This window comes from Cryobacterium sp. PH31-AA6 (assembly GCF_030063195.1).
Lineage (GTDB): Bacteria > Actinomycetota > Actinomycetes > Actinomycetales > Microbacteriaceae > Cryobacterium.
This window is the reverse complement of the sequence record NZ_JASISS010000007.1, coordinates 94,289-147,960: the sequence shown is the minus strand read 5'-3', so window position 1 is coordinate 147,960 and position 53,672 is coordinate 94,289. Positions and strand designations below refer to the sequence as shown.

General features: G+C 66.7%; 49 protein-coding genes and 2 tRNA genes. 14 read left to right on the top strand and 37 right to left on the bottom strand.

Features of this window, described 5'->3' with window-relative positions:
• Positions 1 to 91: 91 nt before the first annotated feature.
• The gene (locus QMG61_RS07835; protein WP_283493780.1) at positions 92 to 688 is read right to left on the bottom strand and encodes a TetR/AcrR family transcriptional regulator; all 597 of its coding nucleotides are present in this window, start codon (positions 686 to 688) and stop codon (positions 92 to 94) included.
• A gap of 125 nt (positions 689 to 813) precedes the next feature.
• Between QMG61_RS07835 and QMG61_RS07830 the strand changes: the two genes are divergently transcribed.
• The 5 genes from QMG61_RS07830 (at position 814) to QMG61_RS07810 (ending at position 5,772) form a co-directional block, all read left to right on the top strand.
• Positions 814 to 1,836, top strand: coding sequence for an alpha/beta fold hydrolase (locus QMG61_RS07830; protein WP_283493779.1), 1,023 nt, complete (start codon positions 814 to 816; stop codon positions 1,834 to 1,836).
• A 29-nt stretch (positions 1,837 to 1,865) separates the two neighbouring features.
• Complete coding sequence (locus QMG61_RS07825) at positions 1,866 to 2,582, top strand: DUF4386 domain-containing protein (RefSeq protein ID WP_283493778.1); 717 nt, start codon at positions 1,866 to 1,868, stop codon at positions 2,580 to 2,582.
• On the top strand, positions 2,572 to 4,020 hold the full coding sequence (locus QMG61_RS07820; protein ID WP_349358126.1) for an MFS transporter: 1,449 nt from the start codon (positions 2,572 to 2,574) through the stop codon (positions 4,018 to 4,020). The genes QMG61_RS07825 and QMG61_RS07820 overlap by 11 nt, the downstream gene beginning before the upstream one ends.
• 31 nt (positions 4,021 to 4,051) lie before the next feature.
• On the top strand, positions 4,052 to 4,723 hold the full coding sequence (locus QMG61_RS07815) for a cyclase family protein (protein ID WP_283493776.1): 672 nt from the start codon (positions 4,052 to 4,054) through the stop codon (positions 4,721 to 4,723).
• A gap of 653 nt (positions 4,724 to 5,376) precedes the next feature.
• A complete protein-coding gene (locus tag QMG61_RS07810; RefSeq protein WP_283493775.1) occupies positions 5,377 to 5,772 on the top strand; it encodes a VOC family protein in 396 nt (131 codons plus the stop codon).
• Between the two features lie 423 nt (positions 5,773 to 6,195).
• Here QMG61_RS07810 and QMG61_RS07805 read toward each other — a convergent pair whose 3' ends face one another.
• From QMG61_RS07805 to QMG61_RS07790, 4 genes are all read right to left on the bottom strand, one after another.
• On the bottom strand, positions 6,196 to 6,699 hold the full coding sequence (locus QMG61_RS07805; protein ID WP_283493774.1) for a helix-turn-helix domain-containing protein: 504 nt from the start codon (positions 6,697 to 6,699) through the stop codon (positions 6,196 to 6,198).
• A 290-nt stretch (positions 6,700 to 6,989) separates the two neighbouring features.
• A tRNA-Ile gene (locus QMG61_RS07800) sits at positions 6,990 to 7,063 on the bottom strand.
• A gap of 10 nt (positions 7,064 to 7,073) precedes the next feature.
• Entirely contained in the window at positions 7,074 to 8,330 is a 1,257-nt protein-coding gene (locus tag QMG61_RS07795) for a glycosyltransferase (RefSeq protein WP_283493773.1), read from the bottom strand.
• Positions 8,331 to 8,506: 176 nt separating this feature from the next.
• Complete coding sequence (locus tag QMG61_RS07790) at positions 8,507 to 9,421, bottom strand: DMT family transporter (protein WP_283493772.1); 915 nt, start codon at positions 9,419 to 9,421, stop codon at positions 8,507 to 8,509.
• A 40-nt stretch (positions 9,422 to 9,461) separates the two neighbouring features.
• Between QMG61_RS07790 and def the strand changes: the two genes are divergently transcribed.
• Positions 9,462 to 10,028: a peptide deformylase gene (def, locus tag QMG61_RS07785; protein ID WP_283493771.1), complete on the top strand. Its 567-nt coding sequence runs from the start codon at positions 9,462 to 9,464 to the stop codon at positions 10,026 to 10,028.
• Between the two features lie 31 nt (positions 10,029 to 10,059).
• On the opposite strand, the gene QMG61_RS07780 is transcribed toward def, so the two are convergent.
• From QMG61_RS07780 to recO, 16 genes are all read right to left on the bottom strand, one after another.
• Complete coding sequence (locus QMG61_RS07780; protein ID WP_283493770.1) at positions 10,060 to 10,923, bottom strand: sensor histidine kinase; 864 nt, start codon at positions 10,921 to 10,923, stop codon at positions 10,060 to 10,062.
• Between the two features lie 79 nt (positions 10,924 to 11,002).
• Positions 11,003 to 11,075: transfer RNA gene (locus tag QMG61_RS07775), tRNA-Asn, on the bottom strand.
• An 82-nt stretch (positions 11,076 to 11,157) separates the two neighbouring features.
• The gene (locus QMG61_RS07770) at positions 11,158 to 12,195 is read right to left on the bottom strand and encodes a D-isomer specific 2-hydroxyacid dehydrogenase family protein (RefSeq protein WP_283493769.1); all 1,038 of its coding nucleotides are present in this window, start codon (positions 12,193 to 12,195) and stop codon (positions 11,158 to 11,160) included.
• Positions 12,179 to 13,105 (bottom strand): ATP-binding cassette domain-containing protein, encoded by a 927-nt coding sequence (locus QMG61_RS07765; protein WP_283493768.1) that lies wholly within the window; start codon positions 13,103 to 13,105, stop codon positions 12,179 to 12,181. Before QMG61_RS07765 ends, QMG61_RS07770 begins: the two co-directional genes overlap by 17 nt.
• 5 nt (positions 13,106 to 13,110) lie before the next feature.
• Entirely contained in the window at positions 13,111 to 14,799 is a 1,689-nt protein-coding gene (locus QMG61_RS07760; protein WP_283493767.1) for an ABC transporter ATP-binding protein, read from the bottom strand.
• Positions 14,796 to 15,821 (bottom strand): ABC transporter permease, encoded by a 1,026-nt coding sequence (locus tag QMG61_RS07755; RefSeq protein ID WP_283493766.1) that lies wholly within the window; start codon positions 15,819 to 15,821, stop codon positions 14,796 to 14,798. The genes QMG61_RS07760 and QMG61_RS07755 overlap by 4 nt, the downstream gene beginning before the upstream one ends.
• Before the next feature lies 1 nt (position 15,822).
• Entirely contained in the window at positions 15,823 to 16,908 is a 1,086-nt protein-coding gene (locus QMG61_RS07750; RefSeq protein ID WP_283493765.1) for an ABC transporter permease, read from the bottom strand.
• A 97-nt stretch (positions 16,909 to 17,005) separates the two neighbouring features.
• Complete coding sequence (locus QMG61_RS07745) at positions 17,006 to 18,649, bottom strand: ABC transporter substrate-binding protein (protein ID WP_283493764.1); 1,644 nt, start codon at positions 18,647 to 18,649, stop codon at positions 17,006 to 17,008.
• Between the two features lie 168 nt (positions 18,650 to 18,817).
• On the bottom strand, positions 18,818 to 20,701 hold the full coding sequence (dnaG, locus tag QMG61_RS07740; protein ID WP_283493763.1) for a DNA primase: 1,884 nt from the start codon (positions 20,699 to 20,701) through the stop codon (positions 18,818 to 18,820).
• 25 nt (positions 20,702 to 20,726) lie between these two features.
• Positions 20,727 to 21,974 carry a deoxyguanosinetriphosphate triphosphohydrolase gene (locus QMG61_RS07735; protein ID WP_283493762.1) on the bottom strand — a complete coding sequence of 416 codons (1,248 nt, stop codon included), beginning with the start codon at positions 21,972 to 21,974 and terminating at the stop codon, positions 20,727 to 20,729.
• Complete coding sequence (gene dusB, locus QMG61_RS07730) at positions 21,967 to 23,154, bottom strand: tRNA dihydrouridine synthase DusB (protein ID WP_283493761.1); 1,188 nt, start codon at positions 23,152 to 23,154, stop codon at positions 21,967 to 21,969. Before dusB ends, QMG61_RS07735 begins: the two co-directional genes overlap by 8 nt.
• 91 nt (positions 23,155 to 23,245) lie before the next feature.
• Positions 23,246 to 23,377, bottom strand: coding sequence for a hypothetical protein (locus QMG61_RS07725; RefSeq protein WP_283493760.1), 132 nt, complete (start codon positions 23,375 to 23,377; stop codon positions 23,246 to 23,248).
• A gap of 17 nt (positions 23,378 to 23,394) precedes the next feature.
• Positions 23,395 to 24,057 carry a DsbA family oxidoreductase gene (locus tag QMG61_RS07720; RefSeq protein ID WP_283493759.1) on the bottom strand — a complete coding sequence of 221 codons (663 nt, stop codon included), beginning with the start codon at positions 24,055 to 24,057 and terminating at the stop codon, positions 23,395 to 23,397.
• 199 nt (positions 24,058 to 24,256) lie between these two features.
• A complete protein-coding gene (gene heR, locus QMG61_RS07715) occupies positions 24,257 to 25,060 on the bottom strand; it encodes a heliorhodopsin HeR (RefSeq protein WP_283493758.1) in 804 nt (267 codons plus the stop codon).
• Positions 25,061 to 25,372: 312 nt separating this feature from the next.
• Positions 25,373 to 26,191 carry an isoprenyl transferase gene (locus QMG61_RS07710; protein ID WP_283493757.1) on the bottom strand — a complete coding sequence of 273 codons (819 nt, stop codon included), beginning with the start codon at positions 26,189 to 26,191 and terminating at the stop codon, positions 25,373 to 25,375.
• On the bottom strand, positions 26,188 to 26,910 hold the full coding sequence (recO, locus tag QMG61_RS07705; protein ID WP_283493756.1) for a DNA repair protein RecO: 723 nt from the start codon (positions 26,908 to 26,910) through the stop codon (positions 26,188 to 26,190). Before recO ends, QMG61_RS07710 begins: the two co-directional genes overlap by 4 nt.
• Before the next feature lie 60 nt (positions 26,911 to 26,970).
• Here recO and QMG61_RS07700 point away from each other — a divergent pair, with 60 nt between their 5' ends.
• Together QMG61_RS07700 and QMG61_RS07695 are read left to right on the top strand one after the other, a co-directional pair.
• Positions 26,971 to 27,687: a trimeric intracellular cation channel family protein gene (locus QMG61_RS07700; protein ID WP_283493755.1), complete on the top strand. Its 717-nt coding sequence runs from the start codon at positions 26,971 to 26,973 to the stop codon at positions 27,685 to 27,687.
• 211 nt (positions 27,688 to 27,898) lie between these two features.
• Positions 27,899 to 28,531 (top strand): hypothetical protein, encoded by a 633-nt coding sequence (locus QMG61_RS07695; RefSeq protein WP_283493754.1) that lies wholly within the window; start codon positions 27,899 to 27,901, stop codon positions 28,529 to 28,531.
• A 101-nt stretch (positions 28,532 to 28,632) separates the two neighbouring features.
• Here the strand turns inward: QMG61_RS07695 and leuA are convergent, their stop codons facing one another.
• The 11 genes from leuA to hrcA form a co-directional block, all read right to left on the bottom strand.
• The gene (gene leuA, locus QMG61_RS07690) at positions 28,633 to 30,405 is read right to left on the bottom strand and encodes a 2-isopropylmalate synthase (RefSeq protein WP_283493753.1); all 1,773 of its coding nucleotides are present in this window, start codon (positions 30,403 to 30,405) and stop codon (positions 28,633 to 28,635) included.
• Between the two features lie 177 nt (positions 30,406 to 30,582).
• The gene (locus QMG61_RS07685) at positions 30,583 to 33,153 is read right to left on the bottom strand and encodes a phosphatidylglycerol lysyltransferase domain-containing protein (protein WP_283493752.1); all 2,571 of its coding nucleotides are present in this window, start codon (positions 33,151 to 33,153) and stop codon (positions 30,583 to 30,585) included.
• A complete protein-coding gene (locus QMG61_RS07680; protein WP_283493751.1) occupies positions 33,150 to 34,412 on the bottom strand; it encodes an alpha/beta hydrolase in 1,263 nt (420 codons plus the stop codon). The genes QMG61_RS07685 and QMG61_RS07680 overlap by 4 nt, the downstream gene beginning before the upstream one ends.
• 186 nt (positions 34,413 to 34,598) lie before the next feature.
• Positions 34,599 to 35,501, bottom strand: coding sequence for a GTPase Era (gene era, locus QMG61_RS07675; protein ID WP_283493750.1), 903 nt, complete (start codon positions 35,499 to 35,501; stop codon positions 34,599 to 34,601).
• Complete coding sequence (locus tag QMG61_RS07670) at positions 35,485 to 36,813, bottom strand: hemolysin family protein (RefSeq protein WP_283493749.1); 1,329 nt, start codon at positions 36,811 to 36,813, stop codon at positions 35,485 to 35,487. Before QMG61_RS07670 ends, era begins: the two co-directional genes overlap by 17 nt.
• Positions 36,810 to 37,277 carry an rRNA maturation RNase YbeY gene (gene ybeY / locus QMG61_RS07665; RefSeq protein WP_283493748.1) on the bottom strand — a complete coding sequence of 156 codons (468 nt, stop codon included), beginning with the start codon at positions 37,275 to 37,277 and terminating at the stop codon, positions 36,810 to 36,812. Before ybeY ends, QMG61_RS07670 begins: the two co-directional genes overlap by 4 nt.
• Positions 37,274 to 38,287: a PhoH family protein gene (locus QMG61_RS07660; RefSeq protein ID WP_283493784.1), complete on the bottom strand. Its 1,014-nt coding sequence runs from the start codon at positions 38,285 to 38,287 to the stop codon at positions 37,274 to 37,276. Before QMG61_RS07660 ends, ybeY begins: the two co-directional genes overlap by 4 nt.
• A gap of 67 nt (positions 38,288 to 38,354) precedes the next feature.
• On the bottom strand, positions 38,355 to 38,747 hold the full coding sequence (locus tag QMG61_RS07655) for an HIT domain-containing protein (RefSeq protein ID WP_283493747.1): 393 nt from the start codon (positions 38,745 to 38,747) through the stop codon (positions 38,355 to 38,357).
• Positions 38,748 to 38,766: 19 nt separating this feature from the next.
• Positions 38,767 to 39,507, bottom strand: coding sequence for a 16S rRNA (uracil(1498)-N(3))-methyltransferase (locus QMG61_RS07650; protein ID WP_283493746.1), 741 nt, complete (start codon positions 39,505 to 39,507; stop codon positions 38,767 to 38,769).
• 6 nt (positions 39,508 to 39,513) lie between these two features.
• A complete protein-coding gene (gene dnaJ / locus QMG61_RS07645) occupies positions 39,514 to 40,626 on the bottom strand; it encodes a molecular chaperone DnaJ (RefSeq protein ID WP_283493745.1) in 1,113 nt (370 codons plus the stop codon).
• Between the two features lie 106 nt (positions 40,627 to 40,732).
• Entirely contained in the window at positions 40,733 to 41,764 is a 1,032-nt protein-coding gene (hrcA, locus tag QMG61_RS07640) for a heat-inducible transcriptional repressor HrcA (RefSeq protein ID WP_283493744.1), read from the bottom strand.
• A gap of 170 nt (positions 41,765 to 41,934) precedes the next feature.
• On the opposite strand from hrcA, the gene QMG61_RS07635 reads away from it, so the two are divergent.
• Both QMG61_RS07635 and QMG61_RS07630 read left to right on the top strand, forming a co-directional pair.
• Entirely contained in the window at positions 41,935 to 42,387 is a 453-nt protein-coding gene (locus QMG61_RS07635; protein WP_283493743.1) for a DUF4870 domain-containing protein, read from the top strand.
• A gap of 52 nt (positions 42,388 to 42,439) precedes the next feature.
• Complete coding sequence (locus tag QMG61_RS07630; RefSeq protein WP_349358113.1) at positions 42,440 to 42,802, top strand: DUF4870 domain-containing protein; 363 nt, start codon at positions 42,440 to 42,442, stop codon at positions 42,800 to 42,802.
• A gap of 22 nt (positions 42,803 to 42,824) precedes the next feature.
• Here QMG61_RS07630 and hemW read toward each other — a convergent pair whose 3' ends face one another.
• The 3 genes from hemW to lepA are packed head-to-tail and all read right to left on the bottom strand — an operon-like array spanning position 42,825 to position 46,561.
• On the bottom strand, positions 42,825 to 44,051 hold the full coding sequence (hemW, locus tag QMG61_RS07625) for a radical SAM family heme chaperone HemW (RefSeq protein ID WP_283493741.1): 1,227 nt from the start codon (positions 44,049 to 44,051) through the stop codon (positions 42,825 to 42,827).
• Between the two features lie 4 nt (positions 44,052 to 44,055).
• Entirely contained in the window at positions 44,056 to 44,703 is a 648-nt protein-coding gene (locus QMG61_RS07620) for a DUF1990 domain-containing protein (RefSeq protein WP_283493740.1), read from the bottom strand.
• Positions 44,704 to 44,707: 4 nt separating this feature from the next.
• The gene (lepA, locus tag QMG61_RS07615) at positions 44,708 to 46,561 is read right to left on the bottom strand and encodes a translation elongation factor 4 (RefSeq protein ID WP_283493739.1); all 1,854 of its coding nucleotides are present in this window, start codon (positions 46,559 to 46,561) and stop codon (positions 44,708 to 44,710) included.
• Between the two features lie 72 nt (positions 46,562 to 46,633).
• Here lepA and QMG61_RS07610 point away from each other — a divergent pair, with 72 nt between their 5' ends.
• The 4 genes from QMG61_RS07610 to rpsT all read left to right on the top strand — a co-directional run bounded on the left by QMG61_RS07610 (position 46,634) and on the right by rpsT (position 50,372).
• Positions 46,634 to 47,647 (top strand): NAD-dependent epimerase/dehydratase family protein, encoded by a 1,014-nt coding sequence (locus tag QMG61_RS07610; protein ID WP_283493738.1) that lies wholly within the window; start codon positions 46,634 to 46,636, stop codon positions 47,645 to 47,647.
• Between the two features lie 199 nt (positions 47,648 to 47,846).
• Positions 47,847 to 49,127, top strand: coding sequence for an HNH endonuclease (locus tag QMG61_RS07605; RefSeq protein ID WP_283493737.1), 1,281 nt, complete (start codon positions 47,847 to 47,849; stop codon positions 49,125 to 49,127).
• A 116-nt stretch (positions 49,128 to 49,243) separates the two neighbouring features.
• On the top strand, positions 49,244 to 49,990 hold the full coding sequence (locus QMG61_RS07600; RefSeq protein WP_283493736.1) for an alpha/beta fold hydrolase: 747 nt from the start codon (positions 49,244 to 49,246) through the stop codon (positions 49,988 to 49,990).
• A gap of 118 nt (positions 49,991 to 50,108) precedes the next feature.
• Entirely contained in the window at positions 50,109 to 50,372 is a 264-nt protein-coding gene (rpsT, locus tag QMG61_RS07595) for a 30S ribosomal protein S20 (RefSeq protein ID WP_283493735.1), read from the top strand.
• Positions 50,373 to 50,496: 124 nt separating this feature from the next.
• On the opposite strand, the gene holA is transcribed toward rpsT, so the two are convergent.
• Together holA and QMG61_RS07585 are read right to left on the bottom strand one after the other, a co-directional pair.
• Positions 50,497 to 51,576, bottom strand: coding sequence for a DNA polymerase III subunit delta (holA, locus tag QMG61_RS07590; RefSeq protein WP_502847018.1), 1,080 nt, complete (start codon positions 51,574 to 51,576; stop codon positions 50,497 to 50,499).
• 47 nt (positions 51,577 to 51,623) lie between these two features.
• The coding region (locus QMG61_RS07585; protein WP_283493734.1) for a ComEC/Rec2 family competence protein at positions 51,624 to 53,672 on the bottom strand (2,049 nt) is incomplete at its 5' end.

Genomic DNA, 53,672 nt, shown 5'->3' with positions numbered 1-53,672 from the left:
GGGCGCAACCAGGAACCCCAGTGGAACACTCACGGCATCGAGGCCCAGCCCTCAACCGCGCCCGAAACCCAGAAACCCAATCAAACCGAAATCACGATTCCACCAGCGGTCGACCGGTGGATTCAGGCTGAATCGTCGTAGTCATTTCGGCCTGCCCATGCAAAGGCGGTAGCTGTTCGTCTCGTACCTGCGATGCACCGGCGTGGAGGATCGCGTAGACGCATTCCGTTTGCCAGGCGAGGCTTTGGTCGATTCGGAACGCTCCTTCTGCGCGCCCTCGCGTGAGGAGCGCCTGTAGCGGTTGCGCCAGTGACTCTTCGCGCATCTTCCGAAGGTCATCAGCTGCGATCGCGGTCTTCGCCGCGGCCTCGAGCCCGCTGACATGACCCAGTACCCACCAGGAACTGACGATCAAGATATCTAGTGATTCTTTGGCGGGCCGTGTGGGGTCTAGGGCGGCAAGCGGGCTGGCGACGTCGGCCATAAGCCACCGGCACGCCTCAGCGACGAGCGCATCGCGACTCGTGAAGTGGCCGTAGAGGGTTCCACGACTCACGCCGGCCGCCTCGGCAATGTCACGCATAGTGGCGTGGGAGTTCACGTTGATGGTCCTGATGGCAGCCGTGATGATTGCGCCACGATTTCGCTGGGCGTCAGATCGCATCTGGCGATCGAGGCCAGATTTCATCGCGCACTCTTGACTAAATCAAACATTGATGTATATCTTAGTCTTACGAAGTTGAACACCCGTGTATGAGTAAACAACAAGTCACTACCACCGGATCTCCGGGGTAACTAGAGAAACGAGCACCGATGTCCCTCATTGACCACATCCCTGAAACGGATTCGCCCAAAGCACCACTCAGTCCAGACAAAAAGCACCGGCAGCCCAAGTGGCGTAGGGCCCTGCGAAAGGCCGGAATCGTTGTCGCGAGCCTCTTAGTCCTTTTGGTCATCTCGTCGCTGGCCAACGTCGCCATCACGAACGCGGAGAAGGCCGACCTCGTCCCCTACGGCCAGAAGGTTTCGATCGAGGCGGGCGACATCAACGTCTACCGCAACGGCGGATCCGGCCCCACCATGGTGCTGCTCAGCGGCTTCGGCACGCCAGCGCCCGCCGTCGACTTCGCGCCGCTCATCCGCACGCTCGACAACTTCGACGTCATCGTCATCGAGGGCTTCGGCTACGGCTACAGCGACCTGACTGTGACGAACCGAACCGTCGAGAACATCACCGGTGAAATTCACGAGGTGCTCGACCGGCTGCAGGTCAACTCCCCCGTAATCCTGGCCGGACACTCCGTGGGCGGGCTCTACACGCATTACTACGCGAATGCCTACCCCGGTGAAGTGTCAGCGATCATCGGCATTGACCCGATGACGGCGCAGGCGTCGTCGCTAGAAGTCGGCCAACCCTCGAAAATCGAACGCACTCTGGGCTCCCTCGGTCTGATGCGCATCGCTACCACTATCGCTCCAAGCATCATTCAGCCCCCCGGGACGGCGTACACCACGAACGAACGCGCGCAAACCGCTGCGTTGACGAACTGGAATTACGGAAACGATTCGATCTCCGATGAGTGGGCCCAGATCGGAGCCAATTCAACGAAGGCCAGCGCGCAGCCGATCCCCGCCGACATCCCTGTTCTAGAGTTTCTGGCCACGGAGACCGTCGAATCGGATCCGAGCTGGCTGCGAAATCACCAAGCGGAACTTGCCGGCGTCGCTACTCACGAGCTCGAAGTGCTCGACGGGGCCCACTACCTGCACTGGACACAGTCCCCCGCGATGGCGAAATCCATCTCAGCATTCATCGCCGCGCACGTCACCCGCTGATTCTTCAAACTCACACGAGGAGGCCAACCATGACCGGTCAATCGCACACACTCCCGTTTCCCCGAACGGCCAGCTTGATCGGGGGCATCGCGCTTCTCCTGGTTGCGGTACTCGCGGGAGTCGGCTACGTCGGGATATTGTCGCCGCTGATCGAGAGTGGCGACGCGGTGAAGACCGCGCACGACATCGCGGACTCGGAACCACTGTTTCGCCTCGGGGTTCTGCTCATGATCACCGCCGCCGTTCTTGACATCATGGTGGCTGCAGCGCTCCTCGCCCTGTTGGGGCCGGTCAACCGGGCGGTGGCCATGACCGCGGCCTCGTTCCGGGTCGCGTACAGCGTCGTCTTCGTCGTCGCCCTCACCCAGCTCGCTATCGTGCCGGGCCTGCTCGATCAACCGGACAGTGTCCAGACCAGCCTCGCGTCCTACCACATGATCTGGCAGGTGGGCTTGATCCTGTTTGCCGCGCACCTGCTTCTCGTCGGCTACCTGGTGATTCGATCCGGCTTCATGCCAGGAACACTGGGCATCCTGATCACGATCGCGGGAGTTGGATACCTTGCCGACGCAATCGGGACCGTCTTGATCGCGGACTACACGGCCCGGATCTCTACCGTCACGTTCATCGGAGAAGTCGCCCTCATCGTCTGGCTGCTGTGGACGACCATACGGTGGTCGCGGGTACCCCAGGAGACGAAGGTGGACGGGCTTCAGGTCTCTCGCTTGGCTACCAATGATGAGTGACCGGGGCTCTGCGACGGGGACGGTCGGCACGGTTTGGGGCGCCGGGAGGTCACTGGCTCAGACCCCTAGGGCACCGCTTGGATCCCTTCCAGTTCTCGTTGTGGCGCAGTTTCTCGTAATGCTCGACACGTCGGTGGTCAACGTCGCTCTTCCGACCATCCAATGTGAACTGGGATTGGCGCCCACAGGACTGGCCTGGGTCGTCAACGCGTATTTTCTGGCCTTCGGCGGGCTTCTCCTGGTCGCTGGCCGCGCGGCAGAAATCTTCGGAGGTCGCCGTATGTTCCTCATCGGTGCGACCGTTGTCGCAGTTGCAACCGTGGCCGCCGGTTTCGCGCCCAACGGCGGAGTGCTCGTCGGCGCCCGAGCGTTGCAGGGCGTTGGAGCTGCCGCGCTGAGCACTGCTGCCCTGTCCTTGATACTGCACGACTATTCGGGACCGCACCGAGCGAAAGCGATGGGCGCATGGGGAGCGGCGTCTGCGGCTGGCGGGGCCTTCGGTGTTGCGCTGGGTGGTCTGGTGACCTCGGTCGGGGGCTGGCAGTGGGTATTTTTTCTGACCACCCCGATCGCAATTGGCGCAATCATCGCCGCCCCATCAAGACTCCAGGCGCCTCGGCCTGAACGAACCCGAGTCCCGCTTGATTTCTTGGGAGCCCTGACCATCACTGGAGCGTCACTAGCCCTGATCAGTGCCATCCTTTCCGGCGCTGACAACGGGTGGGATTCACCCCCGACGCTGCTCCTGATCGCAACGACGACCGCACTCGGCGCCGCGTTCATCGCGGTCGAGTGGACCGCCGCCGATCCGATCATCCCGCTCTCCGTACTGCGTAATCCGGCGACCTCGGTGGGTATCGGAATTGGATTGTTGGGCGGCGCAGCGCGGGTATCGACCTTTTTCCTGACCGCGCTCTTCCTGCAACAAGTTCTCCTCCTCACACCGGGGATTTCCGGCCTGGCTATGGTTCCCACCTCTGTTGCGGGATTCGTCGTGTCCCTCCTTATCCTCCCCCGGGTGATTAGGCATCTTGGCGCGAATCGAACACTCCTGCTCGGGCTCCTGCTCCTTGCCGTCGGTCATTTCTGGCTAGCGCGACAATCCATGAGCAGCAGCTATGGGTTCGATGTCCTTCCCGGTCTGTTCATCGCGGCCGCAGGCGTCGCCCTGAGCTTCACACCGTCAACGATGGTGATTGCTGAAAGCGTCCCGACCGAACGAACCGGACTCGCGTCCGGACTCGCCAACGCTAGCTCCCAGATCGGTGGCGCAATCGGCGTGAGCGCTTTCAGCTCCATAGCTGCGATTGCCAGTGGCCAGCAGGACAGCACTGCCGCAGGCTTCCATGCAGCATTCATCGCCGCGGGCGTAGCGGCTCTTCTCGGGGCGGCGCTAGCTGCTTGCCTCCTCGTTCGGCTCCACAACCAGAGATCCTGACCCCCTCCCACACCAATAGAAAGCAGCCCCAATGCCTCGAATCATTGACCTGAGCCACACGATCACCGTCGACCTCGTCACCTACCCCGGACTTCCCGCACCCACGATCACGCCGTTCCTCTCCCGCGAAGACTCGCCAGCCCGATACGCACCCGGAACCGAGTTCACGATGGACATCATCACAATGATCGGCAATACCGGCACTTACCTTGACAGTCCCTTCCACTGTTTCGCCGGAGGAATCGACCTCGCCGGGCTTGACCTCGACTCGCTGGTCGGCCTTCGCGCCGAAGTAGTCCACCTGCCTAACGCCCACGAGAGGGGTGTGACTGCCAGCGCCTTCCGCGGACGGGATCTTGCCGGATCCGCCGTGCTCCTCCACACCGGCTGGGATCGGCACTTCGGAACGCCTCGCTACGGAGACGACGCCCCTTACCTCACCCAAGAGGGGGCGCAATTCCTCGTTGATGCCGGTGTCAGCCTTGTCGGGATCGACTCATTGAACGTCGACGACAAGGACTCTAGTGGAGAGCGGCCCGTGCACGCGCTGTTATTGGGAGCCGGTATCCACATTGTTGAACACCTCACAAACCTCGGCAAGCTGCCGGCGCGGGGCGCGAGGTTCACTGCTGTTGCGCCGAAAATTGCGAACTTTGGCACCTTCCCGGTTCGAGCGTTCGCTGAACTTGATCAACCCCGTTGAAATCCCTCGGGGCGGCTCCTTTACATAGGGTGCCCGCCGAGTCCCGGCGGAGCCGCGCCAACCGATGGCACCGAGCGGCGGGCCGCGACGTCGGATGGCAGAGTGCTGACGGCCGCCTCGTTTCCGGTGAGTGTCGCTGGTGTCGCCAGGTCGTCCCGGCGACGCGCCTGGTCAGCGAATCCCGCCGCGCGTCGGGCAAAGGAGTGGGTGTGCCGCCCCAAGAATAATCGCTTCCGTGGGCACCACGTGTGGTGCGCTCGAGTACCAATGCACGGTAGCGCGATTGGTGTGACTGAGCCACACGGTCAGCGTGGTTGAGCACCACCTCGATGGGCTATCACCACCAATCGGCGGCCAAACAGTTTGGATTGAGAAGCGCCGCAACTGCTGGCGGGTCAGCCTTGTTGGTGACGCTTGTCCTCGCCATCCGCACAAAGTTTTGCGGAGGCGGTAGGGGCCCGGGACATTGAAGTTTGACCACGTGTCACCCAGTTGGCCAAACTGATCTGATAGTCGCCGGCCCTGACCAGCGCTAGCGCCGACGTTCCGGCCAGACGCGGCTCTGGTGGCTCCTGGCGGGCTGACGGAGCGACCGAGGCTCAGAGTCCGTTCGAGACCGCCGAAACGTAATCTTTCCGCGTAGTGTGCACAATATGGATCGGTTCGAGGCGGAAGCACTGACGCACATGCTGGTCGTTGCCGATGCTGCAGCCAGTCGTGACTGGTATGTCGATGTCCTGGGCGCCTCAGTGTTCGGAGAGTATGGCGGCACATCGGTAGTGCTGGATCTCATTGGGAACTGGCTGCTGCTCGTCACCGGTGGTGAGCCAACCCCGGACAAGCCGACCGTAACCCTGACGGTGCCCGACGATCCCGATCGGGTCAGCGCTGAGATTATCTTCCGGGTTGGCGACTGTCAGCGCGCCTTCGATTTCCTCAGCAAGCGAGGAGCCGAGTTCCTGACCACGCCACTCGATCGCGGTGGGGAGATCCGGGCTTTCTTTCGCGACCTGGACGGTCATCTCTTCGAGATCTCCGAGCTGACCTGAACCGCGAGCCGCTACTGCGCCTCCGTTGATGCCCGCTGCCAACCCGAGACGCGCCGGGGGGCGAACCCGGCGCTGGCCGCTCACAGGTGTGCGGTCTCGCGCGGCCTGGCGAGACCCTTGGGTGAAAGCAGCCCGGACGTCAGGGGTGACCTTAGGCTTCGAGGGGATGTAGAACTTTCGGGTGACGTCGGGGGACGCGTGGCCGAGGAAGACCGCTGGCTTCTTCGACGAACAGGCCGCAGCGAGCAGAGGGAACGGCGAGCCCGCATGGAGCGAGTCGCCGATGTGCCCGGCATGCAAGCGGGCTACCAGATCCGCTTTGAGGGCTGCCTGCGCGGCATTCCTGGCTGCCAATGACGAGTACCTCGCGTTGCTCAGTGACCCTGGTGGCGTGCCGGATCGCCTCCTCGAGCTCCCTGCGTTTCATTCTTGGTTAGCCCGCTCGATTGCTGCGACCCGCTCGCCCTGAGTGAGAGCGCCGGCGAACGGCGAGTTCTGTCGGAGTTCCCGACCCTCGGGAGTGTCCGCGAGCATGCCCAGGATGAGTAGGTCAACGGGACCATCTACAAGCTCGGCCCAACGATCCACCCACTTCTGCCCGATCGGGGAACGAAGCCGAGCCCGAAGGCGAACGAGGTTGTCCGGCACCACATCAAGCACAGCCTTCGGATCGGTCCTGAGCCTGTTCGCGAGAGCGCGATGCAGTTCCATCGTCACCCTCTCTTCACGACGAGTGTTGACGACCTCCACGCGGGCACGTCGCCCCATCACAGCCAGGGCACGCTTGAGAGTTCCGAGCTGAATCCGGTCGTCCCGCTCGGACTGTTCCATTCGCGTGACCGTACTGGGTGCAACACCCAGATTCTCAGCGAGATCACGAACCGTCCACCCGACTGACCGGCGCGTGTCTGCAATCGTTGTCGACATCTCATTCCTCCTGTGTTGCATTGTACTGCAACAAGGTCGAAGGCGCTCGAGGTCATCCCAGACCATCCCAACCGGGACGTGAACCTCGTCAACAAGAGACAAGACCAGGCAGGTGCGGCCGAATAAACGGTGACCGCATCAAATATTGCACGGGAATCGAAACAAGAAATGCTGATCAACCGTTACTTCGAATGAGCCCGAATGACTTGAACCCAGGTCCGCATGACAATGGGTTCAAGTCTCGCCACTTCAGCGACAACTAAACAACCTGATCAAAGCAAGTTTTACAGTAGGGCGGCCGGGACTTGAACCCGGGACCGACGGATTATGAGTCCGCTGCTCTAACCAGCTGAGCTACCGCCCCAGAACCGCGGTTACTCCGGGGAGTGTGCGGCAGCCTGAGAGGTGATCGTGTCGACTACGGGTTCCCCACGATACAGGCTCTCGAAAGTGTTCAGAGTGCGGTTGATGTCGTGCGCCCCGATCAACTTGAGAGACTCGCGCTTGAGCGCGGTGAGATCGTCTGGGTTTGCGGTGAGCACCTTCGTGAGCTTGTCTGCCATGTCCCGCGCGCTGCCCGGTTCGAACAGGTAGCCGTTCTGTCCATCGTGCACGAGGTGCGGCAGGGCCATCGCGTTAGCGGCGACGACGGGAAGCCCGGAGGCCATGGCCTCCATCGTGGCGATGCTCTGCAACTCCGCGATGGAGGGCATCGCGAAGACCGTGGATCGGGTGTACGCGGCGCGTAGCTCCTCATCGGTCACATACCCGGTGAATGTGACCTTGTTGCGGATGCCCAGGGTCTGGGCGAGGTGCTCGAGGTTACGTTTCTGGTCACCGCCGCCGACGATCTCCACCTTCACGTTCAGGTCGGGCGAGAGCAACGTGACGGCGTTGAGCAGCACATCAATCTGCTTCTCTCCCGTGACCCGTCCGACGAAGAGGATTCTGTTCTCGGTGCGCGGCTCAAAGCTGGGCACGTAGTTGTGCGCGTCGATGCCGCAGGAGATCGCGAGGACACCCTCGAGTCCGGTGTAGCGCTCGAGGAATTCGGCGGCACGCACGGTCGGGGTGGTCACCGCTTCCGCCCGACCGAAGGTGCGGCGCGCGGCCTTCCAGGCTCCCTTGATCATGCGTTCGTGCAGCCACTTGGGCAGGAGCGTGAACTCGAGCATGTTCTCCGGCATGAAGTGGTTCGTGCCGATGATGCGGATGCCACGCTTCGCGGCCTCGATGGTGACCCCGCGGCCCACGTTGATGTGCGACTGGAAATGCACGACATCGGGCTTGAAAGTGTCGAGGATGCGGCGGCTTTCCGCGTGGATCAGCCAGGGCAGGGCGAAGCGCAACCAGTCGTGCGGGTACCAACGCCAGCTCTTCAGGCGGTGAACGACCATGGACTGGCCTTCGTGGATCTCGGTCCAGGTGCCGTGCTTGCGGGAGGGGGCCGGAGCCATGATCTGCACCTCGTGACCGCGGGCTACCATCCCGGCGGCGAGGCGCTCGGCGAATCGAGCGGCACCGTTGACGTCAGGGGCGAAGGTGTCCGCGGCGATGAGAACCCGAATTGGCTTCTTCGATGTCGACGCGACGCGGGCGGCGTAGGTCGGCAAATCGGTCGAATCTGACAAGTGGAATTGTCCCAACGTAAGTGGGCCGGAGGTCATCATCCGGCGCGAAATTCAGGTTTTTGTCGGCGCGGATGCCGACGAGGTCTTCTAGCAGCCTATTCTAAGCCGCCGTGTACACCGGCATCCGTGCTCTCCGCGCGTCATCGGAACTACGCCGGGACAGCCCGCACACGAGTCTAGACGGCGGACTGCGGGTGGTGCCTGGCCAGCAGGAACACCCCGTAGATCGCGATGGCGCCGGCCACGATGAACGCCACAGCAGCCCAGGCGGGCGCCTGCGCGATCTCGCCGAGCACGACGATTCCGATCCCGACGGCGATCAACGGGTCGACCACGGTCAGGCCGGCGATCACCAGGTCTGGCGGGCCGGACGCGTAGGCGTTCTGCACGAAGTACGCGCCGAGGGTCGCGCCCAGCAGAAGGCCGGCGACGCAGGTCAGTGTCAACCACTCGAAGTTGCCGTTCTGGGTGCGGCTGATGATCACCTTCGCGAGGGTGGCGACGAAGCCATAGAGCACGCCGGCACCAATGATGTAGAGAATCGCCGGGAACCGGGTTCGTAGGAACACGAACAAGCCTCCGAAGACCACCAGAACGCCGGCCAGCATGGCCAGGATAGTGAGGAGGTTCGAGTCCGTGACCGGCTTGTCAATGGCGGTGAACGCGGCGACGGTCACGAACAGGCCCACCCCGCCGACGCACATGCCGATGGCGAGCTTGGACGCCCGGTTGACCTGCACCCCGGACACCCGCGCGTTGAGGATCGACGTGATCACCAGGGCGACCGCGCCCAGGGGCTGTACAACGATGATCGGCGCGAAGTTGAGGCTCGAGAGTTGGAAGACGATGGCCAGGCCGAGCATCACGGTGCCGAGCACCCAGGAGGGCCGGCCGAGGAGCAGCGCCAGCTGACGGAGGTTGAGTCCGCCGGTGACCTCGACGGTACTCGCCTCGACCTTGGTCACCCCGCGGTGCTGGAATTGCGCCCCGAGCGAGAGGAAGACTGCGCCGACCAGGGCGAGCGGGATTCCGATGGCCTGGCGCGGATCGATCGTGAGTTCGACAGCCAAGTCGGTCAGGTCGGGGGTCACTCAATGACCCTATCGAGAACCAGCCCGATATCCTTGCTGAATGGCCGTGCGTTCGATTGTAATTTCCGGAGATCCCGTTCTCCACTCCCCCGCTTCCCCCGTCGATGATTTCGGCGACGAATTACGCGTCCTCGTGCAGGACATGTTCGAGACGATGGATGCCGCACCGGGCGTCGGGCTCGCCGCACCCCAGGTCGGGGTGCCGCTCCGGCTCTTCACCTACAGCTACGTCGATGACGACGACCATTCGTGGCGTGGAGTGGCCATCAACCCGGAACTGTGGATCACACCCGTGCCGGCCGGCGAGGCCGATGAGGACGAGGACGTCGAAGGATGCCTGTCCTACCCGGGCGAGCGGTTTCCGCTCCTTCGGTCAACCTCAGCCATCCTGCGCGCCGTTGACCTGGACCAGAAGCCATTCGAGATCCACGCGGAGGGCTGGCTGGCCCGCATCTTCCAGCACGAGTTCGACCACCTCGACGGCACACTTTATGTGGACCGACTGGAGCACTTCTACGCGAAGATCGCCGCCAAGGTCACGCGCAAGCGTGGCTGGGGCATTCCCGGCCTCGACTGGGTGCCCGGGGTCGACAACCTCGAAGACTGAACCCGGGAAGAACGCACCGGGGCAGGTTCGCTCATCGGGACAGGTTGACTCCGTGGATGCCGTTGTGAAAACGCAGCGAGGGAAAGATTGCCGATACGGAGAACCCAACGCCGGGCACCGTACCCGCGTTGAAGACTCCACCGAAGAGTTCGGCACGCTCCCGCATCTGGGTTATTCCAGCCCCACTGATGCTCTCACTGAGCGCGTTGAGGTCGTCGTCGATCGTGTATCTGGTGCGGGCGGCCAGCTCGTTCTCGTCGGAGGTAATGCGCCGTGCCGCGGCGCGAATACCGTCGTCGTCGACCTGCAGCTGCAGGCCATCCTGCGTCCAGGTGAAGGAGATCTTCGCCTCCGTGCCCGAGCCACCGTGTTTGAGGGAATTGGCCAGCGCACTCTGGAGTATGCGGAAGATGGCCAGCTCCGCGCCGGGCTTGAGCGGAAAGCGGTCACCCGACTCATCGAATCCGACGACGAGGCCGGCGTCGCGCATCACCCGGAAGAGGTCCTGCGCCGATTGAAGACCGGGCCGCGGGGCCGCCACGGATTCGCCTTCCCGCACGATGGTGAGTACTCGGCGCATATCCGCGAGGGCGACGCGACCGTCCTCCGCCAGGGCCGTCGCGGCCCGGACAGCGCCGGACGGGTCGCTCACGGCCGTGTACCTGACCGCCTCGGCCCCGGTGATCAGGCGGGCGATCGAGAGCACGGCACCGTCCTGAAGCTCACGGATGATGCCGAGCCTGCCCTGCTGCTCCGCGAGACTCAACTCGAGCTCGATTCGCACCCGTTCCGCCGCAGACTGGTTGGTCGCGCGTCGGCGCGCCCGCAGCCAAAGGACTAACAGCAACACCGAGAGAGCGGCCAGCACGATGCTCGCGATCAACCAAACATCCATGGACTTCGCCTTTCCTGACCATCGCTGCGCCCCGGGGACAAAAAAGGCCACCCGGGGTGGAGCCCTAGGTGGCCTTTCGCTCCCCGACTTGGACTCGAACCAAGAACCTGTCGGTTAACAGCCGACTGCTCTGCCAATTGAGCTATCGAGGAATGCTTGAACAGCGTTGCTACTTTACAAAAGAGTTGGCCGTGAACCAAATCGAGACGGGGATCCCGTGGCCGGCGGGGGGTTTCAGTAGCCGGTGCGAGGATCCACGACCCCGACAAATCGGCCATCGGCAAGGAAAGCCCGCACATTCAAACGGATCCGCTCGGCAAGGAGCGGTGCGGTCATCTCGGGCGTGTCGGCCGAATGGGGTGTGATCAGGCACCGGGGTTCGCCCCACAACGGATGTCCGTCCGGCAACGGTTCCGGATCGGTCACGTCCAGGGCAGCGCCGGCGATCACGCCGCCGGCCAGGGCCGCCGTGAGAGCATCCGTGTCGACCAGCGGCCCCCGGGCGATGTTGACCAGGTACGCGTCCGGGCGCATCAGGGCGAGTTCGGCTGCCCCGATCAGGTGGCGGGTGTCCTTGGTCAGGGCGGCCGCGACGATGACGAGGTCCGCGCCGGGCAGAACCTCGGCCAGGGCGCCGGTGGCAACGGTACGGTCGGCGCCGGGCACGGGCTTGTCGCTGCGGCGCACCACGGTGATTCTGGTCCCGAACGGCTCCAGCAGCCGGATGAGCTCGAGGGCGATCCCTCCGGCGCCGATGATCACGACCGAACGCCCATAGAGCGAGCGGCCCTCCGGCACGGTGCTCCAGCTCGAGGCCCTGACCCGCGCCGGCAATACCCGTAAGAGCGCAAGGGACAGGGCGAGCGCGTGCTCCGCCACCGGCTGGGCGTAGGCGCCCTTGGCGCTGGTCCAGAGCAGGTCGGGCCGGTCCTGCTCGGCCAGGATCCCGCTGAACGCGTCGACGCCTGCCCACGGCAGCTGCACCCACTGGATCTGGGGATGTGCGGCCAGCGTGGACCCGAGCAGGTCTGCCTGGCGGTAGGACAGCCAGATCAGCCCTCTGGTGGCCGGCGACAGCTCCGCGACCTCGCCGCCGGCCGCCCGCACGGCCGTGGTGAAGACCTCCGCGGGACGCGGCATCACGGCGATCGGCCCGATCGTCGGCCGACTGCCCTCCGGAAGCGGTGCGGCACCCTCGGCGAGCACGGCCCGGTGCTGAGCAGCCGGCCCCGGCCCCGTCCCCGCTTCGTCCGGCTCAGGAGTGCTCTGCATGATTACCGCTTTCGTCGTGATCGTCGTCGTCGAACATGTCGTCCTCGTAATCGTCAGTTTCATCGTCGGACTCGGACTCGGACTCGGACTCGAGGCCGGTGAGGGCCGCGGCGAGTCCCGCCACGTACGGATGCCACGGGTCGTCGAATACCTCATCGATGGTGCCGAGGCCGACGAGCACCCCCTGGTAGAGCACACCGACCCGATTCGCCACCCGTCGCAGCACCGTGAGGTCCGAACTGATCACGAGCGCCGAGAACGACCGTTCCCGCTGCAATTCGAGGATCAGGTCGATCACGGCATCGCGCACGGTCACGTCGACGCCCGCGGTGGGCTCGTCCGCGATCAGCAGGGACGGGCCGAAGACGAGCGCCCTGGCGAGGGCGACACGTTGGCGTTGCCCGTTGCTCAGCTCATAGGGGTACCGCGGCAGCACCGCCAACGGCAGCCGGACGGCGTCGACCATGGTCGCGACCAGCGTGTCGAGGGCCCGGCGGTTGTACCGCCGGTCACGCTCCAGCACCGGCTCCGCCACGATCTCGGCGACCGTCATGGTTGCCGGGAGGGTGGCAGCGGCGTTCTGTTCGAGCAGACCGACCCCGAAGGTGAGTCGGGCCAGCTTGCGACGGCCGATCCGGCGCATCCGGAATCCCAGCACGGTGGCCTCTCCCCCAGTGATGATCGGGCGGGCGCTCCCGAGACCGGGGGCGTACGCCGCGCCGGAGAGGACGCTCGCGAGGGTGCTCTTGCCCGAACCGCTCTCCCCGAGCAGCCCGAGCACCTCGCCGCGTTCGATCTGCAGGGTGAGCCCGTGCACCGCGACATGGGCCGGGCTCACTCCGTGCGGCGGATACTCGATCGTCAGATCGCTGGTCGAGACGGGGAAAATCGGTGCCGTGCCGCGAGTCATACCTCCTATCCTGCCGCACGCAGCCGGCGGAGCTTCTCCCGTCGGTCGGCCTGCTCGGCCGGATCGGGCACGGGCAGGGAGGCGAGCAGCCGCTGCGTGTACGGATCCTTCGGAGCGCCGAGCACCTCGGCGCCGGTGCCCTCCTCGACCAGTCTCCCCTTGTACAGCACGGCGATCCGGTCTGCGAGGATGTCGACGACGGCGAGGTCGTGGCTGATGAACAGCGCGGCGAATCCGAATTCGTTCTGCAGTTCCGCGAACAGTTCGAGCACCCTGGCCTGCACGGACACGTCCAGAGCCGAGGTGGGCTCGTCGGCGATCAGCAGGCTCGGCTCGAGTGCCAGAGCCCGGGCCAGGCTCGCGCGCTGCCGCTGGCCCCCGCTCAGCTCGTGCGGGTAACGGTCGCCGTACGCCCGGGGCAGTTGCACGGCCTCGAGCAATTCGTTGACGCGGCTGCGGGCCCCGATGGGGTTCTTGGCCCGGCCGTGCACGATCAGCGGCTCAGCGACGCATTCCGCGATCGTGAGCAGCGGATTGAAGCTCGACGCCGGGTCCTGGAAGACGAAGCCGATATCGCTGCGGAACTTCTTGAACTCGCGCTCCCTGAACCCGAGCATTTCGTGCCCGTGGACGGTGAGCGAGCCCCCGGTCACCCGGGTCAGGCCGGCGATGGCGCGTCCCGTGGTCGTCTTTCCGGATCCGCTCTCGCCGACCAGCCCGAGCACCTCGCCGGGACGGATGACGAAGCTCACCCCGTCCACCGCCCGGAAGCCGGCCCGGCCGAAGCGGCCGGGGTATTCGATGGTCAGGTTGTCGGCCACGACGACCGGCGGAAGTTCCAGCCAGGCCGGTTCCCTGGCCTCCGCACGCACCACGGCGTGTGCGATGCCCTGGCCGACGTGCGGAACGGAGGCGAGGAGGCGCTTGGTGTAGTCGTTCTGCGGCGAGGAGAAGAGGGTCTGCGCATCGGCCTCCTCGACCACCTTGCCCTGGTACATCACGGCCACCCGGTCGGCGAGGTCGGCAACAACACCCATGTTGTGGGTGATCAGCACGATGGCGGTGCCGAACTCGTCCCGGCACTGGCGGAGCAGGTCGAGGATCTCCGCCTGAACCGTCACGTCCAGGGCCGTGGTGGGCTCGTCGGCGACGATCAGGCCGGGGTCGAGCACGAGTGCCATGGCGATCACGACGCGCTGTTTCTGGCCGCCGGAGAACTGGTGCGGGAAGTAGTTCACGCGTGTCTCCGGGTCGGGGATGCCGACCCGGCCGAGGATCTCGATGGCCTTCGCCTTCGCCTCCTTCCGGCTGAACTTGCCGTGTGCGCGGATGCCCTCCGCGATCTGCCAGCCCACCGTGTAGACCGGGTTCAGCGCGGTCGATGGTTCCTGGAAGACCATGGACACGTCGGTGCCGCGCACCTGGCGCAGTGTCGACTTGCCGATCGAGAGGATGTCGTGCTCGCTGGAGCCGTCTTTCCGGGTGAGGAGGACGACACCTGAGGCGGTGGCCGTCTCCGGGAGCAGGCCGAGAATGGTTTTTGCGGTCACGGTCTTGCCGCTGCCGCTCTCGCCGACGATCGCGAGCACCTCGCCGGGAGCCACCCGCAGGCTCACACCATCGACGGCGCGCACCGCTCCGGCATCGGTGGAGAAGGAGATTCCCAGGTCGGTGATGGTCAGTACGTCGCTCACTGGGGGACCTCGGATTCGTCAGTCAGGGTGCCGCCTGGTGCGACCGAGGTTTCGGCCACCACCCCGGAGGACTTCGCCACCGATCGACGGCCGCGCAATCGGGGGTCGGCAAGGTCGTTGAGGCTCTCACCGACAAGGGTCATGCCGAGCACGGCCAGCACGATGGCCACGCCGGGGAAGAGCGCGGTCCACCAGATGCCGCTCGAGACATCCGACACGGCCTTGTTGAGGTCGTAGCCCCATTCGGCGGCGGCGGACGGCTCGATGCCGAAGCCGAGGAAGCCGAGTCCGGCGAGGGTGAGAATCGCCTCCGACGCGTTGAGCGTGAAGATCAGCGGCAAAGTACGGGTGGCGTTGCGCAGCACATGGCGGAACATGATCCGGGAGTTGCTCGCCCCGAGGACTCGCGCCGATTCGACGTAGGCCTCAGCCTTGATCCGCACGGTCTCCGCCCGGATCACCCGGAAATATTGCGGGATGAACACGGTGGTGATCGAGATGGCCGCGGCGAGGACACCGCCGATCAGGTTGGAACGGCCTCCCGAGATCACAATCGACATCACGATGGCGAGCAGCAGCGACGGGAACGCGTACACGGCGTCGAAGACGACGACGAACAGGCGGTCGAGCCAGCCACCGAAGTACCCGGAGACCAGGCCGAGCAGGACGCCGGCGAAGATGGACAGGATGACGGCGATAATGATCACCATCAGTGCCGTCTGCGCTCCCCAGATCACCCGAGACAGTACGTCGTAGCCGCCGACGGTGGTGCCCAGAAGGTGCGAGGCGCTCGGGGGGTTCTGGGCGCCGAAGGCGCCGTTCGCGTCACGCAGCTGGCTGAAGCCGAAGGGCGAGATCAGGGGCGCCAGAATGGCCGTGAGGACGAAGCTGGCCGTGAGCACGAGACCGGTGACGAGCATCCCCCGTTGTAGTCCCACACTTTGGTTCAACTGCGCCACGACGGGCAGGCGACTCCAGAGGCTGCGCTTGCGAACGCCGGGCACCATGGTCGTGGTACTCATATCAGTACCTCACTCTCGGGTCGATGACTGCGGCGATGATATCGACGACGAAGTTGGACAGTGCCACGATCACGGCGAGCAGGGCGACGATGCCCTGCACGGCGACGAAGTCTCGGGCGGTGAGGAACTGGGCCAGTTGGAAGCCCAGGCCCTTCCACTCGAAGACCGTTTCGGTGAGGACCGCTCCGCTGAGCAGCAGCGCGATCTGGAGGCCGATCACGGTGATGATCGGGATGAGCGCCGGTCGGTAGGCGTGTTTGGTCACCAGCCGGTACTCGCTGACTCCGCGGGAGCGCCCGGAATCGACGTAGTCGGCGCCGAGGGTGCCGATGACGTTCGTGCGGACGAGGCGGAGGAAGACACCGGCGGTGAGCAGTCCCAGGGCGAGTGCGGGAAGCACGGCGTGCGACACCACGTCGAGGAGGATCGCGGGGTTGCCGGTCTGCAGGGCATCGATGGTGTAGATGCCCGTCTTGCCGGGAAGGAGTTGCATCTGCAGCTCAGAACCGGTCGACGCGCGCCCGGCGACAGGGAGCACCTTGAGCCAGACGGAGAAAACGAGCTTGAGCAGGAGCGCGGAGAAGAAAACGGGCGTGGCGTAGGCGAGGATCGCGAAGATACGCAGGAACGCATCGGGTGTCTTGTCACGCCAGTATGCGGCGACGAGCCCGAGCGGGATACCGATGATGAACGCAACGACCAGCGAGTAGAGGACCAGCTCCGCCGTGGCAACTCCGGATGTGAGGAGCACATCGGTTACCGGCTTGTTGGTGCTGATCGTGGTGCCGAAGTTGCCGGTGAAGATCTGCCCCAGGTACTCGAAGTACTGCACGAGGATGGGCCGGTCGTAGCCGGCCGCCTGGATACGTTCCGCGAGCTGATCTGGCCCGAGGCGCCCACCGAGGGCCGCCGTGATGGGGTCACCGGTGGCCCGCATCAGCCAGAACACCATCGAGACGAGGATGAAGATGGTGGGAAAAATGAGGGCGAACCGGATCAGGATGTACCGCCCGATCCCGCCACCCGAAGAGGTCCGTTTGCGCCGAGGGGCCTTTTGGGCCGGTGGGCGCGCTGCCACAGTGGTCATGCCTGCCTATCGCTTGGAAAGGGTCGGGGGCACTCAGCAATCGTGCGCGCTGGGTGCCCCCGGATTTCAAATTAGAGAAACTCTAGCCTCTTATTGACTAGCCTTTCGCCAGTGCCGCGTAGCGGAACTTGAACGAGGCGTCGAGCGTGTCCGACGTGCCGGTCACGTTCGTGCCGGTCACAGCGACCTGCGCGCCCTGGAGGAGAGGCACGGTCGACAGCTGGGCCGCGACCTTGTCCTGGATCTCCCCGATCAGCTTGGTGCGCTCGGCGACATCCGCAGTGACGGCCTGCTTGAGGATCAGGTCGTCGACGGCCGCATCCGTGTAGTGGTTCTTCAGGAAGTTGCCTTCCAGGAAGAACGGCGTCAGGTAGTTGTCAGCGTCCGAGTAGTCGGGGTACCAGCCGAGCTGGTATGCCGGGTACACGTCGGCCGTGCGGTCCTTGGCGTACTGAACCCACTCGGTCGACTGCAGCTTGACCGTGAACAGCTTGGATGACTGCAGCTGGTCCTTGACGAGTGCGTACTCGTCGGCGGAGCCGGGGCCGTAGTGGTCCGCGTTGTACTGCAGGTTCAGCTCTACCGGGGTCGTGACTCCGGCCGCTTCGAGAGTGGCCTGCGCCTTGGCCGCATCCGGGCCACCGTTTCCGTCGCCGTAGAGGCCCTTGAGGGCTTCGTTGGCACCGGTCAGACCGGCGGGAACGTAGGAGTACAGCGGGGTGTAGGTCTCCTTGTAGACCTGCTTGGCGAGCTCCTCGCGGTTGACGAGGTCGGCGACGGCCTGGCGAACGGCGAGAGCCTTGGCCGGGTCGGCCTCCGGCGTCTTCGCCCCGTACGGCTGGGTGTCGAAGTTGAAGACGATGTAGCGGATTTCGCCGCCGGGTCCGTCAACGACCTTGACCTTGCTGTTTCCGCGGAGGTCATCGATGTCGGTAGCGGAGAGGCTGCGGAACGCGACGTCAATGTTACCTTCCTGCACATCGAGCTTCAGGTTGGACGCATCGGAGTAGTACTTGACGTTGACGACGTCGGTCTTCGCCGGTCCGAGGAGGCCCTGGTAGTCCTTGTTCGCCTTGTAGGAGAGCAGGTTGTTGAAGTCGTAGCTGGCCAGGACATACTGGCCGGCGAAGGCGTTGGCCTTGACGATGTCGTTGTCAGGCGTGAGCTCGGTGGCCGAAAAGGATTCCTCGTCGACGATCGGACCGGCTGGGCTGGTCAGGATCTGCGGGAAGATCTGGTCGTCGGCGGCCTTGAGCTTGAAGACGACCGTGGTGTCATCCGGCGCTTCCGTGCTGTCGAGGTTGTACAGCAGCGAGGACGGACCGTTGTCTGCGGCGATCTTGAGCTGGCGATCGAAGCTGAACTTGACGTCGGAGCTGGTCAGGTCGTTGCCGTTGGCGAATTTGAGCCCCTTCTTCAGGGTGACCGTGTATTCGTTCGGGGCGGTGAACTCGGCCTTGGTCGCAATGTCCGGCTCCACATCCGGGCTGCCGTACGGCGTGTTCATCAGGAACGGAAAGACCTGGTTCGCCACGGCGAACGAGCCGTTGTCGTACGAACCGGCCGGGTCGAGAGTGGTGACCTTGTCGGTCGTGCCGATCGTGATCGCGCCGCCGGTGGTTCCGCCTGCGGTTCCGTCGGTGGTTCCACCGGCGGAGCAGCCCGTCAGGGCCAGCGCGGCGACGGCGAGTACCGCCGCTGCGCTCAGCCCTCGAGCGCGGGGAGTGGATGAGAATGCCATATCCGTGAGCCTCTTCCTCTGAAAAATCCAGGCACGGGCACCGATAAGCGCGGCACCCGGCATAGCTGTAAGGAAAGAAATAGCACAGAATGCGCGATTCGTCCGTCAAGGAAGGAGCATCTTTATCGAGCTGCAACGTTGCGCCGGAGGCGAAACGGACCGACGGGACTAGTCCTCGCGGAGGTTGCGCCGTTCGGCTTCGACCCGCACCAGTTCACGTTGAAGGGCAACGTAGACGTCTCGATCGGCGGCATCCGCCCGTTGTAGCCGCCCGAGCAGCTCCGCCTTCTGCCGGAGCAGGTCCTTGTCGACGAGGGCGACCGTGATGTCGCGCACGTAACGGCTGATTTCCCGCTCACTGCGCTCGGGCAGCGGCGCCATGGCGAGTTCCTTGACCAGGTTCTCGAGTGGCGGCGGCACATCGGCGACGATCCGGTCCAGCCAGTCGGCGGCGCCGTGATGCTCGAGGTTGGCCGCGACGGCGTCGCGCACGACGGCCAGGGAGGGCTGCGCGAAGGTGGTCAGCACGGCACGCTGGATCAGGTCCGCGCCGACCAGGACCGGGCGCTGGAGCATCGCCATCAGCCCGTCCCGCTCCAGCCGGGTGACCGGGTCGGTCGACAGGTTGGTCATCGAGAACGGTTGTTCGCGCGGTGTCTCGTCCGTGCCGTCGTGGCGCCCGCCGTCCTGGCCCTGCGCCGCGGAATTCGCGCCGCCGGCCGACCGAGTGCGCGACAGTGCCGTTGAGACTGCCTTGGCGACCTCGCCGAGTTCCATCCCGAGCATGCGCGCCAGCTCGTGGGTGTACCCGGGGCGCAGGGCAGGGTCGCGGATATCGCTCACCAGCGGAGCGGCCTGGCGCAACGCTCCGACCCGACCCTCGACGGTCTCGAGATTGAACTGGCCGAGCAACTGACGGATCATGAACTCGAACATCGGCTTCTTCGAATCCACGAGGCGGCGCACCGCATCGTCCCCGCGGTGGAGGCGCAGGTCGCAGGGGTCGAGCCCCTCGGGGGCCACGGCGACGAACGTCTGGGCGGAGAAGCGTTGTTCCTCGCTGAAGGCGCGCATCGCGGCCTTCTGACCGGCGGCATCCGGGTCGAAGGTGAACACGACCTCGCCGACCCCGCTGTCGTCACCGAGGACCCGGCGCAGCACCTTGATATGGTCGACACCGAACGAGGTACCGCAGGTGGCGACGGCGGTGGTCACCCCGGCGAGATGGCAGGCCATGACGTCGGTGTAGCCCTCCACGACGACGACCTGGTGATTGCGGGAGATGTCGCGTTTGGCCAGGTCCAGCCCGTAGAGCACCTGGGCCTTGTGGTAGATCGGGGTTTCGGGGGTGTTGAGGTACTTGGGGCCCTTGTCGTCGTCGAGCAGCTTGCGCGCACCGAAGCCGATGGTCTGGCCGGTGATGTCCCGGATCGGCCAGACGAGCCGCCCGCGGAATCGGTCGTACACGCCGCTCGATCCCTCGCGGCTGGAGACCAGGCCGGCGAGGGTCAGTTCCTCGGTCGAGTAGCCCTTCCCGCGCAGGTGGTTGGTCAGTTCGTCCCAGCTCTTGGGCGCGAATCCGACGCCGAACAGGGCGGCGGCCTGAGAATCGAAGCCGCGTTCGCCGAGGAAGTTTCGTCCGACCTGTGCTCCCGCGCTGCCGAGGCGTTCGACGAAGAACTCGGCGGCAGCCTGGTTGGCCGCGTAGAGGCGGGAGCGGTTGGTGTGGTCCGGTGCGTCCCCGCCGCCCTCATAGTGCAGTTCCATCCCCACCCGACCGGCGAGGCGTTCCACGGCCTCGCTGAAGCTGACGTGGTCCATCTTCTGCAGGAAGGAGTAGACGTCGCCGCTCTCCCCGCAGCCGAAGCAGTGGTAGAACCCGACCTGGGGACGCACATGGAAGCTCGGGCTCCGCTCGTCGTGAAAGGGACACAGCCCTTTCATCGAACCGACGCCGGCAGACTTCAGGGTGACATAGTCCCCGACGATATCCGCGATGTTGGTGCGGGCCTTGACCTCTTCGATGTCACTTTGTCGAATCAGGCCAGCCATAGCTGAATGCTAGTCCTGCCCATGGTCAGTTCTGCACGAGACGTTCGTACCAGGCCAGAGCGGACTGGTCGGTGAGGCTGGCAACCTGGTCGACGACCACTCGCTTGCGTGCCGCGTCATCCGCGGCGGCGTGCCAGTCTTCGCGGAAGCCGGCATCGAGGTGCTCGTCGCCGGTGGCGTTCAGGCGCTCGGCGAGCAGCGTGAGTACCTGCCGCTGCTGCTGGTAGATCGGCTGGCGGGTGTTCCTGGACATGACGAAGGCGGCCACGATTCCCTTGAGCACGGCGATCTCGGCCTGCACCTCCTGCGGCACGACCACGTGTGCCCCGAACCGGATGAGCTGCTCCTCCGAGTGCGCCTGGCGGGTGGCGCGTACCGCTGCGCCGGAGAATCGGCCGATCAGCTGGCTGGTGAGGTTCTTCAGCCTGCCCTGGTCACGGCGACCGGCGGTCCAGCCGTGCAGCCAGTAGTCGAGGGCGCCGAGCCGGTCGTAGGCCAGCGCCAGTTCGGCGTGGGAGACGGCCCCGCCGATCCAGGAATGCATCGAGGAGACGAGCTCGGTGCTGGCCCGTTCGCCGAGTTCGCCGATGTCCAGGTAGCCGTTGACCACGGCGTCTTCGAAGTCGTGCACCGAGTAGGCGATGTCGTCGGAGAGGTCCATCACCTGGGCTTCGATGCAGAGTCGACGTTCCGGTGCGCCGGCGCGCATCCACTCGAAGGCGGCGATGTCGTCCTGGTAGAAACCGAACTTGGCGCGCCCGCTGGGGTCGGCGACCGAGGAGTCTTCCGGCCACGGATATTTGCAACTGGCGTCGAGGCTGGCCCGGGTCAGGTTCAGGCCGTAGCTGCGGCCATCGTCGCCGAAGACCTTCGGCTCGAGCCGGGTGAGCAGGCGCAGCGTCTGCGCGTTTCCTTCGAAGCCGCCGATGTCCAGGGACCACGCGTTGAGCGCCTTCTCCCCGTTGTGGCCGAACGGCGGATGTCCGATGTCGTGTGCGAGGCAGGCGGTGTCAACGATGTCGGGGTCGAGGCCGAGCCGGAGCGCGAGCTCGCGCCCGATCTGGGCGACCTCGAGCGAGTGGGTGAGCCGGTTGCGGGCGAAGTCCAGGCCCGCGGTCGGGCTGAGCACCTGGGTCTTCGCCGCGAGGCGGCGCAGGGCGCTGGAGTGCAGGAGGCGGGCGCGGTCGCGCGCGAAGTCACTGCGGCGCGAACCGTGCACCTCCGGAAGCCAGCGTTCCTCGTCATTGCTGCCGTACCCGGTCTCGTTAGCCACCGCTGGTGTCCCCTTCGCCCTCGGTCAGATTTGCCCGTTCCGCGCCGATGATCTCTCGGGAGTCGAGCCAGCGTTCGGGCAGTGACGTCTTCTTCGGACTCCCGGCGCGGCCGCGCGGTCCCTCGGCGCCGGCGCCGGGGTACTCCTGCTGCCAGTCCAGCGTGCCGAGCAGGTCGTCAAGCTGTGCCAGCGACACGACCGAGGCGAGACTCGCCCGCAGGTCGCCGCCGACCGGGTAGCCCTTGAAATACCAGGCGACATGCTTGCGAATGTCCCGACAGGCTCGTTCTTCACTGTCGAAGAACTCGGTGAGCAACTCCGCGTGCCGTCGGAAGGTCTCCGCAACGCGGCCGAGATTCGGCTGGATCAGCGCGGTCTGGGTTTCGGTTTCTGTTCCTGCCTGCTGGCCGCGGAAGGCGGCCGCGAGGTCGCCGAACAGCCACGGGCGGCCGAGGCAGCCTCGCCCGACGACGACTCCGTCGCATCCGGTCTCCGCGACCATGCGCAGGGCGTCATCGGCGGACCAGATGTCGCCGTTTCCGAGCACGGGGACGCTCGTGATGGTGTTCTTCAGGGTCGTGATCGCCGACCAGTCGGCCTCGCCGGAGTAGTACTCGGACGCCGTGCGGGCGTGGAGCGCGATCGCTGCGACACCTGCCCCCTCGGCGGCCTTGCCTGCCTCGAGGTAGGTGAGGTGGTCGGAGTCGATGCCCTTGCGCATCTTGACCGTAACCGGCACGGCGCCGGCAGCGGTCACCGCGGCTTCGACGATCTGACGGAACAGGCCGAGCTTCCAGGGCAGGGCCGCTCCGCCTCCCTTGCGGGTGACCTTCGGCACCGGGCAACCGAAATTGAGGTCGATGTGGTCCGCTCGGTCTTCGGCGACCAGCATGGTGACCGCGTCGGACACCGTCTTGGGGTCGACCCCGTAGAGCTGGATGGAGCGAGTGGATTCGCTCTCGTGATGGTTGATCAGACGCATCGATTCCGGTGTGCGCTCGACCAGCGCGCGGGACGTGATCATCTCGCTGACGTAGAGCCCGGCGCCGAATTCACGGCAGAGCCTGCGGAACGCGGTGTTGGTGATGCCGGCCATCGGCGCGAGCACGACGGGGACATCCAACGTGAGGGGGCCGATCGAGAGCGGCGCGGCCCGGTTGGTCGCAATTTCAGAAGTCATGTCGATCAATTCTCCCATGGCGGACGGCACCGTCCGACGCGCAGGCCGAGCGGTGCCGCGCGGTGCCGCGTGGTGCCGGCGCAGGGAATCGTCAGATGCCGCAGGAGCCGCCTCCGCAGCATCCGCCGCCGGCCTCGCCGAGGAGTTCGATGGTCGGGACGCTCGTTGCATCTGGCGTGACAACTGGCGTGGTCGCCGTGGTCGCGATGGACTGTTCAGTCATCTGTTCTACTCCTGGGATTATCTGGCGGGTGCTGCGGTGGACTTCTCGGTGGCTGCCTGGCGGAGAGCCTGCGCAAAGGTATCAGGGTCCTGGGCTCCGGAGATTCCGTACTTCCCGTCGATGACGAAGAAGGGAACGCCCTGGATTCCGTACTCGTTTGCCTGTGCCACGTCTGCCTTGACGTCGGCAAGGAACTCGTGGGCGGTCAGCGACCGCACGACGTCGGCACGGTCGAGACCGATTTCCGCGGCCAGGTCGGCAAGATCGTCAATCCGGCCCACGTGCAGGCCGTCGACGAAGTAGGCCTTGAGGAGTCGTTCCTTCATATCGAGCTGGCGGCCGTGCGCCTTCGCGTAGTGGAGCAGCTCGTGCGAGATGACGGTGTTGGTCTGGTGCACGGAATCGTAGTCGTAGTGCAGGCCAACGCTCTCTGCGATCCCGGTGACGCGTTCGAGCATCTCCTCGACCTGATTGACGGGCAGGCCCTTCCGCTGGCTCAGGTAGTCGACCGGGCTGCCGTCGAAGTCGACGGGGGTATCGGGCGCCAGCTCGAAGCTGTGGTACTCGACCTCCACTTCGCCGTCGAAGAGGGCCGCCCCGGCCTCGAATTTGCGTTTCCCGATGTAGCACCAGGGGCACTGAACGTCGGACCAGATGTCTACTTTGATGGATTCACTCACTCTGAGCCAAACAGCGAACCCCGCACAGTATTCCCGTCCCGGCGGTCGAGCACGTCGCGACCTGTCCCCAGCGTCAGCCCGCGCCCCTTTCCGCAGCCCGCGCCCGCCGTTGCGGGCGCGGGCTGCCATCCACGTGGCGGCGGCGCATTCGTCGTTCGGTGGTCGAGCTTGTCGAGACCAGGGCCCCCGCTCCGCCCGGTCAGCCCGTTATCGCGGGAATGATCGCCCCCGAGAAGACCTGCCAGGCCAGGGCAGTCTTGGCGACCAGGCTCAGTGTGATGTACGTGCGCTCGCCCTGAAGATAGCTCTTCCACTTTCCGACCTGCTTGTACTGCAGCCACTGGTTGATGGCGAAGGTGTTGAAGAAGACGAAGAGCGAGATGACGATGCCGACGACGAAACCGGGTGCCGCAACCTCGTTCGCACTGCCGGGCCGGAGAAAGTAGATCAGAATCAGGATCCAGGGCACGATGCCCACCATCGACCCGAAAATGAAGGGCAGCATTCCGCCTGATCCCGGCTGCTCGTACTTCTCCTGCAGGGCACCGAACAGGATCATCGCGGCGTTCACCGCGAAGACGGCGAACAGCGCCGCGATGTCGGTCACCCCGTTGATGGCCAGAATCAGCCAGATCATGATCGAGGAGCTCAGCGAGTATTCGGTCCAGCGGAAGTAGTTGCGGCTCTGTAGCAGCCCGCCCTTGTACCGGCCGAAGAACCAGGGGCTCGAGATGAGAAAATGGAAGAACGCGCTCAGGGCGAGGAATGCCACCACGCCGACTCCGATGTTCACTTCAAAAACCGTGACGCGCTCGGGCGGGATGGGGACTCCGGGAGGGCCGGCCAGGTAGTCGGCTGTGACGGCAAAGAGCACTTGCGAACTGAGCATCGTTAGCACGATCGCGAAGCCGATGGCTTGCAGCAGGTGCAGGCTCCCCGCGACGAGGTTGTAGACCCGCAGCCGGTCGATCTGCTGGTCGGGGGTATAAATCTTCTTCGCCATGAGTGGACTCCTCGCTTTTGATGCAAAACCTAGCATTGCCATCGACACCGCAGGAGGAGCCACACCGGTGGTCGAGCCCGTCGAGCCCCGGTGGTCGAGCCCGTCGAGCCCCGGTGGTCGAGCCCGTCGAGCCCCGGTGGTCGAGCCCGTCGAGCCCCGGTGGTCGAGCCCGTCCGCGACGGATGCTCCGCCTCCGCTACGTGGATGGCAGGGCGCGCCCGCGACGGCGGGCGCGGGCTGCGGAAAGAGGCGCGGGCTGGTGCCGGACCGGTCTCGGACAGGCTCGACCACCGGGCGGGGCCGCCCCGGGCGTCAGGCGGAAGGCGCGTCCACGGCACCGCCGTAGCGACGATTGCGGGAGGCGTAGAGCTCGATCGCCCGCCACAGGTCGACCCGGCCGAAGTCCGGCCACAGCGTGTCGAGGAAGACCATCTCCGCGTAGGCGCTCTGCCAGAGCAGGAAGTTGCTGGTGCGCTGCTCCCCCGAGCTGCGAACGAAGAGGTCGACGTCGGGCAGGTCTGCGGTGTACAGGTGCCGCTGGATCGACTTCTCGGTGATGCCTGACGGCTTCAGTCGGCCGGAGGCGACGTCCTCGGCGAGGGCGCGCACGGCATCCGCGATCTCGGTGCGCCCGCCGTAGTTCACGCACATGGTCAGGGTGAGCACGTCGTTTCCCCGCGTCAGCCGTTCGGCGAACTGCAGTTCGTTGATGACGGATGCCCAGAGCCGGGGTTTACGTCCGGCCCACCGCACGCGCACCCCCCATTCATTGAGCTGGTCACGCCTTCGGTGCAGCACGTCCCGATTGAACCCCATCAGAAAGCGCACCTCGTCGGGTGAGCGCTTCCAATTCTCGGTGGAGAACGCGTACACGCTCAGGTGCTTGACCCCGATCTGGATGGCGCCGGCGACCACGTCGAGCAGCGCGGCCTCCCCCGCCTTGTGGCCTTCCACCCGGGGCAGTCCCCTGGCATTCGCCCACCGGCCGTTGCCGTCCATCACCACAGCGACATGCTCAGGGATGACCTTCGCCGGCAGGTTCGGCGGGTAGAGCCCGGTCCAGTCCAGGGGCTTGAACGGCATCGCGTCCTTGTGGGTGAACGACTTGGGCGCGAACGGATTCGGGGTCATCGACTGACATGCTCCAACGATCGGAGGCCGCGGCCGAGGTGCCACTGCGTGTACGCGGCCACCACCCCGGTGGCCTGGGCTCTGGTCTTCTCTGCGGTCGACTCGGCGTGCTCCCAATCCCCGGTGAGCAGGGAACTGAGCAGGCCGATCGTCTCGGCGTCCAGCCTCGGCGAGCCCGGAGCGGCGCAGTCGTCGCAGACGATCCCGCCGACCTGCACCACGATCGCCGAGTGGCTGCCCTGGGCCCCGCACCGGGCACAGTCCTGAAAACTGGGTGCCCAGCCGGCCATCGACAGAGCGCGGAGCAGATAGGAATCCAGGGTGAGGCCGGCCCCGTGCTCCTGCCGGGACAGAGACCTCAGGGCGCCGACCAGCAGCAGGTACTGCTGCAACGACCCCTCGGACTCCGTCAGTTTGTCGGCCGTTTCGACCATGGCGCTGGCCGCCGTATAGCTGGGATAGTCGGCCGTGATCTGGGCACCATAGGAACCGAGGGACTCGGCCTGGGTGATGATGTCGAGACTGCGGCCCTCGTAGAGCTGCACGTCGGCGACCATGAACGGCTCGAGCCGCGCCCCGAACTTCGAGGCCGTACGCCGCACCCCCTTCGCTACCGCGCGCACCTTCCCGTGCGTGCGGGTGAGCATGGTGACGATGCGGTCTGCTTCACCCAGTTTGTGGGTGCGCAGCACGACGGCTTCATCACGGTAAACAGGCACAGCTCGATTCTCCCACCTGCGACGACGGATGACGTCGTGCGCGCCGTAGGCGGAGTTTCAATGGTTTCATTGGGTGTGCCCGAAACCTCCTTCACGATCCCGCTGTGGCTGGACCTCACGGCCGTCGCGATCGGCGCGATCCAGGGCGCCATGTTCGCCGGGCGCTTCACCGATCGGCGCTTCGACCTGCTCGGGATCGCCTTCATCGGCATCACCGTCGGACTCGGCGGCGGACTCCTCCGCGACATCCTGCTCGACGGGGTGCCTGCCGCCCTGCAGAGCAACTGGTATCTGCCGGTGTCGGCTGCCGCGGCGCTGCTCGGCATGCTCCTGCAGAGCCTCTTCAACCGGCTCGGACCGCTCATCATCACCCTCGACGCCGTGACGATCGGACTGTTCGGCGCCCTCGGCACCAGCAAGGCCCTCGCTCATGGACTACCGGAGATCCCCGCACTCTTCGTGGGCGTGATCACGGCCGTGGGCGGATCGGCGCTCCGCGACATGATGCTCAACGTGCCGATCGCGGTCATGCACGTCGGCTCCTTCTATGCCGTCGCCGCCGGCGTCGGCAGCGGCCTGCTCGTGGTGCTCTTCGTTCTCCAGGTTCCGATCACCATCGCCGGGATCAGCTGCGTCGTGGTGACGACCGTCATCCGCGTGCTCGCGGCCCGTTACGGCTGGAGCCTCCCGCAGCAGCGCGCCATCGGCAGTTGGCCTCGCTGGCGGCGGAGCGAGAACATCGTCGCGTTCCGTCGGCGCCGCAACCGTGGGGCCTGACCTCCGCAACCTGTGAAATCACCGCCGAGCGGTGAATTCGCCCTCGCGTTTCCCGGCCCGCGGGGTGAGACTAGTGAGAAGAATTCACCTTGTTTGGAGGATGCTCATGAAACTGATGAAAGGAAACACGTCCGGCCCGATGCCGGCGCCAGACCTGATGCCGGTGCTGTCCAGAGGGAAGCATCGAAACCCACGCTCGGGAGCATGTTTCATGGAGTTCGCCTCCTACCTGTCCGGCGAGACCTGGAGCGACCACCCCGCCTGCACCCATCCGCTGCTCGCGTCCCTGGCCAGGATGGTCAACGACTGCACCTCGGACACGGCACGATCCCGTCTGGTACCGCTCATTCCGTCGGTGATCGGGCTCCACGGCGACGACCCCAGGGTGCGCCTGATGATCGCCCTTCGCGCGGCCACATCGGCTCTCGGCGTGACCAGCGCCGACCACCAGCGAGCGCTCGCCGTCGGGATCCTCAACTGCGAACGTCACCTGGGCGATGACTTCGGCGAGGTTCCCCTGGAACTGGCGCTGCGCATCCGCTCCGCCTTCGACACCGCCCCCGAAACCGAACGCTGGGCGCGGGAATTCATCGCGTCGATGAGCACCTGGTCGCGGTCCAAGTTCACCGACCGCACCGCAGAGACCATCATCCGAGTGTCCGTGCAGGGCATCGCCGAGGCCTGCACGCCGAACCCGGACGACCGGCTATACGACCTCCTCGCCGGGGCGATCGACGACTGCGTCGAGGTGCTCGGCGGGACGCCGGTCACAGCACAGCCGGTCACAGCACAGCCGGTCACAGCACAGCCGGTCAACGCGGAGCCGGTTCCAGCGCTTCGCTGATTACCCGGCACACACCGGTCCGCCGGGACTCCCCTGTGGGGGTCCCGGCGAATTCCCGCGCTGCGAACTATTCAGCCGGTCGGCTGTTTCAGTTCAGCTGTTCACACGGATGCGTCGGCGAGGCGGCGCTTGCCGGCCTCGGAACGGATGCCGCGGTTGACGGCCGAGACGACCGACTTGAGCGAGGCGGTCGAGATGTCGGCATCGATGCCGACGCCCCAGAACCGCTTGCCGTTCACATCCAGTTCGACGTAGGCCGCCGCGAGGGCGTCCCCACCGGCCGACATGGCGTGCTCGACGTAGTCGTACAGCGTGATCGCGATGCCGCGCTCCGCCATCACGCCGAGGAAGGCTGCGATCGGCCCGTTGCCCGAGCCGATGGCGCTGGCCACCACGGTGTCATCACGCAGGTCAACGGAGAGTTCAACCGTGCCGGAGAGATCGCTCGACGTCCGGGTGGCGTGCAGTTCGAACCGTCCCCACTTGGCGTCGGGCGCCGTGTGGCTCGCCGGCAGGTACTCGTCGTTGAAGATCTCCCAGATCTGCTCGCTGGTGACCTCACCGCCCTCGGTGTCGGTCTTGGACTGCACGACCGCGGAGAACTCGATCTGCAGTTTGCGCGGCAGGTCCAGCGCGTGGTCGGTCTTGAGCAGGTAGGCGACGCCGCCCTTACCCGACTGCGAGTTGACCCGGATCACGGCCTCGTAGCTGCGGCCGAGGTCCTTCGGGTCGATGGGCAGGTAGGGAACGGCCCACTGCAGGTCGTCGACCGAACAGCCTCGCCTGGCTGCCTCCGCCGCCATGGCCTCGAAGCCCTTCTTGATGGCGTCCTGGTGTGACCCGCTGAACGCGGTGAAGACGAGGTCGCCGGCCCACGGGCTGCGCTCGGGCACCGGCAGCTGGTTGCAGTACTCGGCGGTGCGCTTGATCTCGTCGATGTTGCTGAAGTCGATCTGCGGGTCGATGCCCTGCGTGAACAGGTTCACGCCGAGAGCGACCAGGTCCACATTGCCCGTGCGCTCGCCGTTGCCGAAGAGGCAGCCTTCGATTCGGTCGGCACCGGCGAGGTATCCGAGCTCGGCGGCCGCGATGGCGGTGCCCCGGTCATTGTGCGGGTGCAGGGAGATGAGTACGTTCTCGCGGTGGGCGAGGTGGCGGCCCATCCATTCGATCGAGTCCGCGTACACGTTGGGCGTGGCCATCTCGACGGTGGCCGGCAGGTTGATGATGACCTTGCGCTCGGGCGTCGGCTCGAGGATCTCGATCACCTGGTTGCACACGTCTACGGCGAACTCGAGTTCGGTGCCGGTGTAACTCTCCGGGGAGTACTCGTAGTAGACGGTGGTGCCGGGGACGGTCTTTTCCATTTCGCGGCAGGTGCGTGCTCCGAACAGGGCGATGTCGATGATGCCCTGCTTGTCTTCACGGAAGACGACCTCGCGCTGCAACACACTGGTGGAGTTGTACAGGTGCACGATCGCCTGCTTCGCGCCCAGGATCGACTCGTAGGTGCGACGGATCAGGTGTTCGCGCGCCTGGGTGAGCACCTGGATGGTCACGTCGTCGGGGATGGCATCCTGCTCGATCAGGCTGCGCACGAAGTCGAAGTCGGTCTGGCTCGCCGACGGGAAGCCGACCTCGATCTCCTTGTAACCCATCCGCACGAGCATGTCGAACATGATGCGCTTGCGCTCTGGGCTCATCGGGTCGATCAGGGCCTGGTTGCCGTCACGCAGGTCGACGGCGCACCAGCGCGGAGCCTGACTGATGTGCTTCGTCGGCCAGGTGCGATCCGGCAGGTCAACGGCGAACTGCTCGTGGTACGGACGGTACTTGTGGATCGGCATCGCCGATGCGGTCTGATTGTTCTTCATGATCCTTCATCTCCTCGCGAATGGTGGTCAGCCAACGACAAACTCCGCGACGAGGGAGGCCTCAGTAGGACTCGTCGCGGCAGCTAAGGAGGAGCGCACCGGCAAACACATTTTTAATCTAGCATCGATTCGCCCTGGTTTCGATTGCGTTTCGACAACGGCGGTCGCCTCCCCCGGTCAGCCGAGGCCCCGGGCGAAAGCCGCCATCTCCCGCATGGACAGGGACGGAAGATAGGCCCGTGCGAGGGCGATCCCGATGGTCGGCAGCGCGACCGGGTCGGGATAGGCCATGAACAGGGGCTGGAACTCGGGCTGGAATTTGCGCTTGAAGGCGAGCAGGGAGCGGAACCCGTAGACCGGTTCGAGGCTGCGGCCGAGGAAGTCGAGCATCCGGGTCACGACGCTGCCGGCGCGCTCCCGGCCGGTGCCCGCACCGGGTTGGTCCGCACCGGGTTGGTCCGCACCGGGCTGGTCTGCACCGGTCGGGTCGGCACTGTGGGCCAGTGGCGCGGCCGAGAGGCTGAGGAACTCGATCTCGGGCTGCTCGCTCATCATCTGCATGGTCCGGGCGATCAGGAACTCCATCACGCCGTTCATGCTGTCGGGCCGGCGACGCATGAAGTCGAGGGTCCAGCCGACGACGATGCCGTCCCGGTAGCTGGGCATCCAGCTGGTCACGGCGTGCACGCGTTCGTCTGCGTCGACGGCGAGCATGAGGCGCACGGCCGGGTCGAGCAGTTCGTCCAGGCCGCCGAGGGTGAACCCGAGTTCGGGCAGTTCCTTCTCCTGCACCCACAGTTCCGAGATTTCCTCGATCTGCACGGCCTGAAGCACCCCGAGGGAGCGGTGCTCGGTCCAGACCGAACGCACACCGGCCCGGTCTGCGCGGTTGATCGAGGAGCGGATGTCCTGCCATTTCTTTCCGGTCGGGTCCCAGGTTCGCGGGCGGAGCACCGTCTCCTCGCCGATTCCCATCGACTGCCAGCCCATCCGGGTGAACGTGGCCCGCCAGCTGCCGTGGAGACTGTAGAAGACGGGGATCCAGCCATGGTCGTCGCACATGGTGGCGAAGTCCGCGATCGCCTGCGCCCCGAGCTCCGCGGGGCCGATCGGACCCGTCGTCGTGATCGCGACGCCATTGATCACCCGGTAGGCGATGGCGATGCCCCCCGACGGGCTGAACCAGATCGAGTTTCCTTCCCAGGTTGCCATGAACGCGAGCGAGCCACCGCCGCCGCGGACGAGGATCTCGCGCAGTCTGGCCTGGTCGTCAGTGCGGACCCCGCTCGTCGTGCTGCGCAGGCTCAGGATGGCTCCCGTGAGGATGATGATCCAGAAAGCGGGACCGACCCACTGGTACAGGGCGGCCGAAACCCAGTCGGTCGGCAGGAAGGAGAGCCTCTCCAGTCGAAGGAAGCCGACCGGGATGAAGCGTTCCGGCACATCGGTGACCAGGTCGATCAGGGTGACCGTGGGCCGGAAGCGGTCGCGGAGCAGCCAACCGGCGCCGACGTAGAGCGAGGCCAGCCCGAGAAAGCTGAGCACCACCGTGAGCGCGAACCGGCGACGACGACCCGGCCGGCCCCGAACCGGGAACCGCCGAAGGTTCGCGGCCAGGCTGACCGCCGTCACCAGCGGTACGAGCACGGACACCACCAGAACGAGAGCGATCTCCCAATAGTGCGCGGAGTGCCACCGCCAGACGTATGGCTGGCCGGAGATCGGCAGGAGCCCGTAGTACCAGGCGCCGAGCGCGGCCATCCCGGCGTTGACGACGATCGCGAGCCACGCCGCGAGCCGACGGCCCCTCGCGAGGCCGAAGGCCGCAACGAGGAGGGTGAGCAGCGGCAACAGGCTGACCAGCACGGGTCCGGCGCCGCCCACGCGTTCGAGGGTGAGCTCGTGCACGCACTGGCGGGTGATGTTCCCGAGCAGGCACCGGTCGACGACGTCGCCGGCCGCGGGGACTTCCTGGGTGAGCAGGAGTCCGAGCGGGGCGAGCAGGCCGAAGCGGGCTCCGGAGAAAATCGTGACCACCGGGCCGACCGCAAGCACACCGACCACAGCGGCCAGCAGGGTTCGGGTCTCGTGGTGTGAACTTCTTCGCCAGGTGAAGTCGATCCGGTTGGGCCGGAAGAGTGCGCCGATGCCGAGGCCGACGAGCGCGGCGATCAAGCGGTAGACGTCGGAGGGCTGGCCGGAATAGAGCAGCAGCACCAGCGCCGTGGAGATGGTGAGCACGCGGATGCGCCGCCGCCAGAGCGGACCGGCGTAGAAGCTGGCGGCCATGATGGTGCCAAAGATCGGCGTGAACGGGTCAAGAGCGAACAGTTCGCTCACCCCGCGGGACCAGAGCTCTCCCCCGGCGACACCGGCGGCCTGCAGCAGGATGCCCCCGGCGGCGCCGAGAACCGCCGAACCGAGCAAGACGACGACGGTGCGGGCACTGCCCATCACTCGCTCCGCGTAGCCGAGCAGGACGAGAGCGCCGATGAGTGCCAACAACAGCTCGGCTCCGTTGTCGATGAAGAACACGGAGGTGAGCGGCGTCCACCAGCGCCCGTTCTCCACGACCGACTCATAGCCGGTACCGATCAGCATTCGCACTGGCCGGCCGGGGCCGCGGAGGGGCCCGGTGGCGAGGGCCGCCAGCAGCAGAGTCAACGCGTAGGCCAGCGCGACCGGCTGGCCGGCCGCCTGTCGGCGAATCGCCCGGCGCAGCAACGCCCCGCGAGTTTGCTCCGTCACCCGGCCACCGCCAGCCCGGTGTGCGCGGCGACCACGGGCAGGGCACGGGTCAGCGCGTAGACCACCGTGTGCCAGTCGTGTGCGGTGCCGGGAGACACGAAGAGATCGGTGGTCGCACCGGCCCGGACTGCCGCGGCCCGGAGGATGTTGGTCCAGGCCAGATACCGGGTGTCGTCGCCGCCGACCGCGAACACGATGTGGAGCGACCGGTACGGCGCGTGCGCGGCCAGGATGGCGCTTGGCGCGGCTGCGGCGTACGCGGCCGCGCTGCCGCCGAACCCCGCCTTGATGGTCTGCGCCGGGCTGCCCGCCTGGGGCTCCAGTTCCCCCGAGATATCGAGGATCGTGCCGTACAGGGAGGGATGCTCGGCCCCCAGTTGGATCGCACAGGTGCCGCCCTGGGAGAAGCCGGCAATGGCCCAGCCCGCCGGCGCAGCGGCAACCCGGTAATGGGCACGGATCCAGGCCGGCACGTCGACCGTCAGGTAGGTCGCCGAGTTACCCAGTGCCGAATCCACGCACAGGGGATTCTTGTCGGGGGCGCCGAGTTGATCTGGCACGACCACGATCGGAGCCAGCCCCTGGTGCGCGGCCGCATAGTCGTCGAGGACGGAGGCGAGCCGACCGGCCGTGAACAGGTCGGAGGGGCTCCCGGGCTGGCCGGACAGCATCTCGATCACCGGAAGTGCGGTCGGATTGGCGGTACGAGCGGCCGCTGGCAGATAGACCATGGCGTCCCTGGCCGGGAAGCCCGACGCCGTCGCCGGAATCCTGACGGTGCCGACGACGCCCGTCGCGTCGGCCGAGGGCCGGACCTTCTTCGCGAGGGCGTCCGTGAGGGACCCGTAGAGCGGGATACCGACGGCCGCCCGCACGGTGCTGAACTGACCGAATTCGGCATTGATCCCGGCGGCGGCCGTGAGCAGGCAGAGCGGGATCGCGATGACGGCGAGCACGCGGCGCCGGGTGCCGGCGCCGATCAGGTTGGACACGGCGAGGGCGACGGCGCCGAAGAGACCCGCCGTCCACAACCGCGTGGGCGTGGACATGGACACGCCGAACAGGTCCCAGACGTCGCTCACCAGCCAAACGAGGACCCAGCCGGCGACGCCCGCCGTCGCCACGACGGCGAGGTTGACGGCCGTGCGACGGCCGCGCTGCCGGCGGGCCAGAAGGCCGGCAACGGATAAGCCGCTCAGCACGTACAGGACGATGAGGAAGGGACCTCCGACGATGTTCAGGTCCAGCAGCGCGTTCATTCGATTTCCTCCGTCGCTACTCTCACACCGCCGGGGCGCCGACGCACGCGAAAACGAGGGTTCTGAACGAGGCCTCAGACTCGAGATCAGCAGGCCACAGCAGACTCACTGCCGGCGCACAGTCAACCGGGCGGGTTCAGGCCGGGTGAGCGGCGTGCGGCCGGCGTGATCACGACGGCGGGCCGGTTAGAAGCCGAGACGGCCGAGCTGTTTCGGGTCGCGCTGCCATTCCTTGGCAACCTTCACCCGGAGCGACAGGAAGACCCGCTTGCCGACCAGCGGCTCGATCTGCTTGCGCGCGCGCATGCCGACATCCTTCAGCCGGCTGCCCGCATGGCCGATGATGATGCCCTTCTGACTGTCCCGTTCGACGAAGAGGTTGGCGTAGATCTCGACCAGCTCCTGGTCGTCGCGCTCGATGATGTCGTCGATGGTCACGGCGATCGAGTGCGGGAGTTCGTCGGTGACGCCCTCGAGTGCCGCCTCGCGGATGTACTCGGAGATCCTCGCCTCGAGGCTCTCGTCGGTGACCGCGTCGGCCGGGTAGAGCGGGGCATCCGACAACGGCAGGAGTCGCAGCAGTTCGGCGGTGAGAATGTCGAGCTGGATGCGACTGGTCGAGGAGATCGGAACGATCGCCTCCCAGTCGCGCAGTTCGGAGACGGCGAGAAGCTGGTTCGCGACGCTGGTCTTCGAGGAGGCGTCAATCTTGGTCACGATGGCGACCTTGCGCGCCCGGGGAAAGTTGTCGAGCTGTTCGTTGATGAACTTGTCGCCCGGGCCGATCGGTTCGTTGGCGGGGATGCAGAGGCCGACGACGTCCACTCCGGCCAGGGTCGACTGGACCAGGCTGTTCAGCCGCTCACCGAGGAGGGTGCGCGGCTTGTGGATACCCGGAGTGTCGACCAGGATCAGCTGGCCGTCCTTCTGGTGGACGATGCCGCGAATGGCGCGGCGGGTGGTCTGCGGCTTCGACGAGGTGATCGCGACCTTCTCCCCGACCAGGGCGTTGGTCAGGGTGGACTTTCCCACGTTCGGGCGCCCCACGAAGGACACGAATCCCGCTCGGAATTCATTTTCTGTCGTCATGACCGTTCTCTCCCTCGTCGTCCGACACTCCGAGGAATGCGGTCTGCGCGTCAATCAGCGCTTCGTCTCGTTCAACCAGCACTGTGCTGATTCTTTTGCGGCGGCCCTCTGTGCGTTCCGCGGTGAGGACCAGCCCGCTGGTGCGGGCGACCGAACCGGCCACCGGCAGGCGGCCGAGCGCCTTGGCCAACAACCCGCCGACCGAATCGACCTCGTCATCGTCCAGCTCCAGGTCGAACAACTCGCCGAGTTCGTCGACCGGTAGCCGGGCGCTGACCCGGAAGTGTCCCTGGCCGAGGTCTTCGACCAGGGCGACATCCCGGTCGTATTCGTCCGAGATATCCCCGACGAGTTCCTCGATGAGGTCCTCGAGAGTGACCAACCCGGCGATCCCACCATACTCGTCGACGACCATCGCCAGGTGGTTCGACTCGAGCTGCATCTGCCGCAGCAGGTCGTCCGCCTTCTTGGATTCCGGAACGAACACGGCCGGGCGCTCGAGCTCGGCCACGGTCAGGGTCTCCACGTTTGGTGGCCGCTCGTAAACCAGCCGGGCCACGTCGCGCAGGTAGAGGATACCGGTGACGTCGTCGACCTCGCCGTCGATGACCGGCACCCGGGAGAAGCCCTTACTCAGGAACAGGCCCATGGCGGCGCCGATCGTCGCGTCCGCGTCGATCGTGACCATGTCGGTGCGTGGGATCATCACTTCACGCACCACCGTCTCGTTGAACTCGAAGATCGAGTGGATGAGCTCCCGATCGTCTTCCTCCAGCACGGCCAGTTCGGTGGCCTCGTCAACCATGCTCAGCAGCTGGCCCTCTGAGGTGAACGTTGCGAGCCTGGTGCGCCCCGGAGTGACCCGGTTGCCGAGGGCGACGAGGGCGTTGGCGATCGGGCCGAGCAGCACGCGAAGGAAGTGCACCAGCGGCGCCGTCGACGCCAGCAGTTCCCTGGGGTGGGCGCGTCCGACGCTGCGCGGGCTCGCGCCGACCAGCACGAACGAGACCGCGGTCATCAGCGCGGCTGAGACCACCAGGGCAAGCCACAGCTCACTGATCGTGGTGGCGAAGACGAGCGTGACGAGCACCGCCGCGGTCGTCTCGGCGATGATCCGCATGAAGCTGATCACGTTCAGGTGCGCCCCGGTGTCCGCGGCGATGGCGCTGAGCGACCGCTTGGCCCTGGACGTCTCAGCGAGGTCGGCGATGTCGGCCCTGGACTGCGCGGTGATGGCGGAGTCGACGGCGGCCATCAGGCCGCCGAAGGCCACCAGGAAAATGGCGGCGGTGAGAAACCACCCGATGATCATCGGTTGCGGAGTCGTTCCTGCAGGGCGAAGCCGATCAGGATGTCACGCTGGATGCCGAACATCTCCTTCTCCTCTGCGGGTTCGGCATGGTCGAAGCCGAGCAGGTGCAACACCCCGTGGGTGGTCAAAAGCAGAAGCTCCTCCAGAGTGCTGTGTCCGGCGGTTTCGGCCTGGCCCTGGGCCACCTGCGGGCACAGCACAATGTCGCCGAGCAGCCCCGGTGGAGTTTCCTCGTCCTCGGTTCCCGGCCGGAGCTCGTCCATCGGGAAGCTGAGCACGTCGGTGGGACCGGGCTCGTCCATCCACTGCACGTGAAGCTGTTCCATGGCGCCCTCGTCGACGAGCATGATCGCGAGCTCGGCATCCGAGTGCACGTGCATCGAGTCAAGGGCGTAGGCGGCCAGGCGCAGGATGGCGGCTTCGTCTACCGGGATGGTGGATTCGTTGTTGATCTCGATGCTCAAGATGGGCTCCGTTTCGGAAGGCGGTCGCGTGGTGTGCCGGAGCGGGGTCCGCGCTTGGCAAATTCGTGGGCCTGTTCGCTCTCATAGCGCTGGGCCTGTTTCTGGGCGTCGAACTCGGTCCAGGCGTCGACGATCCGGCCGACGAGGGAATGGCGCACGACGTCGGCGCTGGTCAGGCGCACGAAGCGGATGTCGTCCACCTGGTCGAGCACGCGGGTGACGAGGCGGAGTCCGCTCGACCCGACGGGCAGGTCGATCTGGGTGATGTCCCCGGTGACGACCATCTTCGAGCCGAATCCGAGTCGGGTCAGGAACATCTTCATCTGTTCAGGGGTGGTGTTCTGCGCCTCATCGAGAACAACGAACGACGAGTTCAGGGTGCGGCCGCGCATATAGGCGAGCGGTGCCACCTCGATCGTGCCGGAGGCGAGGAGCTTGGGGACCAGTTCCGGATCCATCATCTCGTTGAGGGCGTCGTAGAGCGGCCGGAGGTACGGGTCGATTTTCTCGGTCAGGCTGCCGGGCAGGAAGCCGAGTCGCTCGCCGGCCTCGACGGCCGGGCGGGTGAGGATGATCCGGTCGACCTCCTTACGCTGCAGGGCCTGCACGGCCTTGGCCATGGCCAGGTAGGTCTTGCCTGTTCCGGCCGGGCCGATGCCGAACACGATCGTCGCCGTGTCGATCGCGTCGACGTAATCCTTCTGGCCGACCGTCTTCGCACGGATGCTTTTGCCCCGGGAGGAGAGGATGGCCGGGCCGAGGCGCTCGGACGGGCTGGTCGTGCTGTCCGCGTTGAGCATCCTCGACGAGGAGGTCACCTCGGCCTCGGCGAGGTCGCGCCCGCCACGGATCATCAGCAGGAGTTCGTCGATCAGCCGGCGCGCGGCCTCCACCTGCTCCGCCTGCCCGCTCAGGCTGATTTCGTTGTCGCGGACGCGGACGGAGACGTCGGGGTGCTCCCGTTCGATGGTGGCAAGGAGCCGGTCCTGCGCTCCGAGCAGCCGGACCATGGCGATGCCGTCCACCGACACGTGCGCCTCGACCTGGTTCTGCGGGGCTTCGCCCAGGTCTCCGGCGTCAGCGGAAGGCAAGGGAACCCTCCCCGAGCGAGGAGTCCCCGGCCGGTGTTCCCGGCCCGGTCCGGGCGAGGAGGTGGGCGTGCACGTGGAAGACGGTCTGGCCGACGGCCTCGCCCGTGTTGAAGACCAGGCGGAACTGGCCGTTCGCGCGTTCTGCGGCGATCCCCGCCGCGACCGCGACCAGCTCGGCCATCAGGCCCGGGTCGCCCCCCGCGAGCTCCACCACATTGGCGTATTGCTGGGTCTTGGTGGTGATCACGACGTGAACGGGCGCCTGCGGGGCGATGTCCTCGAACGCGATGATCCGTTCGGTCTCGGCGACGATGGTCGCCGGGATTTCGCGCGCGGCGATGCGGGTGAAGATGGACGGTTCCTGCCCGGTGGAAGTCATGGTTCTATCTTAAGCGGCGCTACCAGCGGCCGAGGGTTGCGTTCAGGATGGCGAGGGCCGCCGGCCCGGCGGTCGAGGTGCGCAGCACGGTCTCGCCCAGCCGCACCCTGGTCGCCCCAGCCTGTTCGAGCTGTTCGAGCTCGGCCGGGGAGATGCCGCCCTCCGGGCCGACCACGAGCACGATGTCGCGGTCATCGGTGGGGGCAGCGATCTGGGTGAGCCGAAGCTCGGCGGTCGGCTCGAGCAGGAGCATCCGGGTGCCGGCCGCCGTCGCGGCCAGCTGCCTGGTGCTGGTCAGCCCGGCCACGTCCGGCAGCCAGGCCCGAATCGACTGTTTCGACGCCTCTCGAACGATGCTCGCCCAGCGGGCCTGTCCCTTCGCGACCTTCGCACCCTCCCAGCGCGTCACCGAGCGGGAGGCCGCCCAGGGGAACACTCCATCGATGCCGAGCTCGGTGGCGGCCTGCACGGCCATTTCGTCGCGGTCGCCCTTGGCCAGGGCCTGCACGAGCAGGATCCGCGGCGTGGCGGGTTCGGAGACGGACGCCTCATCGACCCGGAAGGTGAGGAGTGCGCCCTCGGCACCCGTCACGGTGACCTCGAGCATGAGGCCGGCACCGTTCCCGATCCGCAGCCGTTCGCCGGGTCTGACCCGGCTCACGGTGACCGCGTGCCTGGCCTCCGCACCGTCGATGCTGAGCACGGCTCCCTGAACGGCCGTGTCGGCGCTCAGCGAGTCGTCGATGAAGAAATGCGCCATGGTGCTCTAGCCGCGGAACCGGTCGCGGAGCTTCGAGAACAGTCCCTGCTGGACAGCGCTGAGGGTCGGCGCCGGGGACTTGTGCCGGGCGGCGAACGCCTCGATCAGCTCCCGTTCCTTGTGGTCGAGCCTGGTCGGCGTGGCAACGTGTACCGCGATCTTGAGGTCGCCGCGGCCATTGCCGCGCAGCCGGGTCACGCCGCGGTCCTTGACCGTGATCACCTCTCCGCTCTGCACGCCGGCCCGAACCTCGGCCTCGATGTCACCGTCAAGCGCCTTGACGGTGGCCGTTGTGCCCAGGATCGCATCCGTCATCGGCACGTCAAGGGTGGCGAGCAGGTCGTCGCCGTCGCGGCTGAACACGTCATGGTGTCGAACCTTCATCTCCAGGTACAGGTCGCCGTTCGGCCCGCCGGCCGGTCCGGCCTCGCCGCTGCCCGGCATCTGCAGGCGCAGGCCGGTGTCGACCCCGGCCGGAATGTCGACCGGAACGGTGCGGCGCGCGCGGACGCGTCCCTGGCCCTGGCAGGTGACGCACGGGGTGGCGATGATGGTGCCGAAGCCGCGGCAGGAACCACAGGGGCTGGACGTCATCACGTTGCCGAGCAGCGAGCGCACGGCCCGCTGGATGCTGCCGGTGCCGTGGCAGATGTCACAGGTGACCGGCGAGGTGCCCGGCTGGCAGCAGGTGCCGCTGCAGCTCGCGCAGAGAATCGCCGTGTCGACCTCGAGGTCGCGGTGGGTGCCGAAGATGATCTCATCGAGGTCGAGTTCGACCCTGATCAGGGCGTCCTGGCCGCGCTCCCGGCGGGACTTGGGCCCGCGGCTCGTGCCGCCGCCGCCGCCGAAGAACGTCTCGAAGATGTCGCCGAAGTTGCCGAAGTTGCCGGCGTCGAATCCTCCGCCGGACCGGCCGTTGCCGCCGCGATCGTAGTTGTCGCGCTGCTTGGCGTCGCTGAGCACGTCGTAGGCGTGGGTCACCGACTTGAACCGCTCCGAGGCATCCGCCCCCGGGTTCACGTCGGGGTGCAGCTGCCGGGCGAGGCGTCGGTAGGCCTTCTTGATCTCGTCGGTGGTGGCGTCGCGGGCGACACCGAGTACTTCGTAGTGGTCAGCCAAAGTTGGCTCTCCTAGGTCTTTTCGGGTGTTCCGGCGGTTTCGGCCGGGGAACGATGCTTTTGAGTGGGGCTGTCAGTTTGTGGGCGTCTTGGATTGTACGGAGGAATTATTCGAGTAGGCGGGACAGGTAGCGGGCGACGGCGCGCACGGCCCCCATATTGTTCGAGTAGTCCATCCGGGTCGGGCCGAGCACGCCCAGCCGGGCGAGGTCTCCGCCCTGGGAGGAGTACCCGCTGGTCAGAACGGAGGTTTCGGCCAGTCCGAACGGGGCGTTCTCCCTGCCGATGCTGACCGACACGCCGTGCTGGTCGGTCGCCATCTCGCCGAAGAGGCGCAGCAGCACAACCTGCTCCTCGATGGCCTCGAGCACCGGGTAAATGCTCCCGGTGAAGTCTTCTTCCGTCCTGACGAGGTTCGCAGCCCCGGCCATCACGAGACGGTCCTGCCGATTGGCCCCGATCTGGTCACGGAGGGTGTCCCTGATCAGGTCCACGGCTTCCTGCTGCGGCGCGGGGGCCGGACCGGCGGCTCCGCCGAGATCGGCGGCGACCAGGACGGCGGCCGCCTCGCTCATGTTCAGTCCGAGGACCACGGCGTTCAGCCGCGCCCGGACCTGAACCAGGACGGGCTCCTCGAGGGGACGCGGCAACTCGATCACTCGTTGCTCGACCCGGCCGGCGTCGGTGATCAGGACGGAGAGCAGACGGGTGTCGGAGAGCGACACCAGTTCGATGTGCCGCACCCTGGCCCGGGAGAGCGACGGGTACTGCACGAGTGCGACCTGGTGGGTGAGCTGCGACAAAAGCCGAACGCTGCGGGAGAGCACCTCGTCGAGGTCAGCCGACTGGCCGAGGAAGGTTTCGATCGCCTGGCGTTGCGCCGCGGTGAGCGGTCGCAGGTCGGCGAGGTGGTCGACGAAGACCCGGTAGCCCTTGTCGGTGGGGATGCGTCCGGACGAGGTGTGCGGGGCCGCGATCAGCTCCTCCTCTTCGAGGATGGCCATGTCGTTGCGGATGGTGGCCGCGGAGACCCCGAAGGAATGGCGATCGACGATGGACTTCGACCCGACGGGCTCCCGGGAAGCGACGTAGTCCTGAACGATCACGCGCAGAACCTCGAGACTGCGATCAGACACCATGCGAATCGCCTCCTCCTGGTCGGTCGCGAGTGCCCGCCTGGGTTGGCACTCGAGGTGTTTGACTGCCAATCATACCGCCAGCTGCTGGGCGCGCCCATTGCCCCTTGAGGATAGGGCGCAGTAGCTTAGGCATGTAATGCACCTCCCCCTGTGCGCTGAAAGGCATGATCATGAGCGATTCCACCGGCCACACCCCCGAAGACCCGAACCAGGGCCAGCGCCCTCCCCAGCCTCCGTACCAGCCTGCCGCACCCGCCCCGGCGCCCGCAGCCCCGCTTTCCGAGGTCGACGACCGGCAGTGGGCCTCCTTCGCCCACCTCGGCGGCGTGCTCGGTTTCCTGCCCTCCCTGATCATCTGGCTCGTGTTCAAGGACCGCGGCCGGCTCACCGCCGTCGAAGGCAAGGAAGCACTGAACTTCCAGATCACGTTGCTGATCGGTTACGTCGCTATTAACATCCTCGCAACCTTCCTCGCCATGGTGACGTTCGGCATCGGCGGAGTTCTTGCAGGACTAGCGTGGGTGCTGTGGGTCGTCGGCGTGATCTTCTCGATCATGGGCTTCATGAAGGCCAAGGACGGTCAGCACTACCAGTACCCGTTCGCCCTCCGCCTCATCAAGTAGTCAAGCCGACACCAGTCGACCATCACTGATAGAAGGAGCTCGAATGTCCGCCATGCCTCCCCCCGCCAGCCCGTACCAGGCGCCGACGCCGATGAATCCGTCTGACGAGAAGCTGTGGGCGACCCTGATCCACATTGGCGGGATCCTCTTCGGCTTCCTGCCGGCGCTGATCGGCTACCTGGTGCTCAAGGACCGGGGGCCGTTCATCCGGGCGCACACCGCAACCGCTCTGAACTTCCAGATTACGATTCTCATTGCTTACGTCGTCGGTGGAATCCTGACCCTGATCCTGGTCGGCTTCCTCGTCATGCTGGCCGCGTACATCCTCACGATCGTGTTCGGCATCATGGCGGCCCTGGCCGCGAACAAGGGCCAGTACTACACGTACCCGCTCAGCTTCAAGTTCGTGAACTAGGTCTCGACAGGCTCGACACCGGTCAGTCGGTCAAGAGCCGCCGCACGACCGCATCCGCGAGAAGCCGTCCTCTTCTGGTCAGTTCCACTGATCCGGACAGGGCGGCTTTCGCGTCGATGAGCTCATCGGCGATGAGCCCGGCGATTTCGTGCCGGCCCTGCGCCGTGAGCGAAACGATCGGGATTCCCTCCCGGATGCGGGTGAGCAACAGCACGCGCTCGACCTCGCGGGTGGCGTCGTCGAGGGTCTCCCGGCCGGCGGCAGGGGAGTCCCCCGCCTGGATCCGGTCGGCGTAGGCCGACGGATGCTTCACGTTCCACCAGCGCACTCCGCCGACGTGGCTGTGGGCGCCCGGCCCGACGCCCCACCAGTCCTGGCTGCGCCAGTAGGCGAGGTTGTGTCGGGAGCGGTGGGCGTCGTCCGCGGCCCAGTTGCTGACCTCGTACCACCCGTAGCCGGCTTCGGCGAGCAGCTCATCGGCGAGCTCGTAGAACTCCGCCTGCTGGTCTTCGTCGATCGGGACGAGTTCGCCGCGCTTGATCTGCCTGGCGAGCTTGGTGCCCTCCTCGACGATGAGCGAATAGGCGCTGATGTGGGTCGGCGCCAGGCCGATGGCCTGCTCCAGGCTGGCCCGCCAGTCGGCCAGCGACTCCCCCGGCGTGCCGTAAATCAGGTCGAGGCTCACGTCGAGTCCGGCATCGCGGGCCCACTGCACGACGAGGGGGACCTTTTCGGGGTCGTGCGTGCGCTCGAGAGTCGCCAGAACCCTCGGCACGGCCGACTGCATCCCGAAGGAGACCCGGGTGAATCCCGCCTCGGCCAGCCGGGCAAGGTAGGCGGCATCGACGGAGTCGGGATTCGCCTCGGTGGTGACCTCGGCGCCCGCGGCGAGCCCCCAGGTGGAGCGCACGGCATCGAGCATCCGGACCAGATGTTCGGCGGGGAGCAGCGTGGGCGTTCCGCCGCCGAAGAAGACGGTGGCCGCCGCGCGGGCCGGCACGCCGGAGGCGTCGAGGATGCGACCGGCCGCCTCGACCTCGCTGATCGCCTGGTCGGCGTAGTCCTGCTGCGAGGCACCGCGAAGCTCCGTGGCCGTGTAGGTGTTGAAGTCGCAGTACCCGCAGCGCACCCGGCAGAAGGGCACGTGCAGGTAGACGCCGAAGTCGCGCTCCACAGCGCCGACCGCGGCCGAGGCCGGCAGCAGGCCGTCGCGGGGTGCGGGGTCGCCGAGGGGAAGGGCGCTGCCCATCGGGTTAGGCCGCGCCGATCGGGTGCAGGGCGCGCAGGTAGCGCTTGGTGAATTTCTGTTGCTGCAGCCGCACCACGGGCCAGGCCAGCCGATAGAGCCAGGAGCCGGGCCGGGAGAACGCCCGAATGGTGAGCCAGACCGAGTCGTCCTCTCGCCGGTCGACAATGAACGATTCCTCACCGCTGGCCGGATGCCCGACCATGGTGCCGTAGGCGAAACCGACCCGGTCGGGCTCAGCGATCACGTAGACGACGCGCACGGGGGCGTCAATGGTGAACGGGCCCGCGGCGACCGACAGGTGCGCAGACATCCCGTTGACGATGTACGGGGTGCCGTCCTCGCCGAACGTGGACTCGTTTGCCGGGGCCTTCTGGTCCCTGGCGGCCTGGCCGTCGGCGTCGAAAACGAGGGGGGTGTATTGCTCGCCCGTGCTGCTCAGCAGATCGGTGACCGTCATCCCGCTCCCCCGCTGCACGCCCCAGGTCATCAGGGACTTGGATGCCAGCAGGAAACGATCCTCACCACTGCCGAGGCGCACGGTGCGTTCGAGCGGCCGGTAGCCCTTCGGCGGGTAGCGCATCAGATCGGGCGCGAGGGTGCCGCCGATGGACGCGTACGTCACGGCGGTGTCGGTGAAGGTGGCGCGGCGCATCCGGCTACTTCTTCTCTTTCTTGGCGGGCTCGTCGCCGGAGAGCGCGGCGATGAAAGCCTCCTGCGGCACCTCAACCCGGCCGACCATCTTCATTCGCTTCTTGCCCTCTTTCTGCTTCTCGAGCAGCTTGCGCTTGCGCGAGATGTCGCCGCCGTAGCACTTGGCGAGCACGTCCTTGCGAATGGCACTGATCGATTCGCGGGCGATGATGCGGGCGCCGATCGCAGCCTGGATCGGAACGTCGAACTGCTGGCGCGGGATGAGCTTGCGCAGCCTGCCGGTCATCAGCACGCCGTAGTCGTAGGCCTTGTCGCGGTGCACGATCGCGCTGAAGGCGTCGACCTGCTCCCCCTGGAGCAGGATGTCGACCTTGACCAGGTCGGCCTCCTGCGAGCCGATCGGCTCGTAGTCGAGCGATCCGTAGCCGGCGGTGCGGCTCTTGAGGTTGTCGAAGAAGTCGAAGACGATCTCCCCGAGCGGCATCGTGTAGCGAATCTCGACCCGGTCCTCACCGAGGTAGTCCATGCCGAGGAGTGTGCCGCGGCGGCTCTGGCAGAGTTCCATGATCACGCCGACGTAATCCTTGGGGGCGAGGATCGCGGCCTTGACGATCGGTTCCTCGACCTTCGCGATCTTGCCGTTGGGGAACTCGCTCGGGTTGGTGACCGTGACGGACTTCTTGTCGTCGGTGGTGACCTCGTAGATCACGCTCGGCGCGGTGGTGATCAGGTCGAGCCCGAATTCCCGGTCGAGGCGTTCGGTGATGATCTCCAGGTGCAGGAGACCGAGGAATCCGCAGCGGAAACCGAAGCCGAGGGCAACGGATGTCTCCGGTTCGTAGACGAGGGAGGCATCCGACAGCTTGAGCTTGTCCAGGGCCTCACGCAGGGCCGGGTAGTCGCTGCCGTCGATCGGGTACAGGCCGGAGAACACCATCGGCTTGGGCTCCGTGTAGCCGGGGAGAGCCTCGGTGGCGGGCCGAATGGCGGTCGTGACGGTGTCGCCGACCTTGGACTGGCGCACGTCCTTCACGCCCGTGATCAGGTAGCCGACCTCGCCGACGCCGAGCCCCTTGCTCACGGTCGGTTCGGGCGAGGTGACGCCGATCTCGAGAATCTCGTGGGTTGCCCTGGTGGACATCATCTGGATTTTCTCGCGCGGATTGAGCTTGCCGTCGATCATTCGCACGTAGGTGACGACGCCGCGGTAGCTGTCGTAGACGGAGTCGAAGATCATGGCGCGGGCTGGGGCGGCCGGATCGCCGACCGGGGCCGGGATCAGCCGGGTGGCCCGGTCGAGCAGCTCGGCCACGCCGACGCCGGTCTTGCCGGAGACACGCAGCACGTCGTCGGGACTGCCGCCGATCAGGCTGGCCAGTTCCTTCGCGTACTTGTCGGGGTCGGCCGCCGGGAGGTCGATCTTGTTGAGCACCGGGATGATCATCAGGTCGTTCTCGAGCGCGAGGTAGAGGTTCGCGAGGGTCTGAGCCTCGATGCCCTGGGCCGCGTCGACGAGCAGAATCGCGCCCTCACAGGCGGCCAGGCTTCGGGACACCTCGTAGGTGAAGTCGACGTGACCGGGGGTGTCGATCATGTTCAGCGCGTAGGTCTGACCGTCGAGTTCCCAGGGCATCCGCACGGCCTGGCTCTTGATGGTGATGCCGCGCTCGCGCTCGATATCCATCCGGTCCAGGTACTGGGCGCGCATCGCCCGATCGTCGACGACCCCGGTGATCTGCAGCATCCGGTCGGCCAGCGTCGACTTTCCGTGGTCGATGTGGGCAATGATGCAGAAGTTACGGATGAACTCGGGAGGTGTTGCGGCCGGTTCAAGCGCAGTGAGGGGTCTCGGTGACATGGTCTGGCAATTCTCCCATAGCTGACTGGTCGCAGGTTTCGCCGGGCCGGTCGGGTGCGGTTGACTCTGGTGATGAGACATGTACTGGTCCTCGGCGGCACGAACTGGCTCGGCCGGGAGATCGCCGCCCGGCTCGTCCGGCACGGCGACGCCGTCACCTGCCTGGCCAGGGGAACGAACGCCGGCGCCCCCTCCGGCGCCACCCTGGTCGCCGTGGACCGCACGGCACCGGGGGCCTATGACGCCGTTGCCACCCGCCGCTGGGACGAGGTGGTCGAGCTGTCCTACCTCCCGACCCTCGTCGGCCCCGCCCTCGAAGCGCTCGGGCCCCTGGCCGAGCACTGGACGCTGGTGTCGAGCGTGTCGGTCTACGCCACCGGCACCGAGGTGGGTGCGGATGAGAGCGCACCGATCGTGGAACCGGTGGATCTGGCCGACTACGGGCAGGCCAAGGCCTGGGCCGAGCTCGCGTCGGTGACGGCACTGGGCGACCGACTGCTGATCGTTCGGCCGGGGTTGATCGCGGGGCCGGGTGACCCCAGCGATCGCTTCGGGTATTGGGTCGGCCGCCTCGCCCTGGCCGGCGCCGAGCCGGTGCTCGCGCCGGTGCCCGTGCCGGGACCCGCCGCCGCGGCCGTGCAGGTCGTCGACGTTCGCGACCTCGCCGACTGGATCGAGTTCGCCACACGGAACGGCCTCGCCGGATGCGTCAACGTCGTCGGGCACACGCACTCCCTGGCCGATACCCTCGCACTGGCTGCGAAGGTCGCGCACTTCACCGGCCGGTTCGCGCAGGCCGCCGACGAGTGGCTGGCCGACCACGGGGTGTCCTACTGGGCCGGACCCCGATCCCTCCCGCTCTGGTTGCCGCCGGACGAGGTCGGTTTCGCTCGCCGCAGCAACGCCGCCTTCCTGGCGGCCGGCGGCAGTCTCCGGGAGCTCGAGGACACCATGGTCGACGTGCTCGCCGACGAGGAGACCCGCGGGCTGGACCGGGTGCGCCGCTCCGGGCTGTCCCGGGCCGAGGAAGTCGCGCTGCTCGGCCTCCTCCCGGAGCAGAGACAAACCGCCCACCTTGAAGCGTGACCCCGTGATTTGCCCGCCCGGTGATTGAGCCCGTCGAAATCACCCCAACCCTGCCCCGCCCGCCCGTCCGGTGATTGCGCCGGTCGAAATCACTCCACGTCTACCATCCACAATGCGGGTTTGATCAGGTTATCCACACCCCTCGGTTGGCGTCATGGTGAGGGCTGGGAATGTCGGTGGCTGGTCGTAGTGTTCGGGTATGGCCACCCCGGTGAGCACCTCCCAACAAGAGCTCGGACGGCTCTTCGACGCGGTCGCGGCAGCCGAGAAGGCGATCGCCCAGTGCTTCGCCGCCCGGGCCGAGGCTGTCGACCGGGCCCGCCGCTACAGCGCCGCGCACGCCGCGGGGATTCCGCTCAGCCTGCAGGCGCGGTGGACCCGGGAGGAGATCGCCGAGCGGGAGCTCTCCAGTGAGCTGGCCGCGACCCTGCGGATCCCGGAGCGCACCGCGGAGAACCTCCTCGCGGAGAGCCGGGCTCTGGCCGACGACCTGCCCGGCACCCGGGCGGCGCTGGCGGCCGGGCGGATCAGCTACCGGCACGCTCAAACGGTGGTCCAACAGTCCTGGTCGATCCCGGTCGACGGGCTCGCCGCCTTCGAACAGGCCCTGCTGCCCGCGGCGGAGAAGCTCACCGTGGCCAAACTCAAGCACAAGGCCCGCCTGTTGCGGGAGCGGCTGCACCCGGAGACGATCACCACCAGGCGGGAGAAGTCGATCGCGGACCGCACCAGCGGGGTGATCCCCGAGCACGACGGGATGGCGACGCTGTACGTGACGACGGGGGCGGAGCTGGTGCAGGCGATCTTCCACCGGGCCACCGACCTTGCCACGAGTCTGCAGGGCCCGCGCGAGACGCGCACGCTCAGCCAGATCCGCACCGATGTGCTCAGCGACCTGCTGATCGGCGGGGTCACCCCCACCGGGGTGGGCGCGGGAGTGAAAGCGAGCGTGCAGGTGACCGTGCCGGTCATGACGCTCCTGGGCCACAGTGACGAGCCCGGCTACCTCGAGGGGTACGGGCCGATCGACGCCGACACGGCCCGGGATCTCGCCTCGCGGGCGCCGAGCTTCACCCGGCTACTCACCCACCCCGAAACCGGGGTGATCCTCTCCGTCGGCCGAGACCGATACAAGGTCCCCAAACGCATGCGCCAATTCCTCCGCCTCCGCGACGAAACCTGCCGCTTCGTGGGCTGCAACCGGTCCGCACGCAACGCGGAACTCGACCACACCCATGACTGGGCGCTGCTGGGCATGACCGCAGCCGACAACCTCGCCCACCTCTGCACGGCCAGCCACGCCCTGAAAACCCAAACCCGCTGGACCGTCGCCCAACAACCCGGCGGCATCCTCACCTGGACCTCACCCACCGGAAGAGACTTCACCACCGAACCCGCCACCGTGCTCCCCACCGGACCACCACCGGCACCGCCGCCGCCGGCGCCGGCGGCAGCCAACTACGACGATGTGCCGTTCTGAAGCCGCATTCTGAAGCCTGGTCCTGCAGCCACGTTCTGAAGCCAGGTCCTGCAGCCACGCTTTGAAGCCAGGTCCTGCAGCCGGATAGGTGGCATGATCGCGGGCATGAGGAACGTATGACACAGGTCCCGCCCGTGCTCTTTGTGCATGGGATCCGCACCTCGGCCACGATGTGGCGCCGGCAACTGGCCGGACTGGCCGAGTATGGGCTTCCGGGTCTCGCGATCGACTTGCCCGGGCACGGCTCGCGCATGGCCGAGCCCTTCACCGTCGAGGGAGCCCTCGCCGCCATCGATGAAGGGGTAGCCGCTCTGGGCGGCCGAGTCGTGCTGGTCGGGCTCTCCCTCGGCGGCTACTACGCCATCGAGTACTCCGCGCGGAATCCCGGAAAGGTGGCCGGACTCGTCGCCGCGGGATGCTGTGCGATCCCCGGAGGGTGGCCACTCGACGTCTACCGTGGCCTGGCCAGGCTGATCCGGCGATTGCCCGACCACGGCCTATGGCTTCACACCACTCTCGTGCGGGTCCTGCTGCCGAAAGAGGGTGCCGCCGACACGCTCGTCGACGGCGTTCCCCTGAACGTGATGGACGCCGGGCTTGGTGCCACCGGCACCCTCCGCCCGCTCGAGGGACTGTCCCGGTATCCGGGACAGATCTGGCTGGTCAACGGTGCCTTCGACCAGTTCAGGCTGCACGAGCGTCGCTTCCTGGCCGCGTGCCGTAGCGGCCGCCTTGTCATCGTGCCGCGGGCCTCACACCTTGTCAGCCTGGCCCAGCCCGAGCGCTTCGGCGCGGTGCTGCGCGGGATCCTCACGGAGATCTCGGCGGACGAACCGCGGACGATTGTCGACCCGGTCGAATAACTGGTATCGTTGCCTGTTGGCTTGCGTGTTGGGTCCCACCCCACACGATCTTTGCCGTACGGCGCCCTCTACCGCCAAGCGGCCCATCCGAACAAGAACCTAACGAAAGCGTATAAACGTGGCAAATATCAAGTCGCAGATCAAGCGAATTGGCACCAACAAGAAGGCCCAGGAGCGCAACAAGTCGGTGAAGAGCGAGTTCAAGCGTGCAATCCGCGCGACCCGCCTCGCCGTCACTGCTGGCGACAAGGACAAGGCCGTTGCCAGTCTCGCCGTTGCTTCGAAGAAGCTCGACAAGGCCGTCAGCAAGGGCGTCATCCACAAGAACCAGGCGGCAAACAAGAAGTCGGCCATCGCAAAGTCGGTCGGCGCACTCGTTTAGTCCCCACACAACCTGGTTTGAGGCCGATGTTCGGAACTGAACCGGTGTAATGGAAAGCCCTCGCCTTATGGCGGGGGCTTTCTTATGTGTCCGGCGAGCAGGGGTACAGAAAGCTCGGCCGGGGTCAGAGCTCGCCCTTGCGTGCGATCACACCCACCAGCCGTTCGAGGGCGAAGACCGGGTCGCGCCCGGCCCCCTTTACGGCGGCATCCGTCTCGGCGAGCATGACCATGCACCGGGCCAGGCCCTCGTCTGACCAGCCGCTCAGGTCACGCTGGGCGCGCTCGACCTGCCAGGGCGCGAGTCCGAATTGCGAGGCGAGCTGCCCGGAGCCGCCGCGCACACCGTAGAGCTTGGCCATCGTTCGGATCTTCATGGCGAACGCCGCAACGACCGGAACAGGGTCGGCGCCAGAGGAGAGAGCGTGGCGGAGGATGACCAGGGCCTCCCCGTGCCTCCCGGCGATCGCCGAGTCGGCGACCTTGAACGCGTTCGCTTCGACCCGTCCGCCGTAGTAACGATCGACGGTGGTCTCCGTGACCTCCGTCGCAGAGTCGGCAATGAGCTGTTGGCAGGCCGCGGACAACTCGGCGAGGTCTCCGGAGAAGGCCGCGACCAGGGAACGGAGGGCGCTCGGAGTGACCCGTTTGCCGGCCGCCTTGAACTCGGCTGAGGCAAACTCGTGGCGGTCGGAATCTTTCTTGAGCTCGGCGCAGACCACCTCGACCGCACCACCGACCCCGGAACGGATCGTGTCGAGCAGCTTCTTGCCGCGCACCCCGCCACCGTGCCGCAGCACGACGTAGGTGTCTTCGGCCGGGTTCTCCAGGTAGGCGAGCGCCTCGATCAGGAACGTGTCACTGCACTTCTCGACCGAACTCACTCGGATCAACCGCGGTTCGCCGAACAACGAGGGGCTCGCCATGGTGAGCAACTCCCCCGGCGCATAGCTGTCGGCCTGCACGTCGCTGATCTCCAGGCTCGGGTCCTCGAGCTTCAGGAAGTCCCGCAACTGGCGAATCGCCCGTTCGGCCAGGAACACCTCGGTGCCGGAGACCAGCACGATCGGGGCAGGGCGCACCTGGTGCCACGACAACTGCGGGATGGCGACGGACTTGCTCGCCGCTGGCTTGCTCGCTGCTGACTTGCCGGTAGAGGGTCGGCCCGTTGCGGCCCGACCAGAGGATGCGGTTCGTGCGGCCACGCGGTTCCCTTCGATTGTCTGGGTCAAGCCTAGTTTGCCTATTCACATCATGGGCGCGCCACCCGCTCGGTCCACAGGGTCAGCGCACCGTGCCCGCCCGGTTCCAGGGCGACGACGGCCAGTCCCTGCCTGTCGGTGCGCACGGCGGCGGTCCCCGCCCCGGCGAGGATTTCGAGCAGCCGATCGGTCGGGTGCCCGTAGCCGTTGTCGGCACCGACGGAGATCAGCCCCACGGTCGCCCGCAGATCGGCATACAGCGCCTGGCTCTGGTCCCGCGAGCCATGGTGGGCGACCTTCACGACGTCCACCCGGCCCGGCGCCGAGGCCCGCCGCAGGGCGTCCTGGGCCTCCTCGCCGAGGTCACCGAGGAAGATCGACCGGATCCCCCGCCCGTCGAACCCGACAGTCAGGCTCCCCGGGTTGCCGGTCTGCATCACCGGGGAGCCGCGCACGGGCCAAAACAGCTCCCAGCGCAGTCCGCCGAGGGTGCCCCGATCGCCGCGGGCACCCAGGAGCACCTCCGCTCCCCCGTCGGCGAGCCGCTCGTGCAGACGCTCATCCTGCGCGTTCTCCGGAATGCCGACCAGCGCGGTGCCGACCCGGCCGATCACGGCGTCTATCCCGCCGACGTGGTCCAGGTCGTAGTGGGTGAGCACCAGCAGGTCGATCCGGTCGATGCCCAGGGTGTCGAGGCAGTTCGCCAGCGCCGCCGGGTCCGGTCCGACGTCGACGAGGGCATACCGGTCTCCGTCGCGCACGACGACCGCGTCCCCCTGACCGATGTCGCAGGCCGCGATCTGCCAGTCCGCCGGGAAGGCGAGGGCCCGGCCCAGACCGGAGCCGATCAGACTCCCCGCGTAGGATCCGAAGGCCAGGGCCATGACGGCGACGGCCGGAATCCGCCAGCCCGACCAGCCGCGTCGGGCACGCCTGGTGGGCGCCGGGTGTGCCCGGAGGGGCCGGGCGACACCCGGTTGGGATCGGATGAGCGGGGTGGGCTGGGCCGCTACCCCGGCTCGCACGGGGACGAGCACGAGCGCCAGAGCGAGAATGGTCAGCACCGCGGTGGCCCCGACGCCGACGGGGCCACCGAACCACGGGAGGCGACTGCCGGGCAGGGCGGCACTCGTGCCGGCAACGGCGGCGATCCAGGCCGACGGCAGCCAGGCCAGTTGCAGGATGCCCCAGGCCACGCCCGGCAGCCACGGAAGCAGCAGGCAGGCCACCAGGCCGACTACCGTCGCCACCGGGGCCGCCGGTCCGGCGAGCAGGTTCGCGGGCACGCCGTAGAGCGGCAGGGTCGGACTGAGCAGAACGAGCACCGGCTGGCAGGCCAGCTGCGCGGCGAGCGGAATGGCGATCACACCGGCCAGCCAGGCCGGCATCCACCGGCCCAGCATCCGTCCCAGCGGCCCGGCCAGCACGAGCAGGCCGGCGGTGGCGAGCACCGAGAGGGCGAAGCCGTAGCTGCGGGCCAGCCACGGGTCGAAAACGAGCAGCACGATGACGACGAACGCGAGCAGCGGCAGTCCCCTGCCCGGCCGGCCGGACCCGATCGAGAGCAGCAGCACGGTGGCCATCAGTGCAGCGCGCAGAACGCTGGGTTCCGGGGTCACGAGCACGACGAAGCCGAGCAGAGTGAGGAGGGCCAATGCCAGCCGCACCAGGCGGCGCAGCCCCAGGTAGCCACCGAGCAGCAACACACCTGCCGTGACCACGGCGCAGTTCGCCCCGGACACCGCGGTGAGGTGGCTGAGCGAACTGGTCTTCATTGCCCCGTCGAGGTCCGGACCGACGGCACCCGTGTCGCCGATGGCCAGCCCGGGCAGCAGGTCCCCTCCGTCGCCGGGAAGCCTCGACGAGGCATCCGCGAATCGGGTTCGTAGATCGTTCGCCCAGGCGAGCCACCACGGCGGGTCGGCGACCGTCTCTGGAGGATCACGACCGAAGACGAGCGCCGCTGCCGAGTCCCCCGGCTCCGTCTGCCGCACCCGGGCGGGCAGCCGGATGACCGTGCCGATCCGGAACGCCGGCCCAGCCGGGGCCTCAGCGAAGTCCACGTCCGGCACCGCGACGGCGACCGAACGGCCGCCATG

Coding starts and splice junctions, on each gene's coding strand:
- QMG61_RS07835 (WP_283493780.1), bottom strand. CDS start 688: ATGAAATCTGGCCTCGATCGCCAGATGCGATCTGACGCCCAGCGAAAT.
- QMG61_RS07830 (WP_283493779.1), top strand. CDS start 814: ATGTCCCTCATTGACCACATCCCTGAAACGGATTCGCCCAAAGCACCA.
- QMG61_RS07825 (WP_283493778.1), top strand. CDS start 1,866: ATGACCGGTCAATCGCACACACTCCCGTTTCCCCGAACGGCCAGCTTG.
- QMG61_RS07820 (WP_349358126.1), top strand. CDS start 2,572: ATGATGAGTGACCGGGGCTCTGCGACGGGGACGGTCGGCACGGTTTGG.
- QMG61_RS07815 (WP_283493776.1), top strand. CDS start 4,052: ATGCCTCGAATCATTGACCTGAGCCACACGATCACCGTCGACCTCGTC.
- QMG61_RS07810 (WP_283493775.1), top strand. CDS start 5,377: ATGGATCGGTTCGAGGCGGAAGCACTGACGCACATGCTGGTCGTTGCC.
- QMG61_RS07805 (WP_283493774.1), bottom strand. CDS start 6,699: ATGTCGACAACGATTGCAGACACGCGCCGGTCAGTCGGGTGGACGGTT.
- def (WP_283493771.1), top strand. CDS start 9,462: ATGGCCGTGCGTTCGATTGTAATTTCCGGAGATCCCGTTCTCCACTCC.
- QMG61_RS07780 (WP_283493770.1), bottom strand. CDS start 10,923: ATGGATGTTTGGTTGATCGCGAGCATCGTGCTGGCCGCTCTCTCGGTG.
- QMG61_RS07770 (WP_283493769.1), bottom strand. CDS start 12,195: ATGCAGAGCACTCCTGAGCCGGACGAAGCGGGGACGGGGCCGGGGCCG.
- QMG61_RS07765 (WP_283493768.1), bottom strand. CDS start 13,105: ATGACTCGCGGCACGGCACCGATTTTCCCCGTCTCGACCAGCGATCTG.
- QMG61_RS07755 (WP_283493766.1), bottom strand. CDS start 15,821: ATGAGTACCACGACCATGGTGCCCGGCGTTCGCAAGCGCAGCCTCTGG.
- QMG61_RS07750 (WP_283493765.1), bottom strand. CDS start 16,908: ATGACCACTGTGGCAGCGCGCCCACCGGCCCAAAAGGCCCCTCGGCGC.
- QMG61_RS07745 (WP_283493764.1), bottom strand. CDS start 18,649: ATGGCATTCTCATCCACTCCCCGCGCTCGAGGGCTGAGCGCAGCGGCG.
- dnaG (WP_283493763.1), bottom strand. CDS start 20,701: ATGGCTGGCCTGATTCGACAAAGTGACATCGAAGAGGTCAAGGCCCGC.
- dusB (WP_283493761.1), bottom strand. CDS start 23,154: ATGACTTCTGAAATTGCGACCAACCGGGCCGCGCCGCTCTCGATCGGC.
- QMG61_RS07725 (WP_283493760.1), bottom strand. CDS start 23,377: ATGACTGAACAGTCCATCGCGACCACGGCGACCACGCCAGTTGTCACG.
- heR (WP_283493758.1), bottom strand. CDS start 25,060: ATGGCGAAGAAGATTTATACCCCCGACCAGCAGATCGACCGGCTGCGG.
- QMG61_RS07710 (WP_283493757.1), bottom strand. CDS start 26,191: ATGACCCCGAATCCGTTCGCGCCCAAGTCGTTCACCCACAAGGACGCG.
- QMG61_RS07700 (WP_283493755.1), top strand. CDS start 26,971: ATGGTTTCATTGGGTGTGCCCGAAACCTCCTTCACGATCCCGCTGTGG.
- QMG61_RS07695 (WP_283493754.1), top strand. CDS start 27,899: ATGGAGTTCGCCTCCTACCTGTCCGGCGAGACCTGGAGCGACCACCCC.
- leuA (WP_283493753.1), bottom strand. CDS start 30,405: ATGAAGAACAATCAGACCGCATCGGCGATGCCGATCCACAAGTACCGT.
- QMG61_RS07680 (WP_283493751.1), bottom strand. CDS start 34,412: ATGAACGCGCTGCTGGACCTGAACATCGTCGGAGGTCCCTTCCTCATC.
- era (WP_283493750.1), bottom strand. CDS start 35,501: ATGACGACAGAAAATGAATTCCGAGCGGGATTCGTGTCCTTCGTGGGG.
- QMG61_RS07670 (WP_283493749.1), bottom strand. CDS start 36,813: ATGATCATCGGGTGGTTTCTCACCGCCGCCATTTTCCTGGTGGCCTTC.
- QMG61_RS07660 (WP_283493784.1), bottom strand. CDS start 38,287: ATGGTCCGGCTGCTCGGAGCGCAGGACCGGCTCCTTGCCACCATCGAA.
- QMG61_RS07655 (WP_283493747.1), bottom strand. CDS start 38,747: ATGACTTCCACCGGGCAGGAACCGTCCATCTTCACCCGCATCGCCGCG.
- QMG61_RS07650 (WP_283493746.1), bottom strand. CDS start 39,507: ATGGCGCATTTCTTCATCGACGACTCGCTGAGCGCCGACACGGCCGTT.
- hrcA (WP_283493744.1), bottom strand. CDS start 41,764: ATGGTGTCTGATCGCAGTCTCGAGGTTCTGCGCGTGATCGTTCAGGAC.
- QMG61_RS07635 (WP_283493743.1), top strand. CDS start 41,935: ATGAGCGATTCCACCGGCCACACCCCCGAAGACCCGAACCAGGGCCAG.
- QMG61_RS07630 (WP_349358113.1), top strand. CDS start 42,440: ATGCCTCCCCCCGCCAGCCCGTACCAGGCGCCGACGCCGATGAATCCG.
- hemW (WP_283493741.1), bottom strand. CDS start 44,051: ATGGGCAGCGCCCTTCCCCTCGGCGACCCCGCACCCCGCGACGGCCTG.
- QMG61_RS07620 (WP_283493740.1), bottom strand. CDS start 44,703: ATGCGCCGCGCCACCTTCACCGACACCGCCGTGACGTACGCGTCCATC.
- lepA (WP_283493739.1), bottom strand. CDS start 46,561: ATGTCACCGAGACCCCTCACTGCGCTTGAACCGGCCGCAACACCTCCC.
- QMG61_RS07610 (WP_283493738.1), top strand. CDS start 46,634: ATGAGACATGTACTGGTCCTCGGCGGCACGAACTGGCTCGGCCGGGAG.
- QMG61_RS07605 (WP_283493737.1), top strand. CDS start 47,847: ATGGCCACCCCGGTGAGCACCTCCCAACAAGAGCTCGGACGGCTCTTC.
- QMG61_RS07600 (WP_283493736.1), top strand. CDS start 49,244: ATGACACAGGTCCCGCCCGTGCTCTTTGTGCATGGGATCCGCACCTCG.